The organism is bacterium, from assembly GCA_029210545.1.
GTDB lineage: Bacteria > BMS3Abin14 > BMS3Abin14 > BMS3Abin14 > BMS3Abin14 > JARGFV01.
In genome coordinates this window covers 1-41,048 of record JARGFV010000009.1, presented here as the reverse complement: position 1 = coordinate 41,048, position 41,048 = coordinate 1, and the positions used below count along the sequence as shown (strand labels likewise).

The window sequence follows — 41,048 nt, the reverse complement described above, 5'->3', positions numbered from 1 at the left end:
ATTTGTGAGGAAAGGGAAAACGACGCTTTTCCCTTTCCGTGGAGCAAAAAGTCCCGGATTGGACTTTTTGCGACCCTGTCAAGGTCAGCAAATCAGCATCGTATCGACCGCTGAACGGGTCGGGACGATGTCGGGAGGGAAAATGCGCACCAGAGTCAAAACAAAACTTGTTATCGTGCTGGCGGTTCTCGTCGTAGCCCTTGTTTCGGTGACCCCGTCTCTGACGGGATCCCTGCCCGGCTGGTGGACCAAGGTCCTGCCTTCCAAGGCTGTCCAGCTGGGTCTCGACCTCAAGGGAGGGATGGAGCTCCTCCTCGAAGTGCAAACCGAAGAGGCCGTGAACAACGCGTTGAGCCGTATGGCTTCCGATCTGAAAACATCTTTCAAGGAAAAGAATATCCGGCTCAACAGGGCGGAGACCGTCGGTTTTAACCGGCTCCTGGTCGAGGTCCGAAGGGACAAGTACCGGGACGAGGCGGCTGCCGCCATCCGTGAGATGTTCCCCGGGACAGTCGTCACCGAGGAGACCGAGACACGCCTGGCGGTAAGCTACCCGGAAACCGAAGTGGCCCGTCTTCAGGAGAACGCCGTCGTCCAGGCTGTCGAGACTATCCGGAGCCGGGTGGACGAGTTCGGCGTTTCCGAACCGACCATCCTGCAGCAGGGCACTAAGCGGATCCTCATCCAGCTGCCCGGGGTGGACGATCCCCAGCGGGCCATCCAGCTGGTCAAGAGGACGGCGGTTCTCAAGTTCATGCTGGTCAACGAGACCGCTTCCGCGGACAGCGTTCCCCAGGGTGACGTTGTCCGTTACGGCACGAATTATGACCCCGCGACCCGCACGACCCAGCGCACACCGTACGTCCTGAGGGACCGGGTGCTGCTGACCGGCGACACCATCAAGGATGCCAGGGTCCGTTACGATTCCCAGTTCGGTCAGGCTTACGTGTCCCTGACCTTCGACAGCACAGGCGCCCGGATCTTCGAGCAGGTCACCGGTGACCACGTCAAGGAGAGGCTGGCCATCGTCCTTGACGACAACGTCTATTCCGCGCCCGTCATCCAGGAGAGGATCCCGGGCGGCGAGGCCCAGATCACAGGAAGTTTCACGCCGGAGGAGGCCAGCGACCTGGCCATCGTTCTCAGGGCGGGGAGTCTCCCGGCGCCGGTCAAGATCCTCCAGAAGTGGACCGTGAGCCCGTCCCTCGGATCCGATTCCATCAGGAAAGGGCTGATGTCCATCCTGTTCGGGTTCTCCCTTGTCATCGTGTTCATGGTCTTCTACTTCCGGATCTCAGGATTTATCGCCAATACCGCTCTTGTCCTGAACCTCGTTATCATCATGGCGGCTCTGGCCCTTTTCCAGGCCACCTTGACCCTTCCCGGCATCGCCGGCATCGTGCTCACCATAGGCATGGCGGTGGACGCCAACGTGCTGATCTTCGAGCGCATCAAGGAGGAGCTCAGGTCAGGCAAGACGGTGAGGGCTGCCGTGGACGGGGGCTACAGCAAGGCTTTCCTCACCATCGTGGACGCCAATGTGACGACCCTCATCGCCGCCCTGGTCCTGTTCCAGTTCGGTACGGGGCAGGTCAAGGGTTTCGCGGTCACCCTGAGCATCGGTGTGCTCACCAGCATGTTCACCGCGATCTTCGTCAGCAGAACCATTTTCGAATCCTACCTCGAGAACAGAACCCTGGAAGAGCTCAGTATCTGAGCGCAGGAGGCATCAGGCTGCAATGGATTTTATAAAACCCAATATCAATATCAATTTCGTCGGCAAGAGGCGGACAGCTCTCATCATCTCTCTAGTGGCGCTGCTCATCGGCGTCGGTTCACTGGTCCTGAAAGGCGGGCCCCGGTATGGCATCGATTTCGCCGGAGGCACCCTGGTCCAGGTGAAATTTACCGATGCGCCGGACGTGGGCCGGATCAGGGACGTTCTCACTGACAAGGGGATGGGCTCGGCAGTCATCCAGTCCCTGGGCGAGGAGAAGGTCTCAATCAGGGTCAAGAGCGAGGAAGGACAGATCGACACCGCCTCCGACGACGTTTTTGCCGTCCTGGCGGAGCAGTTCGGTCCGGACAGCGTTTCCCTGGAACTCGTGGAGATGGTGGGTCCCCAGGTCGGCGCCGATATGCGACGCAAGGGTATGCTTTCCATGCTCTACGCCATGGTGGGGATCCTGATCTATATCACCCTCAGGTTCCAGTTCCGCTTCGCAATGGGGGCCATCGCCGCGTTGATCCACGACATCATCATCACCATCGGGGTGTTCTCACTTTTTGACAAGGAGTTCACATTGCCGGTCATCGCGGCCCTCCTCACGATCATCGGTTACTCCCTGAACGACACCATCGTCGTGTACGACCGGATCCGTGAGAACATACGGCGTACACCCAAGGACATGCTGGCCTCCGTCATCAACACCAGCATCAACCAGACCCTCAGCCGGACGATCCTCACCTCGGGGACCACCCTGCTCGTTGTCATCTGCCTGTTCGTCCTGGGCGGGGAGGTGATCCACGACTTCTCCTTCGCCCTGCTGGTGGGCGTCGTGGTCGGCACTTACTCGTCCATATACATTGCCAGCCCCATGCTCCTTCTGGGAGGGCGGGGTGAAAGGGCAGCCAGGACCTCCGCCAGACAGGGATAGCATTGCTGACCTTCCTCACCTGGCTTCTCTTCGGGAGCGTCCTCATCCTGGCGCTCCCGCTTCAGTTGCTGGGCCTGCCCGGGACCTGGCTGCTGCTGGCCGGCGCCGCCTTGTTCCGGTGGGCGACCGGTCCCGCATGGCTGGAATATCACACCCTCATCGTCCTGCTCATCATGGCCGTCACCGGGGAGTTCCTGGAGTTTTTCACCGCCATCAGGGGTGCCAGGTCCGGACCCGAGGTCAGGGGCGGTGTCGCGGCATCCATCGTGGGCGCTCTCGCGGGCGGTCTGCTCGGAGCCCCGGTCCTTTTCGGTCTCGGGGCCATCCCGGGAATGGCCGTCGGGGCCTGGTGCGCGGTTTTTATCGTGGCGTTGGGGGGAGGACACGACCGCGCTGATGCCGCCCGGGCGGCCCTGGGAGCGCTGACGGGGAGGCTCAAGGGCACGGTTGCCAAGATGATGGTCGCGGCCACCATGGTTGCGGTCATCATCACTTCGCTGATAATGTGATAAGTCAGAACGAAGTACGATGAGCGAAGAGCGAAAGGAAACGATGCCTCGCGCCTGGAGCTTTGCGCTTCGAACTGGAAAATATTATGACTGTCGACCAAAAAAAATGGGAGGTAAGGCAGCAGGATCCGGAAAAGGCCCGGGCCCTTGCGGATGCTCTTGGCACAACCCCCCTGGTGGGACAGCTCCTCATGAACCGCGGGTTTGAAGATGTGGAGATGGCCCGCGGGTTTCTTAACTCCCACCTGGGGGATCTCGCGGATCCGTACCTCCTTTATGATATGGACAAGGCCGTCCAGAGGATCGTGGATGCCATGGACCGGGAAGAGAAAGTCCTGGTTTACGGAGACTACGACGTGGACGGGGTTACGGCCACTTCCCTCATCCTTCTTTTTCTCAGGGACCTCGGTTTTTCCACGTACTATTACATCCCCAACCGGGTGGAGGAGGGGTATGGTGTCAACCTGGAGAGCCTAAGAAAGTTCGGAGAGCAGGGGATAAGCCTCGTTATCACCGTGGACTGCGGCATCTCTTCGGTCGATGAGATCGCCTTCGCCGGCTCCCTGGGGATGGACGTCATCGTGACGGATCACCACGAACCTCCGGGTACCCTTCCCGAGGCGGCAGCGCTCATCAACCCGTTGCTTACCGACTGCTCTTTCCCCTACAAGTCCCTGGCGGGCGTCGGCCTTGCTTTCTACCTGGTGGCCGGTCTGCGTAAAGGGCTCCGGGACAGGGGCTTTTTCGAGGGCAGGGAGGAACCGTCCCTTGTGGACTACCTCGACCTCGTGGCAGTGGGGACCATAGCGGATATCGTGCCCCTGACCGGTCTCAACCGTATCCTCGTCCGGGCCGGGCTCGAGCAGATCAACCTCAACCCCCGGCTGGGGATCAGGACTCTGCTGGACGTGTGCGGTGTCACTCCGGGACAGGTCGACTCCTCCGCGGTGGCCTACCGGCTGGCCCCCAAGATCAACGCGGCCGGCAGGCTGTCGGATGCTTCCGCCTGTGTACGGCTCTTGACGACAGACAGCAGGGAGGACGCTGACCGCCTGGCCGGCTACCTTGACGTGGAAAACGTGGAGCGCCAGCGTATCGAGGAAAAGATCTACTCGGAGGCGGTGGACCAGATCCTGGCCGGCGGGACGCTGGATGGCAGGCGGAGCATCGTGCTCAGCTCGCCGGACTGGCATCCCGGAGTCGTGGGTATCGTGGCGTCACGGCTCATGGAGAGGTATTACAGGCCCACTGTGCTCCTGTGCCTGGAAAACGGGGTGCTGAAAGGTTCGGCCCGCGGGATCCCGAAATTACATCTCTTCCAGGGACTTTCCCAGTGCCGGGACCTGCTCCTGGAGTTCGGCGGTCACAAGTACGCGGCCGGGGTCAAGCTGGACCCGGAGAAGATCGATGAATTCAGGGAGCGGTTCGAGGAGGTTGTCCGGGAAATGGTGCCGAAAGACGGGTTCATCCCGGTCATGACCCTCGACGCCGAGACCCGCCTTGACGAACTCGGTCTGTTCGAAGTGCAGCAGTTCCATGGCCTCTCTCCCTTCGGGGCCGGGAACCCGGAGCCCGTGGTTCTGCTCAAGGCGGTCCAGGTCGTCGATCCCCGTATCGTGGGCGGGGATCACCTCAGCTTCAACGTGAAGCAGAACGGCGCCATCGTGAATGCCATCGCTTTCCGCCAGGCCCACGAGATGGAAAGGCTCTCCGGGCTGATGGACCTGGCGGTGGTCCCCGAGGTCCAGACATGGAAGGGAGTCACCAGGGTCAAGATGAGGGTCAAGGGGATGAGACCGAGCGGCAGCGCCGGCGCGAAGATCGAGGAACGAAGTCCGAATTAGCTCCTGCCGGTCACCTCTCCATCTCATCTTTTTTTGCGAAGCTTTCATCAATACCGGTTTCATTCGGGGAAATTGCGGGGTGATCCCGAAAAAGACAGCAACACGATCAACCCCTTGTGCTATCATTATGCCTGTTACCGACATCTTTCCTGATGCGGAGTACCGGAACCATGGACAAGGAGTTTCTGAACGTTTTCCGGCGTGCCCTGGCCGCCCGGCCTCTGGAAGTTCCGGGAGAGCTTGAGGGTGATCTCCGGCCTGAAGACGAGCTTGAGCGGAGCGGGCTTCTTGAAGCCTATAACAGCCTGGCGGAGGCCATGGCGGTCAGGAACAAGATCGACGGTTTCCTGGGCAGCGCCGAGAAGTTCGAGGAGATCAGCGCTCTCCTGCTCACCGTTATCACGGCCGGCCACATGTTCGGGTACAACCGTGCCTTTCTCCTTCTCAGGGATGAAGGCGATGGATCCTTGAGGGGGCATTCGGGGATCGGGACCCTTTCACCCGAGGAGACGTGGCAGGAGTGGGAACTCATCCACCGTGAGGAAATGGCGTTAGAGCGCATCCTCAGCCGGGCCATGGAGGAGTTCGAGACCCAGAAACGCCGGCTGTCGCCCCTTCTGGAAATGCTGGTGTTTCCCTCCGACCTGGCTGACCCCGTGGGAGAAGCGCTGATGGGGACCGGCTGCCGGATCCTGCCTCCAGGCCCTGGAACGGGGCCCACCTGGCTGGGTGACCTTTTGAAAGCGAAGGAGGTGGGTGTGATCCCCATGTGGGGAGCGGGAGGCCGCTTCGGAGCCATCCTTGTGGACAATTTCGCTTCGGGGGCGTCCCTCTCCCTGGATGGACTGGCACTGCTCGACTCCTTTGCCAGGCCGTTCATCAGCGCCCTGGAAAAGGCTCTGGCGCTGGATCGCTACCGGGAAAGAGTGGCCGAATTGCAGGAGGCCAACGCCCGCATCGAGGTCCAGCACGAAATGCTCGTCAGGCTCGAAAGGAAGAACATCATGGGCCGGTATTCCGCCGTACTGGCTCACAACCTGTTGAACCCCCTGGTTTCCATGGCGGGCCATCTGGAACGGTTGGAGAAGGTGGCCAACGACACCGGGGAGATCTCCGGCAATATCGCGGCGCTGCGTGAGGCCATGGGAGAGCTGGAGGGGTTCCTGGACGATTTTGTTTCCCAGGTGGAGGAACAGTTCCCGGACAGGCATTTCTGGGACCTGAACCACCTCATTAACGAGGTCATCAGGGCCTACAGAAGCTTTCACCCCCTGGTGCCCCTTTCCATAACCCTCGAGGAAGGGGATATTTCCCTCGTTCAGCTGAATTACGGGAAGGTGAGCGGGGCCATCGCCCGCCTCATGGGAGTCATGGTTCTCATGGCGGGGAGCCTGGATGGCCTCGTGGTCGCCACAACGGCCGCCGCCCACGGTGTGCGCGTCACCTTCACCTTTTCCGGACGCCTGTTCGAGCCGGATCGGCAGGGAGGACCGGAGGGACTGGGGGAATTGAAGAAGATCGCGGAATATCTGGACCAGGAACAGATCACCCTTTCCTGGTCCGATGGGTTCCTGGCGCTGGATATTAACCTCTGACAGGGGGAGAGCATGAACTATCGTATCCTGGTCGTCGATGATGAAGAGGGTATCCGGGAACTGTACCGGATGCAGATGGAATCAGCCGGTTACGAGGTTCTGACCGCGGTGGACAGCCGCGGGACGATGGAGGCGCTGAAAAACCATACCGTGCACCTGGTCGTCCTTGATATCAGGCTCAAGGGAGAGAGCGGACTGGAACTTCTCCAGGATATATCACGGGAGCAGAGCCACGTTCCGGTCATCCTCTCCTCGGCCTACAGCTCCTTCAGGTCGGACTTCTCCTCGTGGCTGGCCGAAGGGTACGTCGTCAAATCCTCGGATTCCCATGAACTCCTGGACGAGATCTCCAAGGTGCTGGAAAAACGTTATGGAAAGGGGAGAAAAAAGGGATGAAGGCGGTCGTTTTAGCGGGCGGGTTCGGCACGAGGATACAGCCCCTGACCTCGGGGGTGCCAAAGCCGATGCTCCCTCTCATGAACAAGCCCATGCTCGAGTACATCCTGGAAGACCTCGACAGCCTGGGCGCCGAGGAGATCTCCCTTCTGCTTTACTTCATGCCCGAGAAGATAAAAGACCACTTCGACAAGCGCTGGGAGGGCACGGCGAAACTCACCTATGTTGTGCCTGACGCGGACTACGGCACAGCCGGTTCGGTGAGGTTTGCCGTGGACAGGCTCAAGGAGACGTTCCTTGTCATGTCCGGTGACCTGGTGACCGACATCGACCTTGGCGCGGCCGTGAAGTTCCACAAAGAACGTGGTGCCCTGGCCACGCTGGTACTGACCTCGGTGGCAAACCCCCTCCAGTTCGGGGTCGTCGTCGCCGACGACAGGGGACGGATCAGGAACTTCCTTGAAAAACCCGGTTGGGGTGAGGTCGTGAGCGATACCGTCAACACCGGCATCTACATCCTGGAACCGGAAGCCCTCGGTTTCATTCCCGCGGGGAAGCCTTTCGATTTCTCGCGGGATCTTTTCCCCCGCCTCCTCAAGGGGCGAAAGCCCCTCTACGGCTTCAATGCGCCGGGGTACTGGCGCGATGTGGGGAACCCTGAATCCTACCGCCAGGTCCACCACGAGATCTTCCACGGCAAGACCCGCCTCGCCATGCCGGGTGAGGCAGTGAAGTTCGCCGAAGGGACGGCATGGCTGGACGAGGGGGCCCGGGTGGCTCCAGGGGCCAGGGTCCGGGGCACGGTCGTGGTCGGTCCCGGCGTGAGGCTGCCACGGGGCGAGTACGCCGATTCCGTTTTCGGGGAGGGGTGCGAGGTCAGCCCCGGTTGCCTCGTCGAATCGTCGGTCCTCTGGAGCGGGATCGCCGTGGGCCGGAGGTGCCGTGTCGTCAACAGTGTCCTGTGCGACAACGTCCGCCTCGGCGAGGGAGCCTACATCCCGGAAGGGGCGGTCATCGCGTCCGACTGCATCCTCGAAGACGGGGTTTCGGTGGAAAGGGACGTGTCTCTGTGGCCCGGCAAGAGGGTCGAGGCGGGCTCTGTGCTTTCAACCAACCTCATCTGGGGCGACCGCTGGAAGGCAGCGATCTTCGAAGGCAACCGCGTCTCGGGGAGGACCAACGCGGAATTGAGTTCCGGGTTTGTCGCGAAACTCGGCGAGGCCTTCGGCTCCGTATTCCCGGAAAGCGGCCGTATCCTGGTCAGCCGGGACGATCACAACGCGTCCAGGATGCTCAAGCGGGCTTTCCTCGGAGGGATCCTTTCCACAGGTGTTTCCGTTTCCGACCTGCGGCTCATGCCCCTTCCGGTGACCAGGTACAAGCTGACCACCTTCGGTGAGGTCGGAGGGGTCCACTTCAGGCAGAAACCCGGGGACGAATCCTCCACCGAGATCCTCTTTTACGACTCGGACGGCCTTGCCATCGGGGAAAACACCGCCAGGGAGATCGAGAAGATCTTCTTCCGGGAGAAGTTCCGGCGCAGCCATCACAACCGGATCGGCACCATCTCGGAACTGCCCCTGGCCCTGGATTTCTACCGCGAGAGTTTTCTCAGGGAAGTGGACGTGGACTCGTTGCGCAAGCGGAACTACACGGTCATCCTCGACCTGGCTCACGGGTCCACCTCACGCATCCTGCCCGAGATCCTGGCCGATCTCGGCTGTGAATCGGTTATCCTCAACGCCCATCCCGACGCGACACGGCTGGCCCAGACACCGGCCATGGTCCAGGAGAGCCTCGCACGGGTCGGGAAGATCGTCCGCGCCCTGGGCGCGGACGTGGGTTTTTACGTCTCTCCCGGCGGCGAGGAACTTCACATGGTGGACGACCTGGGCCGTTCACAGCCTCCCCACAGGCTCCTCCTCCTGGTCCTCGAGCTCCTGGGCCGGCGGGCCGGCCGGAGGAAGGCCAGGGTTTTCCTGCCGGTCCAGGCGCCGCGGATAGCAGTGGGACGGCTCAGGCATGTCAAAGCCGACACCGGGCGCCTGACGAGGCTGAGCGCACGGGATTTCGAAAACTACGAACTGGCGGCCAATGTGGACGGAGCCTTTGCCTTTACCCGATTTGCCCCCCACTGGGATGCCATGTTTTCCCTGGCTGTGATCCTGGAGATGATGGCCTCGGCGGGTGGGACCCTTTCGGAGATCGTCGACGGACTGCCCGTGACACATTACCATTCCCTGAGCGCCGTGTGCCCGGCGGAGAACAAGGGGCGGGTTATGAGGAACTTCCGGCAGGCCGTCGGCGATCTTGAGCTGTCCTTCACTGACGGAGTCCACGCTGCCATGGACGACTCCTGGATCCTGCTTCTGCCCGACGTCCACGGGCCGCGTGTCAGGCTTGCCGTGGAAAGCGGGGACCCCGCCAAGGCGCGCAGGCTGATCAACACCTGGGGGCGCCGCATCAGCCGATGGGCGCTGGAGAGGTGACGTCCCATGGCTGACAGGATCCGCCTGGCCCTCTGGTGGCACATGCACCAGCCGTGCTACCGCAACGGGTACGACGGCACCTCCGTGATGCCCCTGACGTTTATCCACGCCACAAAGGACTATTACGACATGGTTCGCCTGGCGCAGATGCACGGATCGGTGCGCACCACCTTCAACCTCGTGCCATCGCTCCTCGACCAGATCGAGGGGTTCGCGGTCCCTGGGTCTGACCTTTTCCTGGAGGTCCTGCTCCGGCCGGTGGAGGGCCTGGAGGAAGACGATCTCACACTGCTTTACGATCTTCTCTTCATCGGCTCCGTGCGCCACCAGATCCTGCCCCTCCGGCGTTATTACCAGCTCTACGACAGGTGGAACCGCCGCCAGGCTAAGGAGGCGGTGACAGGGTTTTTTTCCCACCAGGAGCTCCTCGACCTGCAGGTTCTTTTTCTCCTGGCCTGGACCGGCACCTTTTTCCGGGAGGAAGAGCCCCTCATCCGTGAACTCATCACCAGGGGGATGGGCTTCACCCAGAAGGACAAGACGACCCTCGTCGACCTGCTCCTGAGCAAGATCCAGGAGATCGTCCCGGCATACCGGAAGGCCCAGGAATCCGGGGCTGTCGAGATCACTTCGACCCCCTATTATCACCCCATTTTACCCCTGCTCTATGATTTCAACAGCGCGAGGGCGGTGCAGCGCGGCCTGCCCCTTCCCGTTACCTGCGGCAGCCTCGCCGCCGACGCCCCCACCCACGTCGACAGGGCCCTGGAGCGGTACGAAAGGACCTTCGGCTCAAAATGCCGCGGCATGTGGCCCTCGGAGGGCGGCGTGTCCCTTCCGGCCCTGGAGATCATGGCGGCGAGGGGGGTCGCCTATGCGGCATCCGACGAGGAAGTCCTCGCCAACAGCCTGGGAGTGCCTTTCCCCGGTTTCGGCGGGAGGCGGAACGAGTTGTATCGGCCGTGGAAAATCCAGACCGGCAGCGGCGAGATCGCCATGTTCTTCCGCGACCGCGAGCTTTCGGATCTCATCGGCTTTACCTACCAGAGGATGGAAGCGTCCGAAGCGGTGGGCAATTTCCTCGGACGCTTGCACGCCATCAGGAAAGGGCTGGACCGCGACGACGGGGTCGTTGCGGTCATCCTGGACGGGGAGAACGCCTGGGAGCACTACCCGGAGAACGGCCGGCCTTTCCTGGAGGGCCTTTACGAGGCCCTGGGCAGCGATCCGGCCATCGAGATGGTGACTTTCAGCGAGGCCCTGCAGTCAGGCAATGCCGGCAGGCTCGGCGACATCGTTCCCGGATCCTGGATCGGCGGCCGGCTTTCGACCTGGGTGGGGCATTCGGAAAAGAACAGGGCCTGGGAACTGGTGTGCCGCACCCGGGACACCATCGAGGCGGCCCTTCCCGGGCTGGACGCCGCGGCACGGGAAAATGCCATGGAGCAGATCCTCATCGCCGAGGGCAGCGACTGGTACTGGTGGTTCGGTGACGACCACTTCACGACCCTTGCCGCCCGTTTCGACGAGCTGTTCCGTCTCCACCTCATCAACGCTTACCGTTTCGCGGGGATACCGATCCTCCTGGAGCTCCTCGAACCCATAAAGAAAGGAAAGGTCCGGGGGCACGTGAGGGCTCCCTTCGGGATCGTCGAACCGGTCCTCGACGGGCTGGACACCAACTACTTCGAATGGCTCAGCGCGGGAGTTTTCAACCTGGACTTCGAGCAGGGATCCATGCACCGGTCCGATCCCGTCCTGAGGCAGTTGATGTACGGGTTCGACGAACAGTGCCTCTACCTGAGGCTCGAAAGCGCCGATCATTTCGCCGAAAAGGCGGAAGGGATGACCCTCGCCGTCGAGTTGGAGGGGCCGGTAAAGGCGGCCTTCCGTTTCAGGGTGGTTAGGGGCGAGATGGAAACCCTCGACGGCGACCAGCGATCAGCCGGTGTCAGGGGTGCCTGCGACAAGATAGGGGAGTTCGCCCTCCCCCTGGTAACGCTGGGAGCGGAACCAGGGATGGAGATCCTGCTCTCTTTCAGCCTGTGGCGTGGGTCCGAACCGGTGGAGAAAGCTCCCCTCTTCTCCATGGTGAGGATCCCGGTCCCCGAGGATTACGACCTTGAGTACTGGATCGTCTGAGTTGACAGCCAACGGGGTTTCGACTCTCCTCATGGGGTTTCACTGCCATCAGCCGGTGGGAAACTTCGACTCCGTTTTGAGGCACGGATGCAAGGTGTGTTACGGGCCGCTCCTCGAGGAGATGGCCCGGTTCCCGGGTTTTCGCTTCAGCCTCCATATGAGCGGGTATCTCCTGGAGTGGATCGAGCGGGAGGAAAAGGGGATCTTCTCCAATATCCGCGGCCTGGCGGGGCGCGGGCAGATGGAGATGCTCACCGCCGGGTTCTTCGAACCGATCCTGGCGGTGATCCCGCCCCGGGACGCCCTCGGCCAGATCAGCCTGCTCTCCGACTTCATCGAGGACCTGTCGGGGACAAGACCGGAAGGGTTGTGGCTCACCGAGAGGATCTGGGAGCCGAGCCTCATCCCCCTCCTCAGGGAGGCGGGGGTGAGTTACACGATCGTCGACGACAACCACATGACATCCTCCGGGCAGGGCGGGACTGACCTGACGGGGCGTTTCATCACCGACACCCGCGGTGAGACCATGTCCCTTTATCCCATCAGTCAGAAGCTGCGTTACAAGACTCCCTTCAGCCCCGTCAACGAGGCCGTCGATACCGTGAGGGAGGCCGCGAGGGGGGCCGGAAGGACCGCCATCATCTTCGACGACGGCGAAAAGTTCGGAATGTGGCCCGAAACATGGGATTGGGTCTACGGCAAAGGGTGGTTGAGGAACTTTCTCGCCGCCATCCTTGAAAGCGGCGACATCGCGACCGCCACCTGCAGGGAACACTTCGAGTCCTCGGTCCCCCTGGGGCGTGTGTACCTTCCGCCCGGCAGTTACATCGAGATGGGGGAGTGGACCCTCCCCCCCGACGAGGCCGTGACCTTTCACGAGATACGGGGGATCCTCGGGGGGCTCGGCAGAGCCGATGACGCCCGGAGGTTCGTCAGGGGAGGGCTGTGGCCGGACTTCCTGGTCAGGTACCCCGAGAGCAACAACATGCACAAGAAGATGATCCGGATCAGCCGCCGGGTCGCCTCGGTCAAGGATCCCGGGGTACGCAGGGCCCTTTACATGGGACAGTGCAACGACCCCTACTGGCACGGTATCTTCGGGGGTCTTTACCTGCCGGTCCTGCGCAACGGGGTCAAAAGAGCCCTCAACGAGGCTGAAAGGATCCTGGACGAAAGTTCGGGAGTGCCTGGTCCGGTCCTCGAGGACATCAATGCCGACGGTCATCCCGAGGCGGAGCTCAGAAGCGCCGACGCGGTCGCCGTGGTCACCGGCCTCGGAGCGCACCTTTACGAGCTTTCAGACAAGGACAGCCTCTTCGACCTGCTCAGCACACTGGCGAGGCGTCCCGAGCAATATCACAGGGCAGCCGGGCAGCCCGGGAAGCCGGACGGGCAAAAACCTGCCGATATCGCCACGATCCACGATTCGGCCCGGGCCATGGACGTGGAAACCCGGCGCCTCCTGCTTTATGACCGTTACCCGAGGTACGCTTTCGTAGACCATTTCCTGCCGCCGGAAACCGGCGTCAGCCAGATGTACGAGGGGAGCTTCCAGACCCTGGGAGAGTTCGCGGCCAGATCCTGGCGCATGGAGCTGTCACGGTCGGCTGTCACCGCTTCCATCCAGGGCCGGCTCCAGGCCGCTGAAGGCCCATCCGTTGACATCGGCATAGAAAAGCACATGTCCCTTGACAAGCGCCTTTTCACCGTCCGGTACACCCTCACTTCCGTGGAGGGGGGACCCGTCACGGCGCTTTTTTGCAGCGAGATCAACCTGCACTTTCCCACAGGGGTCCGGTGTGCCGCGCAGCTCGACGGCCGGTCCTTCTCCCTGGCCGAACCGCTGGAAGCGGGCACCGGGACCACGCTGACGGTCCGGGACCCGGTCCTGGCGGCGCCGGTGATCATCAGCAGTACCGAGCCCTGCGAGGTGTGGAGTTACCCGGTCCAGACCGTCTCCCAGTCCGAACAGGGTTTCGACGTCACATACCAGGCCAGCAGCTTTGCCATGGGCCGGAAACTGGATTTTTCCAAGGGGAAACAGGTATCCCTGACCCTGTCCCTCAGGTTCTGAGGCGGAGGACGGGAACCGCCGCCTGAGAGCAAACGATCCGAGAGGAGCACGCATGTCGGAACTGAGATACGATCCCATCCGGAAAACCTGGGTCATCATCGCCACGGAGCGGGGGATGAGACCTACACATATCCACAGGCATGAGAAGCCCGGCAAGCCCGCGCCCAAGGGCGTATGTCCCTTCTGCCCCGGGAACGAGGACCGTACGCCCCCCGAGATCATGGCCATAAGGGACCAGGGCACAGCTCCCAACTCCGAAGGGTGGAGGGTCCGGGTCATACCCAACAAGTTCCCGGCCCTGACCATCGAAAGCTCGCAGGAGCGTTACGGAAAGGGGATCTACGACGTCGTGTCCGGATTCGGCGCCCACGAGGTCATCGTGGAAACGCCCAACGATGATGAACAGATGGTGGACTTTTCCATTGCCCACCTGCGGGACGTTTTTTCCGTTTACCGTGACAGGCTGTCCGACCTGAGACGCGACAGCCGCTTCCGCTACGTCCTGATCTTCAAGAACTACGGATCGGAGGCCGGCGCCAGCCTCTGCCACAGCCATTCCCAGATCATCGCCATCCCTGTTACGCCCAGCCTCGTGGCCGTGGAACTCGCCAGCGCGAGGGATTACTACCAGCGCAAGGAGCGGTGCATGATGTGCGACATCATCCACCAGGAGCTCGAAGACGGGGATCGGATCGTCATCAACGAGGAGCTGTTCGTCGCCTTCACCCCCTTTGCCTCGAGCTTCCCCTTCGAGCTGAGGATAGCCCCCAAGCGCCACAACCATGATTTCTCGACCATTGACGAGGACCACCTCCAGCATTTCGCGTCGGTGGTCAAGGAACTGCTGGCAAGGCTGAGCAGGGTCCTCAACGATCCGCCCTACAACTTCATCCTTCACACGTCGCCGCCGGAGGCCTATCGCGCCGGGAAACCGGAATACTGGACCAGCATCAGCAGCGACTACCACTGGTACCTGGAGCTCGTTCCGAGGATGACGATGATCGCGGGGTTCGAGTGGGGCACGGGGTTCCAGATCAACCCCACCTCTCCCGAGGACGCCGCGAGGTTCCTCAGGGAGGCGGAGATATAAAATTGATGGACTCGCAAAAAGTCCATCAACGCGCCCCGCGCGGGGCGCCCGAATCAATGACTTGCACTGTAAGTCATTGATTTGTGAGGAAAGGGAAAACGACGCTTTTCCCTTTCCGTGGAGCGAAAAGTCCCGGATTGGACTTTTTGCGACCCTATCAAAAACAGCGCGGAGATTAAATTTTGATCCGGACGAAGACAGAACCGAAGAAGGCGCCAACAGCGGCAAGGTCCAGGACCAGGGCGAAGACTGTGTCTGAGCCCCGGCTGAAGGTGCTCATGGTCACCGCCGAGGCGGCCCCTTTCGCCAAGGTCGGCGGGCTGGGGGACGTGGCCGGGACCTTGCCGCCCCGCCTGGCCGAGCTGGGCATGGACGTCCGGGTGGTCCTCCCCTGTTACCGTGAAGTGCGCCGGCGCGGCCACGAACTCATGGACACCGGTGTAACCATGGATATGACCCATGCCGGGAAGCCGCGGCACGCACGTCTGTTTAGATCGGATCTGATGGGGACGTTGTACTGGTTCCTCGACGAGCCCGGTTATTTCGACCGGGAAGGGGTTTACGGCCCGGCAGGAGGCGAGTACCCCGACAGCGCCGAACGGTTTTCCTTTCTCTGCAGGGGAGCGGTCGAGGCAGCCGGGGCCTTGAATTTTTTTCCGGACATCCTGCACGTACACGACTGGCACGGCGCCCTGGCCCCCCTTTACGCCGGGCCGGGAGCGGATGCCGGGCGGTGGGCGCGCACGGTGTCGATCCTGACCATACACAACATGGCCTACCAGGGGGTTTTCGGGGCCGAGGTCCTCCCATCCCTGAATCTTCCGCAGGACCTTTTCATCCGCGGTATCATGGAACACAGGGGGGATCTCAACTTTCTCAAGGCCGGCATCGAGGTGTCGGACCTCATCACCACGGTTTCCCCTGCCTACGCGGCGGAGATCACGACAGCCGAGTACGGCTGCGGCCTGGAGGGTGTCCTCGCCAGGCGGGCCGACAGGGTGCATGGCGTGCTCAACGGTATCGATTACGAAGAGTGGGACCCTTCCGCCGACAGCTGCATAGAGGCTGCCTTCTCGGTGGACGACAGTTCCGGCCGTCGGGTCAACAGGGACGTTTTGAGAAAACAGCTCGGTCTCAACCCCGATGAGGGCGCGCCCCTGTTTGCCTTCGTGGGACGCCTGACGGACCAGAAGGGGGCCGATCTGCTGGCCGGGATCGTCCCGAAGATGGTTGAGGACGGCAGCCAGGTCGTTGTCCTGGGGAGCGGGGAGCCGATCCTGGAAAAGTCCCTCATGGCCGCGGCGCAGCCGTATCCGGGCCGGGTGTCGGTCAGCATCGGTTTCAACGAGAGACTGGCCAGGCGGATCTACGCGGGCTCGGACTTTTTCCTCATGCCGTCCCGGTTCGAGCCTTGCGGCCTCGGGCAGATGATCGCCATGAGGTACGGTTCCCTGCCTGTCGTCAGGGCCACGGGTGGGCTTGGGGACACTGTGAGGGATGTGGATAAGGATAAAAGGGGAAACGGGATCCTTTTCCGGCGAGCCGCCGGGGAGGATCTCATGGAAGCCGTTTCGAGGGCCGCGGAGCTGTTTCGGTCAGGCAGGATGCCCGGCCTCGTGACCAGGATCATGGCCGAAGACCATTCCTGGAAACGCTCAGCCGGCCGTTACGAGGACCTTTACAGGAAATCGCTTGAACTGAAGGAAGGTGAGTGATGGTGTCGACCTACGCGAAGATGAAAAAGGACGAGCTGCTGGCCCTGGCCAGGCAGGCCGGGATCGCCGGCTGCGGCCGGATGAACAAATCACAGCTGATCGAGGCCCTCGAGGAGCTTGGCCGGGCCGTGGAACCTCCCGTGACCGACTTTCCGGGGAGCCCGGTCCATGTCCAGGATCCCGGGCCTCCTCCGCCCGCGCGTCCCGACACGCCCGATCTGCCGGGCCATCTGGGCGAGGACAGGCTCTGTTTCATGCCCCAGGGCCCCAGGACCGCCTTCGCTTACTGGGAACTGGGCCGCGGCGGGGTCCCCGGGGAACTCGTTCTGAAGGTGCGGTCGATGCCGGGTGGAGAGGTGCTCTACCTGCACCGGGCATGGGGGCCGATCGGGTCGGCATACGTTAACCTGGAGCGTGCGGGGCTGGAGATCGAAGGATCTCTCGGCGTGGAAGGGGAGGGCGGTTTTACGGAGCTTCTCAGGTCCAACCGGATACATCTTCCCTGTGACGGTCCCTCCGATGAGGTGGACACCCTCTGGATGACCCGCCGCCGTGACTTCGAGGAGATTTTCCGCCTCTCGGGGGGCGGCGGTTTGTGGCCCTTCGAAGGCCTGGCCGGCCCCTATGGTGAGAGGCGCCCGGGTGTACCCGTAAGCTCGTGGCCCACGGGAACGGAAAAGGGGCGGCGTTGATGACCGGCTACTGGGGTCTTTTCCTTCACGCCCACCTTCCCTTCGTCCGTCATCCCGAGTACGAATATTTCCTCGAGGAGCACTGGCTGTTCGAGGCCCTGGCGGAGTGCTACCTGCCCCTCCTCCGGCGGTTTTACCGCCTGTCCGACGACGGCGTTGATTTCCAACTCACCATGAGCCTCACCCCCACACTGGCCTCGATGCTGGCTGACCCCATGCTCATCCACCGCTTCGCCCGGTACCTGGATCGGACAGCCGAACTGGCGGAAAAGGAGATCCGGCGTACTGAAGGACATGGCGATATCAATCGGCTGGCGAGGTACTACCTCGACCGGCTCACGGTCAAGCGCCGGTTCTTCGAGGACACCCTGGGCTCGGATGTCCTGAGAGGCTTCCGGGAACTCGCGGACAGGGGCGCGCTGGAGATCGTCACCTGCGGTGCCACCCACGGGTTCCTGCCCCTGCTGGCCTACCACCCGCCCTCGGTGGAGGCACAGATCGAGGTGGCGGTCCGGACCCATCGGCGGCTCCTGGGCAGGGACCCTGCCGGGATCATGCTGCCGGAGTGCGCCTACTACCCCGGGCTCGAAGATGTGCTGAAACGGCACGGGCTCGGCTTTTTCTTCCTGGACAGCCATGGGCTCCTCTTTTCCCGTCCCCGCAGCCTTTTCGGGGTTTTCGCCCCCATCTTCACCCCCAACGGCGTCGCCGTCTTCGGCCGCGACCATGAATCGAGCAAACAGGTCTGGAGCTCCCGGGAGGGGTACCCCGGAGATTTCGTCTATCGGGACTTCTACCGGGACGTGGGGTTCGACCTCGACATGGACCACGTGGGGCCCTACGTCAGCCCGGACGGCCTGAGGACCTTCACCGGCATCAAGTACTACCGCATCACGGGGGACACGGACCACAAGGAGCTTTACGATCCCGAGGCCGCCCTGGGCCGGGCACGTGAGCACGCCGCCAACTTCGTTTTTAACAGGGAGAGACAGGCCGAGCACCTGCGGGGCCTTATGGGCAAGCCTCCCTTCATCCTTTCACCCTACGACGCCGAACTGTACGGCCACTGGTGGTTCGAGGGACCGGATTTTATCGAACATGTGTTCAGGCACATGGCTCCTTCGACCATGGAGCCGGTCTCCCTGGCGCGGTACCTGGAGGAGAACCCCACCCACCAGGTGGCGACGCCGTGCGCCTCGAGCTGGGGGAACAAGGGGTACTACGAGGTCTGGCTCAACGGCAGCAACGACTGGGTCTGGAGATACCTCCACAACGCCGGTATCCGCATGTCCGAACGGGCCCGACGCTACACCGCCCCCGACCCGCTGCGGGAAAGGATCCTGAACCAGATGGCCCGTGAGCTGCTCCTCGCGCAGTCCAGCGATTGGCCCTTCATCATGACAATGGGGACGAGCGTGGAGTATGCCGAACGGAGGTTCAAGCTCCACATCGACCGTTTCAACCAGCTCGATTCGATCCTGGACGAAGGGTGGGACGAGGAGAAGGTGCGGAAGATGGAGGAGGCGGACAACATCTTTCCCGATATCGATTACCGGGTGTACGGGAGGTAGAACGGTCATAATCCAGGATTCAAGATTCAAAAGTAAGGCACGGTTCCTGTAAAGGCGGCAAGAGCGGATTCACCACAGAGCTCACAGAGCACACAGAGGGAACAGCACCTCACCTGACTTTTCCCGAGGGGAAAAGGATCTCTCCGGGATCGGTCGATGTTGCTTTGAACCCCTGTGCGAAAGCCAACTTTCTCTCAGGTGTTCAAAGCGACATCAGTTCAGGTGAGGAAAGTTCTTCTTTGTGGCTTGCTTTTCCGCCGTAGCCGTTAGGAAACCGTTGCCGAATCGCTCGCGATTGTGCATGCCGAGCTGGTATTGATTCATCCCTTTCGCGAAGGGAACGGGCGGCTGGCACGTCTGTTGGCCATGCTGATGGGATTACAGGCAGGGCTGCCGATGCTGGTGTTTGACCAAATGGAAGGGGAGCGCCGTGAAGCCTATCTGGCCGCGGTTCGCGCCGGAATGGCACGTGATTATGAGCTGATGAAAGGGATCTTCAGCAGGATTATCGAGCAGAGCCGGAACGAGTCCTAGCGGTGTCCGCATTGCGACGCAGCAGCGCCAGCTCTTGATCCGTCAGCTTGATCCCTTCAACGGCCGACGAAGAAAGCACCGAACGCAACAGAGCCTGATGCCGTTTTTCGGGATCACGCAGGTGGATATTGGTTTGGCTGAGTGGTCGCTGTTTCATTAGGCAATTATACATCAAATCACCCAAAATTTAAAAGCGTAACCCAAAATTTAAAAGCGTAACCAGGAACTGCCGGGGAGTCATTTGCAGGCCCCTGGTGTGAAGGTGAACCTGGGGGTCGTAGCTTGTATTTTAACATTTACCTTTCCAATCCTTTATAATTCTAGAGATAGAGGCAGGATGCATTTTAAGCCACACTCCGATCTCGCGCTGCGTGTATAAATACGATTCAAATGCCTCAATAATCTTTTGATTCCTTTTCAGTTTATTTCTGATCTGATCTTCCGGAAAAAGCTCCGACAGCGTGGGGCGGCCCGTAGCTCTTTGTCGCCTTGGCACCGCAAAGGACACTTCAGGATCTTCCAGTGTTTGACGAACACTTTGGGCAAAACCCGGCTCACCGAGAAACAGATCTCCTGGAACACCGGGAACAACCTGGAACACCGGGAACACCGCCGGGGGTACGTGACTGCTTTTGCGGAAAACGAGATCGCTTCGCCCGGGATTCAGCTCGCGATGACAACGTGGGGATCACTAATTACTCAGTCTCAGTTCCCCCTCTCGTGCACGTGGGTGGCCAGGTAGGCGTAGGTGACGTAAAAACGCATCATCCGGTGCGAGTTGAAGTAGTAGGCGTTTTTCCCGATGGCATTCTTCATGACACTAACCCACCCGGCCCGGTCATCGTAGAAAAGGGGCATGATGGTCTTTTCCAGCTTGCTGTACAGGTCCTCCACGTCCCCGGTGCCGTTGTAGGTCCCCTGGTTTTCCTCCCGGAACCTGGGCCCGATGGACCACCCTGTCACGCCCTCGATGTGGCCCTCCACCCACCAGCCGTCCAGAACGCTGAAGTTGGGCACACCGTTGTGGGCCGCCTTCATGCCGCTGGTACCGGAGGCCTCCATGGGACGCAAGGGAGTGTTGAGCCACACGTCGACTCCCGACACCAGGCAGCAGGCCATCTCCATGTTGTAATCGGGCAGGTACACCACGGTTACCTTGCCTGCCAGGGTGCGGGCGTGGTCGAAGATCCTCCGGATGAGCGCTTTGCCCGGTTCGTCATGGGGATGGGCCTTGCCGGCGTAAACGATCTGGAGACGGCCGTCGCCGATCCTGGTCAGTCTCTCCATGTCCGAGAAAAGGAGGTCGGCACGCTTGTAACTGGTAGCGCGCCTGGCAAACCCCAGGGTCAGGACGTCCGGGTCCAGGGCGATGCCGGTCCGCTCCTCGATCCGCCCGATCATTTTGGTCTTGGCGGCCATGTGCGCGTTCCAGATCTCCTCGTCGGGGATGTGGTCGACGCGGACGAAGAGCTCCGGCTCGTTGGCCCAGCCCGGCAGATACCGGTTGTAGAGCTCCTGGAAATGCTCACAGGTCCAGGTAAAGGAGTGAACGCCGTTGGTGATGCTGTGGATGTGGTAGCCCGCGAACATCTCCCGGGAGATCTCTCCGTGCCTTTTGGCCACACCGTTGACGTAGTTGCACAGGTTCAGGGCCAGGAGCGTCATGTTGAGGTTGTCCTGTCCGCCGAGCTCCCTGAAAATGTCCATGGGGATCGGTTCGCCGAGGATATCGGTGACCAGGTCCCACGAGAACCTGTCGTGTCCGGCCTCCACCGGGGTGTGCGTGGTGAAAATGCACCTCTCACGCACAGCCTCGGTGTTCCATACCGCCTTCTCGTCCCAGGTTTCCCGGATGTCGAGGCGGAACCAGTTGAGCAGTTCCAGGGTCAGGAGCGCGGAGTGCCCTTCGTTGAGGTGGTACTTGTAGATATCGTGACCCAGTTCGTTGAGCATCCGGACACCGCCGATGCCGAGGACGACCTCCTGCATCAGCCTGTAAGCCCGGTCTCCACCGTAAAGGTGACGTGTAATGGCCTGGTCCTCGGCGCTGTTTTCTTCCAGGTCGGTGTCGAGGAAGTAGACGGGGATGACGGAACCGGTGAGGCTTAAAACGTTGTAACGCCAGACACCCACGTGGACCGTGTGTCCCTTGATCTGGACGGTGATCCGCTCCGGAAGAAGCTCCAGGAGGTCCGCAGGATTCCAGTGGACCGGGTGCTCGAACTGCGTGCCGTCCTTGTCGAGTTCCTGGGTGAAGTATCCCTGCCGGGACAGCAGGGTTACAACCACCATGGGGAGACCCAGGTCCGCCGCCGATTTGATGGTGTCCCCTGCCAGGACCCCGAGGCCCCCGCTATAGGTCGGGATCTCCGGCCTCAGGCCGATCTCCATGGTGAAGTAGGCGATCTTCATCTCGTTGATCAAAGTTCTCTCCTCGCTGATCCAATCAGGACGGTAATTTAATTGTATCCCTCGTTAAACGTGATGTCGTGCCGGGGAGTGTCTTTTATCATTATTAGAAAAAAAGTGGAAAGTGGAAAGTGGAAAGGGAGGGAGGAGGGAGGAGGGAGGAGGGAGGAGGGAGGAGCATACCTGTCACCCGCCTTTCTCCGTGTCCTCCAGCCGTCGCCAAAGGCTATGGCTGGCAAGCCGATTTTCTCCGTGGTGAATGCTCTTCAGGCTTTGACGGCACACGTCAGAGTTTTCCCCCCAGCCCTAAGGTTTTCCCTGCGTAACCCTGTGGAGCGGCCTACAGCCGGCCGCACTAGTTAGCTTTAGGATTTTAACTTTGTGAAACTTTGCGTCCTTTGCGGTCAATCAGCTTTTGCTGTTTTTGCAGGGACCGGGATTCCCCCCCCCAGATTTCCGCCCTACCCTGTGGCCCCCTGTGAATCGACCTGGGAACGGTCGACCTGTGTCCCCTGTGTTAAAGCCCTTGCCGCTTTCACAGGGACAAAAAAGAGCGGCCCCGATCGGCCGCCCTTTCCACCTTCCACTATTTCTCCTCTCTGCCCTTTCCTCCCTTGCCTTTTAAACAACAATACTTACATTTTGGAAATGACTCTCAAACTCTTTCGCAGGAGGCTTTTCATGAACCCGGGAACCCTTTCCATTCCGGCCCTCGTGGCCACCGTTCTTTTTCTTTCCTCCATGGCCTTTATGCCGGTCCGCCTGCAGGCGGCGGCAAGGGCCGGAAACGATGCCCGCGCCCTGAGTTCTTCGGGCTCCGATAGTACGGCATGCGACCTGGCGCCGTACTCCGGGCTCCTGAACGAGGGAGACATGAAAACCGGCTCCGGGCTCCGGGAACTTCCGCCCTTGGACAGCGAAGTTCCATCAAAGGTGGCAACTGCCACCTTCGCCATGGGGTGATTCTGGGGCCCTGACTCCCGGTTCGGGAGTCTGGAAGGTGTCCTGAAAACCCGTGTCGGTTATGCCGGCGGTAAGCAGCCCTCCCCGACGTACCGGCGCATCGGGGACCACATGGAGACGATCCAGATCGATTATGATCCGGGAATGGTGAGCTATGAACGCCTCCTGGAGGTGTTTTTCGGCTCCCACGACCCCACCTGGCCGTCCCCCATCCGCCAGTACGCCTCGGCCATCTTTACCCACGATGATGAGCAGGCGAGGCTGGCTAAAGAGGCTCTCGCGACGGCAGGCAGCCGTTCACGCAGGCCGGTATCCACCGAGATCCTTTCTTACTCCGGGTCAACGGCTACATCGGCGGCAACGGGTCCCTTGAGCAGCTGGAGCGTGAGATTCCCGGGCTGGGGCTTTCGGCCGAAACGGCCAGCGCGTTGAAGGCGTTCGTGGTGAAGAGAGCTGGAAGATAAATAAACAGTGGAAAGTGGAAAGCCGAAGGCCGAAGGCCCTGAGCTTGTCGAAGGGGTGGAAAGGGCGGCCGATCGGGGCCGCTCTTTTTTTTGTCCCTGCAGAAACGGCGGATTTAACAGCGGACGCAGGGGACACGGAGAAGAGCGAAGGTAAGGATCTTTCTTCGCGCTTTGTTCTTTGCGCTTCGCTCTGTCTTTCTCCTCCCTCCTCCCTCCTGCCTCCTCCCTGTGTTTCCCCTGCTCTTAACCTCCCTTGACCCACCCCCAAACCTGTTCTAATATAGGAAAATTTAAAGTGTTAAGTTGCACTTTACTGTTTTAAGGGAGTTCGGGACCTGCCGGTGCTTCCGGAGGTTCGCCCGAAGGGAGTGGATGTCTTGAAAGCCGTTGTCATGGCAGGCGGGTACGGAACCCGGCTCAGGCCGCTGACCATCAAGCGCCCCAAACCGATGATACCGGTCGCCAACCTTCCGATACTCGAGCACATCGTCCATCTCCTGGTCCGCCACGGTTTTTCCGAGATCCTCATGCTGACCTACTTTTTCCCCGAGTCCATTGAAGAGTATTTCGGGGACGGTTCCCGATTCGGGGTCCGGATCTCCTATCACCAGGATCCGCCGGGCGGCCTGGGCACCGCAGGCGCGGTGCGTGCCGTGGCCGATATCATTGACGGGCCTTTCCTGGTCATCAGCGGAGACGTCATCACCGATTTCGATCTCACCGAGGCGTGCGATTTTCACCGGGACCGCGGTGAACTGGCGACCATGGTCCTGACCAGGGTCAACAACCCCCTGCCCTTCGGTGTCGTGATCACCGACGATCAGGGCAAGGTTTCCAGGTTCCTGGAAAAACCGTCCTGGGGGGAGGTGTTCAGCGACACCATCAACACCGGGATCTACATCATACAGCCCGAGGTCCTCGACAGGATCCCCGCAGGCAAGAACCGGGATTTTTCCAAGGACGTTTTCCCGGGCCTCCTGGCCGAGGGGAACCCTCCGGGCGCGTACGTGGCTCAGGGCTACTGGAAGGATGTTGGAAACCCGATGGAGTACCTGCAGCTGCATCGGGAGATCGCCACCGGTACCATCGTCCTGAACATCCCGGGCGAGGCGAGGACAACCAGCGAGGCCACGGTCTTCGTGGGTGAGAACGCCGAGATCGCCGAGGGGGCCAGGTTGTCCGGCCTGGTTGTGATCGGGGACGGGGCCCTGATAGGCGACGGGGCCAGGATCCGCGATTCGTTCATCGGCCCCGGATCGATCGTTGAGGGCGGCGTCCGCATGCGCTCGTCCATCCTGTGGGACGGAGTCCGGGTAGGTAAGGGGGCTTTCATCGCGGGAAGCGTCATCGGGTCCGGAACCGAGATCCGAACGAGGGCCAATGTGGAGGAGGCCTCCATCGTCAGCGACGATTGCATCATCGGCCGGGGCAGCATCGTCCGGTCAGGTGTGAGGGTCTGGCCGGACAAGGTCGTCGAGGACGAAGCCATCCTGGCCAGTGATTTTATCTGGGGTTCCCGCTGGCGGGGTACCCTGTTTACCTCCGGCATCATCCAGGGCCTGGCCAACAGGGAGATCACTCCCGAGTTCATGGCCCGCCTGGGGGCCGCTTTCGGCGCCACGCTGCCCGAAGGGTCCGCTGTTTCCCTTTCCCTGGGAATGCACAGGCTTGCCAAGATGATGGGGGAAGCCATTGCCGCCGGCATCCTGTCCATCGGGATCGACGTCCACGACTGCAGGATCGTCCCCATACCGGTGGCCCGGCACCAGATCAGGGCACAGGGCGACGTGGGGGGAATTCACGTCAGGCTTGCCCCGTCCGATCCGGAGATCCTCGAAATCCGCCTTTACAGGGAGGACGGAAGGGAACTCACGACCGCCGAACGCAACGAGATCGACCGGCTGTTCTTCAGGATGGATTTCAAACGGGCCACGGTGGACAACTCCGGGTCCATCAGCGCCCCCGACTACGGGCCTGAATCCTACGAAAAGGTGTTCCTGAAAAAGATCGATCTCGAGACGATCGCCGCGTCGCCGATGAGGGTGGTGGTGGATTACTCCTTCGGCAGTACCCTGAAGGTGCTCCCTTCCCTGCTGGGCCGCACCCGCTGTGAGGTGGTGTCTCTCAACGCCCACCGTGACGAGGAAAAGGTGGTCAGGACCACAAAGCAGTTCGATCGCGCCGTGCGCCAGTTGTCCCAGTACGTGGTAGGGCTCGATGCGGGCATTGGAGCCATCGTCAGCGCCAGCGGGGAGACCCTGTTCCTCCTGGATGAGAAGGGCCGGTGGATCGATGGCGGGAATATGCTCCAGGTGCTCGCCCGGCTGGTGTTCAAAACCAACCCCGGCTGCATGGTGGCCGTGCCGGCCAGCGCCAGCGGCAACCTCGAAAAGATCGCCGCCGAATACGGGAGCCGGATCCTCAGGACCCCCATCAACCCCAGCGCCCTTCTGGACACGGCGGTGACGTCCGGCGCATTCATGGCCGGGAACGGAGAAGGGGGTATCGCTTTTGCCGATTTTCATCCCTCCTTCGACGCCATGTTCTGTCTCGTCAAGACGGTCGAGATGATGGCGCGTACCGGTGAGACCCTTGGCGGCCTGGTCGATTCCCTCCCGGAGGCGTTCCTCCAGCACAGCATCGTTCCCTGCCCGTGGGAGGCCAAGGGCCTGGTGATGCGGCATCTCGTGGAGGAACTCGGGGAGGACGCCAAGGGGATCGAAGGGGTGCGGTTCGACGAAGGCGACGGGTGGGTCCTGATCTATCCCAGTTCCAACCACGCCTGTTTCCACATCTACGCCGAGAGCGCCACGCCTGGCGGCGTCAGCGACAAGCTAAAGACCTGGTCAAGGAAGGTCGAGAACATGCAGCAATAAGGGGGCGTCTTTGTTGGAGATCAAGTTCGGCACATCGGGATGGCGCGGCATCATCGCGGACGAGTTCACATTCGAGCGGGCGCGGTTCGTGACGGCGGCCATCGCCCGTTACATGGTGGAGAGCGGTGAAGCCCGACGCGGTGTCCTCGTCGGCCATGACACCAGGTTCATGGGTGAGGATTTCGCCGCCGACGCGGCCCGTATTCTCAGCGGCATGGGCCTGGCTGTTTACCTGTGCGCCGAACCGGTGCCCACTCCCGCCGTGGCTTACCTGATCCTGTCCCGGGGGTTGGGCGGCGGTGTCAACTTCACTGCCAGCCACAACCCCAGCAACTACCAGGGGATCAAGTTCAGCACCTCCTGGGGAGGGCCGGCCCTTCCCGAGACAACCGGGAGGATCGAGGAGCTGGTCAGGCAATACCGGGAGCAGGGCCTTCCCCCCCGGTCACCGAAACCGGGACGCGTCGAGACCGTCGATCCTGCCCCGGAGTACCTCGCGAGACTTTCTTCCATCGTGGACCTCGGGCTCGTGGCACGCTCGGGCCCCCCTGTTTTCTACGATGCTCTTTACGGGACCGGCGCCGGATACCTGGACCGGGTACTTGAGGACGCCGGGTGCTCCGTCACCACCATCCACGGGAACCCGGATCCGCTTTTCGGGGGCGCCCCGCCGGAACCTTCCGAGGGGCGGCTTGCCCAGCTGGCCGGTATCGTTGCCGAAAACAAGGGGCTGGGGTTATCCACCGACGGAGACGCGGACCGTTTCGGTATCGTGGGCAGCGCCGGAGAGTTTTACCCTCCGAATACCGTCCTCGCTCTGCTGGCTGATTACCTCATCCGCGTGAAGGGTGTCCAGGGAGACCTGGCCCGCAGCGTGGCCACCACGGGACTTCTCGATACCATCGCCGCGGCCCACGGCCGCCGGTGCTACGAGACGCCCGTCGGGTTCAAGTATATCGGGCAGATGATCTCCGGGGACCGCCTTGTCATGGGCGGCGAGGAGAGCGCCGGGATGTCGGTAAGAGGCCATGTTCCCGAAAAGGACGGGATCCTCGCCTGCCTGCTGGTCGCCGAGATGGTGGCGGCAGCGGGCCGGACACTGTCCGAGCTTGCGGCCGAACTGGCGGACAGGTACGGGCCCAGGTTCTCGAAGAGGGTGAACCTCCCTCTCACCGAAGAGCTGGTAACGGGGCTTCGCGAGCTTCTGGAAACCCCGCCCCGGGAGGTTGGAGGACAGGAGGCCCGGGACCTTGTCACCATTGACGGTACCAAGTGGGTTTTTGACGACCGGACGTGGGTGCTCCTGAGACTGTCGGGAACGGAACCCGTGGCAAGGCTGTACGTGGAGGCAGACAGGGAAGAGAGGGTTGCGGATCTTACACGGGCCTTCAGGAAATGGATCTCGGGAGGCACGAATGGCTGACGGAAGACGGGAACTGTGAAACCGGGCGAAAGACAGCGGGTCTGGATCGTTCTGTTACTGATCCTGGCCGTGTTCGTTGCCTTCAGCGCCGCCGGCGAAAGGGGCTTTATCAGGCTCAATGCCATGGGGTCCGAGCGGGACGAACTGCGCCGCCGGGTCAGCGAGCTGACAAAGGGCAACGCTGACCTCGCCGAAGAGATCAGCCTGCTAAGGGATGACCAGGCTACAATTGAAACACTGGCCCGCACCGAGCTGGGAATGGCTCGTGAGGGAGAGACCATCTATATCCTGCCCGAAGTCCTGACCGAAGGTCCCGGAAGCGGGCCGCGATGAATTTCACTGTCAACCGAGCGGTGGTCGGGCACCTGAGCCTTTTACTTCCCGTTCTCGCCCTGGTCTCCCTGCTGCTGCCGGTGACCGGAGAAGGGCAGCTGCCCGCTTCCATGTACCTGGGGATCCAGCTGTCCCTGGTTTTCGCGGGGATGGTCCTTGCCGTGGCGGCCGGGAAACTGGACGGAAAACCGCTTCGGATCGCCCTGGCCGACCTGCGCGTCCAGGCCGGCGTCTTCCTGATGCTCGGTGCCGGCGTCCAGTTCGGGGTCCACCGCTGGCCGCTGGTTCCCCTGGTCCTTTTCCTGTTCTTCCCCCTCACCGATTTCGCCTGCAGACGGTCGGTCCTCTGGCTCCCGGCCCTCGTCCCGGCCGTGGCGGCAGCCGGACGGTATGCGTTCCTGAGGGAGATGGAGATGGCGCTGTGGGCGGCGGCTTTCCTCGCATACAGCGTTATCCTCGGGTTCAGGATGTCCAGGGATCAAAGGACGATCCTCTCCTCCCGGTCCCAATTTAACCGGATGAAGAGCGATGCAGAGGATGTGATGAAACGGGTTCAACAGGATGACAGGGGGAAGACCCTTGACCGGATCAGGGGTGAGGAGGCTGCCGCCGCCGCCGCCCTGGACGAGGACGATCTCCTCCAGAAGCTGCTCATCCTGGGGTGCCGGTTCTTCGGCGCCAGGACCGGCATCCTCCTCGTCCCGGCGGAAACGGGCTACTACAGGATGCGGGCTGCCGTCCATCGCGGCGTGAAGATCGTCGAGGAGCTGGTCCCCTCCGACAAGGGCTTTATCCACATCGCCGTTCAGCGCGGCGGGGTCCTGTGCGTTTCCGATGCCCGGTCCGCGGGACGTTCCCTCGGGCTTTATTCCGACAAGACCGAGGTCGGCTCTTTCCTCGTCAAGGTCCTTTACGACAAGGACTGGGCACAGGATGCCGGGGACGGCGAAGGCCAGGGGAAGATCCGATGCGTGCTTTATTTCGACAGTGAGACCGTTAACAAGCTGTCCCTCGACGCGGTCACCTCGAAACGGCTGGAGGAGTTCGGGGCCCTTGTCTTCAAGGCGATGAGAACGGCCGGTCTTCTGCACCGCATGACCACCGACATGTCGGTAAAGGACGCCATTGCCCGGTATGCGCGGAACCTGACCAGGTCGTTAAAGCCCGAGGACCTGGCCGAGGAGGCGTTAAAGGCCATGCTGGAGGCGCTGCCCGAGTGCAGCGGGGCGGCGGTCCTGCTCTACGATGACGAAGACAGGGCTCTGTCCGTGGCGGCTTCTTCCGGAGAACTGGTCGGCGGGCTCAAGGACGCGAAGATCTTCCGGGACGAACCCAGCCAGATGGGGCTCCTCCTCCGCCGTTTTGCCGAGATGGGGAGCGGTCCCAATCCGAACGGATCCAGCCAGGCCGAGATCCTCATCCATTACAAGCAGGCCAGGAAGTCCCCTTTTTTCCTCAGGGGAGAAAAACTGGATCGCATCACCTCCTTTGCCGCCATTCCCTGTTACATGGGGAAAGAGGACGGCAAAACATCTCTCAAGGCAGCCATCGCGGCCGTATCCCGCAAGGCTGATGTCTTCAGGCGGGAAGAGGTGGAGGACCTGAGGACCCTCGCGGGAATGATGGCGCCGGCGCTGGACAACGCCCTCCAGCACCGGAAGGTGGACAACCTGTCCAGGACCGACGGGTTGACCGGCCTTCTCAACCACAGGACCTTCCAGATCATCCTCGACGGCAAGATAAACAGCATGAGCCGCTATGGGCAGTCCATGGCCGTGCTCATGGTGGACGCCGACAAGTTCAAGACCGTCAACGACACCTATGGCCATCCCGTGGGTGACGAGGTCCTGGTGGAACTGGCTGCCCGGCTCAAGGCCCTGGTGAGAAAGAACGACGCGGTTGCCAGGTACGGGGGTGAGGAGTTCACCGTGGTCCTCGACAGCGTTGATGAACATAACGCCCGGTCCATCGCCGAGAAGATGCGCGAAGCCATCGCTTCCAGGCCGTTCGCCACCGCTGCCGGACAGCTTTCCGTTACGGCCAGCTTCGGGTTCAGCGTTCTTCGCAAGGATGACACCACAACCAAGCGGGAGTTCCTCGGGCGGGCCGACCAGGCGCTGTACCATGCCAAGGAAAGCGGTCGCAACCGGGTCGTCAGCTACATGGAGATCGAGGGCGCTGCCGCCAGGAGAAACCCGTACACCGGAGCCGAAGAGGCGGAAGTGGCGGGGGAGGTCCGATCATGACCAAGATCGCCGGGATCCAGTTCGCGGCTAAAGAGGACCCGGAAACCAGCCTGGGAAAGGCCCTCGAACTGGCCGCTCTCGCCGTGGAACGGGGAGCGGGGCTCATCGCTTTCCCCGAACTCTGCACGACGCGCTGGTTTCCCAACAGGATGAGACAGGGGAACTTCGAGCTCGCCGAGGCGGTCCCCGGGCCGGCCACCGAGCGATTGTGCCTTTTCGCCGCCCAAAACGACGTTGTCATCGTCTACCCTTTCTTCGAGATGGCCGGCAAGGGCCGATATTTCAACAGCACGGCTGTTATCGACGCCGGCGGGAAATTGCTGGGTATCTACCGGAAGATCCACATCCCCAACGTGACGGGCTGGCAGGAGAAGTTCTACTTTCTCCCGGGGGACAAGGGGTTCCCGGTATTCGACACGCGGATCGGCAGGGTCGGAGTCCAGATAAGCTGGGATATCTTCTTCCCGGAAGGTTCAAGGATCCTGGCTCTCAAGGGGGCCCAGCTCATCGTCGTTCCCACTGCCAACGCCCACGCCAGTCACGACCGCTGGGAACGGATGATGGCCGGAAACGCCCTGGCAAACGGACTTTTCTTCCTGAGGGTCAACCGTGTCGGACGCGAGGAAAAACAGACTTTTTACGGGAAGAGCTTCTGCATGAATCCCCATGGCGAGCTCGTCCACAAACCGGCAGGGGCGAGGGATTCAGTCCACATATCAACCATCGACCTGGACGAGATCCCCAGGACCAGGCAGGAATGGGCTTTCTTCAGGGACCGCAGGGAGGACCAGTACGTGGAGATCAGGGGCAGGCTGCTCTCGGCGGATGGACTTGGTATCCCGCCAGGGCTTTACTCGGGAGGGGCCGATGATGAGTGACGCCGGAATTTCCAGCAGAACGCCCAACCGTGCGGGGAGGCAGCGGGGCCCGGTTCTTTTAGTCCTTCTCGCGCTGATTGTACTCTTGTCGGGGTGCCGGTCCATGAACCCGCTCCCGAACTTAGGAGTGGGGCAGGCCACACCTGACGAGAACCGTATCCGGAAGCTGATGAAATGGCATTCCGGCCGGGTGGAAGTGTACCGGGAGTTCAAGACCGTGTTCACGGCGAGGGCTGTCTACCTCTCCGGGGACATCCTGGAATCGGTGGTTGAGTTCGAATCCCGGTCCAAGCTTTTGAGTCCCGATGAACGACGGGAGCTGGAAGAACGTCTGGTGGGGGACAAGGGGACTTTCAAGGTCCTGCTGGGGTTCTACACCCCCGGCGATGAGCTCAATGACCTCGCCGGCGAAGAGTCCATCTGGGTGACTTACCTCGAGGACCCGGACGGGACCGTTACCAGGGGTACCTGCCTTGGCGTGGATGAGGATGAATACAGTGTCTACATGAGGTTCCTGAAATGGGACCTTTCCTGGTCCAAACTGTACATCCTCTGTTTCCCCATGGACCCCGCCGTCCGCGAACCGGCCGACGGGCAGATCAACCTGGTTATCTCGGGTTCCCAGGGGCGGGGAGAAATCCGGCTGAAAACCTCCCCTCCGGGTAGCGTACCGTGATCATCCTTGCCGCGGATACCTCCACCACCAGCGGCAGCGTCGCGGTGAGCGGCTCAGACGGCACGGTCCACGCCGTCGAACTGGACCCTGCACTGCCCCACAGCCAGACCCTCCTGCCCGGGATCCAGAGAGCCCTCGCGGCAGCCGGGCTGTCCCGGGAGGATGTCCAGGCTGTCGCTGTCGGCATCGGACCGGGAGCATTTACCGGTCTGCGGGTGGGGCTTGCCACCCTGAAAGGCTGGTCGGCGGCGGCGGGCCTGCCCATGGTCCCCGTGGTTTCCCTTGACGCGGCGGCGCTCCCCCTGCTCAGGATGGGTGTCCCGGCCATGGTTGTTTCAGATGCCCGGAAAGGGGAGGTTTACGCGGCCTGCTACCCGCGGCTGGACGAACATGGACTACCGGTCCGGAAAGGTGAGATCGATCTTGTCCCCATCGAGGAGATGGAAAGGTGGATCGCCGAGGCAGGGGAAAGGGGAGCACACCTGGCAGGGACCGGGGTCAGATACCTTCTGGATAAGGGTATCGGGTCCTCCCTTGCGGCCGATGGCGAAACGGACCGTGTCCCCCTGGCAGAGGATATCCTTGCCATCGCCGCCGTCATGGTCGATCTGGGTATGACCGTGGATGCGGCCGCCGTCGTCCCGTCCTATGTCCGGCTGCCGGATGCGCGTCCACCGTCGCCTGGAACAGTGATCACAGGCTCAGGGACCCGCGACAATGGCCCCTGAGAGCCGATCCCCGGTCTCACGCGCCCTTCAGATAAGGCCCATGGGGACAGCCGACCTTGACCAGGTCGTCGTTATCGAAGGAAATTCCTTCAACCATCCGTGGTCCCGCGAACAGTTCCAGGCGGAACTTTCCCGTTCCCATGTCTCCCGTTGTTATGTGGCTGAATTTGCCAACGGCGATCATGGAGGGGGCGGCCCCGAAGGACCGCGGATAGCCGGCTTCGTGACGGCGTGGCTTGTCGCTGACGAGATCCACATAACCGATGTGGCGGTTCACCCCGACATGCGGGGGCGAGGGGTCGCCCGGGTCTTGCTGGAGCACGTGCTGGAGGAGGTGCGCAGCCACGGAGGGCGATGGTGTCAACTCGAGGTGAGGGTCGGCAACACCGCGGCCAGGGGACTGTACGGCAAGCTGGGTTTTGAGACCCTTGGCGGCCGGCGGGGGTATTACAGCGACGGTGAAGACGCGGTGGTGATGGGCAAGGAACTGGATCTGCAATCCAGTTCCGGTGTCTAGCAGCGTGTCGGAAAGCCGTGACATCACGATTGCGTAATCACGCAGGTGGCGTGACTAAAAGGGTCGGGTCACGTGTTCCGGAGGGGGAACCATACCTGAAATCCGCCGGTTTGGGCTCCTCCGTCCGGGGTTTGGGGCGTCGATGAAAAGTTTCTGACACTGTCCGGACACGTTCTTCGGACCCGGACCTGGAAAACGGCATCTCCGATGCCCCGACCGGAGGCCGGCCAAAACCAATCGCGGATTTCGGGTTCTGGATGTTCTTTACAAAGTTGTTTCCATTGACTATTATTTTTTCCTTCGCGGGCATAACTCAGCTGGTAGAGTGTCAGCTTCCCAAGCTGAAAGTCGCGGGTTCGATTCCCGTTGCCCGCTCCACCAATACACAAGCCGCCACAAGGCGGCTTGTTTATTGGTGGAAACAAGCGGATTGAGGATTGAGAGTTACGGATTGAGAGTAGTATAACGAGCGTTCCGGATTTGTGTGTTTTGCGCTACATTTCCATGGTATCAGTTCCAACGATGACAATTTTCAATTCTCAATTCGTAATTTTCAATAAATAATCCTGAAACGGAGACACGTTGCCAAATCTTGTTGATTTGCACACCCACATCCTCCCCGGTCTCGACGACGGCGCCGGGGATGCCGAACAATCCCTGAGGATGCTGGAGGGCCTTGAGAAGCTGGGTTTTTCCCACGTGTTCACCACCCCCCACCATCGCCTTTATTCCTGGGAAGGGCTGGAGGCCGGGATCGTACACCGGGCGGTTGAGGATATCAGGGGGAGAGTCTCGGCGAGGGGGCTGGAGGTGAAGCTTTATGCCGGGATGGAGTTCGACCTGGACGAGGCCCTGGTCGAGAGGGTCCTAAACAGGCCGGGAAAAACCGGCCCGGTCCTCGTGGACATCGGTTTCTGGGGAGTCCCAAGGAACCTGCCGGGGCTGCTGGGAACGATCCCTGGAGCCGTCTGCCTGGTTCACCCGGAAAGGAACAATGAACTCTGCCGTGACATGGGTGGGCTCAATGATCTCGTCGTTGCCCGCGTCAGGCTCGTGGGCAACCTGGGAAGCCTGTCCGGGATGTACGGCCAGCAGGTCCGCAGGCGGGCCCGCGAGTTGCTGGAAAAGGATCTGTACTGGGCCCTTGCCTCCGATCTGCACGGTGAGGAACAGCTGGACTGGATCGGCAGTGGAATGAAAGAGCTCTGCGCCATGGGCGGACCTGGTGCCGCAAAAAGGCTCCTTTCCGATAACCCCATGGAAGCCGTTATCAACATGGAGGATGACCTTTGAAGGGAACACTGAGCCGTATCGTCAGGGACGCACTTGAGATGGCCGCCGGTGAGGGAGAGATCCAGGCCAAAATACCCATACCGATCATCGAGATGACGAGGGACCGGAAGTTCGGCGATTACGCCACAAACGTGGCCATGGTCCTAGCTTCCAGGCAGGGAGAGAACCCCCGGCAACTGGCAGGGAAGATCGCCATGAGGGTTTCACAGGCCGACGATGCGGGTTTTATCGCCGAGGTGTCGGTAGCGGGTCCGGGCTTTATCAACCTGACGATGACACCCGGGTACTGGTCCTACGTCCTGAAAGGGGTTCTCACCGACGGAGCCCGATTCGCCCGTTCGGATATCGGCAAGGGACAGAAGGTCCAGGTGGAGTTTGTGAGCGCCAACCCCACAGGCCCTCTCCACGTCGGTCACGGAAGGGGTGCGGCCCTGGGCGACGCGCTGGCCAACATCCTTCAGTGCGCCGGTTACGACGTCGAGAGGGAATACTACATCAACGACGGCGGTAACCAGATCCGCACCCTCGGAGTCTCGGTCCACGCCCGCTACCTGGAGCTTTGCGGTGTGGATGCCCCCTTTCCGGAAGAGGGTTACAAGGGAGAGTACGTGCGGGACATCGCCGCTAAGCTGAGGGAGGAGGAAGGGGACCGTTACCTGGAGATGGAAACGGCCCGGGCGGTGGAAGGGATCGCGGTCAAGGCCGCGTCCTGGATCCTGGACGATATCCGGGATGACCTGGAACAGTTCGGGGTCGTGTTCGACGTCTGGTTCTCGGAAAAGGACCTTTATGACCGCGGCCTCGTGCAGCAGACCCTCGAGGACATGGAAAAAAGGGGGGGACTTTACAGGGAGGACGGGGCCCTGTGGTTCCGCTCCACCGACAGGGATGACGACAAGGACCGGGTCCTGGTCAAGAGCGATGGCTCCCTGACCTATTTCGCTTCCGACGTGGCTTACCACAGGGACAAGTATGAGCGTGGTTTCGACCGGGTGGTCAACGTCTGGGGCGCCGATCACCACGGGTATGTCGCCAGGATGAAAGCGGCGGTGGCCGCTCTTGGCCGGGACATGGAAGATCTGCAGATCGTGCTGGTCCAGCTTGTCAGCTTGGTCAGAAAGGGCCAGCCGGTTGCCATGAGCACGAGGGGCGGTCAGTTCGTGACGTTGAGGGAAGTCCGCGACGAGGTTGGCAGGGATGCTGCCCGGTTCATCTTCCTGACCCGCAAGGCCGACAGCCAGCTGGAGTTCGATCTGGATCTCGCCAAGGAGAGGAGCAACGACAACCCGGTCTACTATGTGCAGTATGCCCATGCCAGGATCTGCAGTATCCTGAGGAACGCCGCCGAGCAGGGGATCCCGATGCCCGATCCTGAAACCGTCGAGTTCGGCCTTCTGGACCTGCCGGAGGAAAAGGAGCTCATCCGCCACATGGCCGCACTACCCGACGTCGTGGAAGGAGCGGCGTTGTCCATGGAACCTCACAGGATCACCAACTACCTTCGTGATATCGCGACGACCCTGCACAACTACTATTATCACCACAAGGTCCTTACTGATGACGCCGCCGTCACCTCGGCCCGGCTGAGCCTGGTCCTGGGTGTGAGGACCGCTGTCGCAACTGCCCTGGCCCTGCTGGGCGTGGCGGCGCCCGAGAGGATGTGAGGATGGCTCGCAGGTCCACCCAGCCGCGGGAGCTCGTTCGCCTGACCCCGCTGCAGTTCAGCCTTGCGGTCAGCATCGTTGTGCTCCTCGCGGCCGGAAGCGGACTTGCCGGGTATCTCTACGGGTATCGCAAGGCCATGGAAAAACCGGAGACGGTCCAGTCGCCCCCCGCGGCCGACCAGGGGGTCACCGCCCCGAGCGGCAGGCCGGGTGTGGACAGCCAGGCTCCGGTGACTTTCTACACGACTCTGACCGAACAGCGGGAGCATACACCGGCAAAGCGGGATCCTCCTGCAACGGAAGCGCCCGGCACTGCCTCTCCTCCAATTTCTACGTCTACTCCTGCTCCTGCTGTTGAGACTTCCGCAGCAGTGGCCAGGAGTGGGGCCATCATGCTCCAGGTCGCTTCCTACGGAAAGAGAGAGGCCGCCTCCAGGCTCCTCGAGAGCCTTGGCGGTGAGGGCTATGCAGGGACCGTCGTAAGAGCCGATCTCGGCGACCGCGGCGTCTGGTACCGGGTCAGGATCGGGCCGTACGGGGGTGAGAAGGAGGCCGGACGGGTCCTGAAAAAACTGAGGGAAGAACGAAACCTGAAAGGTTTTGTGGTTAACAGTACACAGTGAACCGTTGACAGTCAGTCGCTAATGCTTAACTGAAACACATGCCCCCACGGGCTTTTTTTGTTTTTCAGGTTTGGCACTGTGAACTGTAAACCGTGAACCGTAAACTAAAGGTTCATGAGGACAGGTCGGCATATTCGCGCCGGCCGAAGGTCCTCCTGAACCTTTTTCTTAGCACCTTGACAGAACTCCTTGAAATACCTTATTTTATTCAAATTGTTTGGTGATCTTTAAAAAATTTCCTGGAGAGTTCTTGTGAGTCCGTCAAGTGCTTGCCGGCTATGGTGTCACCAATGACCCGATATCCGTAGGATGTTTCGGAGGCAGGATGCTCAAGGCGTTCGAAGAGCTGGAAAAGGCGGTCATCAGGCTCCTCGACCGGGAGGACGCGCGAAAGAAAAGTCCCCCTGGGTCCGGGAGGCGTTCGCCGGGTCCGTCTGGTGGTGACAACGAGGAAGCGGCTGAACTGATCCGCAGGGCCATCAAGAGGCTCAAGTCCCTTTAATGATGGGTGAGGAGCCGGAGGGAAGCATGCCAGGCAGGGTCGATGTCGAGATCTTCGGGAAGGTATACACGGTCCGCGGCGACAAGGATCCCGATTACGTCCGCAGGGTTGCCGAATTTGTCGACCGAAAGATGAGGGAGATCTCCCAGGTCACGGAAACGGTCTCCACTTCGAGGATCGCCATCCTCGCGTCCCTGAATATCGCCGATGAGCTGATGACCCTTTTAGAGGAGTCAGAAGAGCTCAAAGTCCGTATCAGAGACCTTACTGACCGGATCGGAAGGTCACTGGGGGAGAAATCGCCCTGACACCCGGAATCAGCAGACCGGATAGTGAACAGGATCGATCGCTGATTTCGGGTCTTGATGGGAGAGGAGCTTTCTGATAAATAGAACATGACCCCTGCCCTGTTCGTGGAGGCCTGTTACTTTTGAGCCAACACTCTGTAGACGGGGCTCCCATTGCGGGCGTGGTGTGCATGTTCGCAACCGCGAAAAGCCTGAAACGCTCCTTGGGAAACCCACCTGGTCGAGCAGGTTCAAAAGCTGAACTTGACCACGGCAACGGGCGGGGGTTTTCTGGAAGTAATCTGGACCGGTCGTAAGAGGCCTGCATGAGTCCAGTTTGATATATAACTTGAAGTTCAGCAGCTGAGGGATTCTGTAAGTGGTAACATGGGCCGTATGAAAGGCCCTGCCATATACTAAAGAACACAGTCTGACACATACGAGCCGCTCACCTCCCGGGCTTTCGCGATGCAGGGGTGTTCTCGAGACAACAGGATCTCCTTCAAGTTACGAACTGGTCCTCCCGTGGGCCTCACCGGTGCGGCCGCAACTGCGGTCGAAACGCAACATTATTCACTGGTGAGGTTTTCTTGTATCATCTCGACAACCATGACAAACAGCGTATCCGGGAGAGGATGCGTGCCCTGAGACACAGCCTTTCGCCGGAGCAGGTCCGTTCGGCGGGGATCGCTGTGACAGGCGGTGTCCTGGACCGCCCCGAGACGGCCGCGGCGGGTACGGTGTGCGTCTACGCCCATACCTGCAAGGAAATCCCCACCGACATGCTCATGGATCGCCTGCTGGAGAAGGGTAAAACAGTAGCTGTTCCGGACTGGGAGGGCTGGAAACAGGGCTTCGGTCTCCGAACAGCGGCCATCGCCGGTCTCAACGACCTCGATCTCGAATCGAGGGTCGTCCCTCAGCCTTCCCGTGTCGAGGGGAACATCGTCCCTGTCGACGAGATCGACATTTTTCTTCTCCCCGGACTTGCCTTTGATCTGCGGGGCAACCGCCTGGGCATGGGCGGCGGCTATTTTGACCGCCTCCTGGCCCGTGCGTCTTCCACCGCCACTTTCCTCGGGCTGGCCTACAATTTCCAGGTCATCACCCATCTGCCGGCTGAGAGTCACGATATCAGGGTCCACGATGTTGTGACACCCGGCCATGCCGGAGCCCGGGGTGTTAACGATAAACAGGAGGGTATTGAGTATGATACCTGAAAAGATCATCATCTGGATCGCCCTTGTCGCAGGCGGGATCGCGGCAGGGTTCGCGGCTCGCATCTTCCTTCAATCGACATCCGATCGGCGCAGGCAGCGTGAGGCAGCCACCTCGATAGAAACTGCCGAGAGGCAGGCAGCAAGTCTCCTCAAGGAGGCCGAGATCAGGGCCAAGGAGCTCCTGCTGGAGTCCAGGTCCAGGCTGGAGGAGGAAACAAGAGAAGAAAAGCGCGAGATGCAGAAGCTTGAAAAACGGCTGCAGCAGCGTGACGAGAACCTGGACCGCAAATTCGAGACATTGGATAAAAAGGAGCAGGACCTGGTCAACCGCGAAAAGGCGGTTGCCGGACAGCAGAGAGCTGTCTCCGAGAAAGAGAAGGAGCTAAGCGCTACCATAAGTGAACAGAGGATCAAGCTGGAGCAGATCTCCGAGATGACCGCTGACCAGGCCAAGGAAGAACTCAAATCCATGATGGTGGAGGAGGCCAGGATCGATCTGGCCAAGACCGTCAAGAGGATGGAAGAGGAGGCCAGGGAGACGGCAGACAAGAAGGCCAAGGAGATCATCAGCCTGGCCATCCAGCGGTATTCGGGAGAGTACGTGGCGGAAAAGGCGGTGACGGTGGTCAACCTTCCAAGCGACGAAATGAAGGGAAGGATCATCGGCCGGGAGGGGCGCAACATCCGCTCCTTCGAAAGCGCCACCGGCGTGGATCTCATCGTGGACGACACTCCCGAAGCAGTGGTCCTTTCGGTCTTCGATCCCATCCGGCGGGAGATCGCCAGGATAGCCCTGGAACGCCTCATCACCGACGGCCGGATCCACCCGGCCCGGATCGAAGAGGTGGTCAAGAAGGTTTCGCGGGAAATGGAGACATCCATCAAGGAGGAGGGCGAGAAGTCGGCCTTCGATATCGGTGTGCACGGGATCCATCCGGAGCTCATCCGTCTCATGGGTAAACTGAGATACCGGACAAGCTACGCCCAGAACGTCCTGCACCACTCCATCGAGGTGGCTTTCCTGTGCGGGATCATGGCGGCTGAGCTTGGACTCAACGTCAAGGATGCCAAGCGGGTCGGTTTCCTCCACGATGTGGGCAAGGCGGTGGACCACGAGATAGAGGGCTCCCACGCTCTTATCGGGGCCGAACTTGCCAAGAAGTACGGAGAATCCCAGAAGCTCGTCAACGCCATCGCCTCCCACCACGACGAGGTGAAAGCGGGTTCCATCGAGGCGGTCCTGGTGCAGGCGGCCGACGCCCTTTCGGCGGCCCGGCCCGGCGCGAGACGGGAAATGCTGGAGAGCTACATCAAGCGTCTCGAGGATCTCGAGAGGATCGCCAACACGATCAAAGGGGTCGACAAGAGCTACGCTATCCAGGCCGGCCGCGAGATCCGCATCATGGTGGAATCCGATGAGGTCAGCGATGAACAGTCCGCGGTGGTGGCCCGACAGATCGCCCAGACCATCGAGAAGGAACTGGCCTATCCCGGGCAGATAAAGGTCACCGTTATCCGGGAGACGAGAGCGGTGGATTACGCGAAATAGGCGCGGATACTAGGTGCTACGTACTATGGACTAGGACAACCGCTGTTGGCATAGCACATAGGATATTGCCCATAGCTCAAGCGTTTGAAAGGTACTCCATTTGAGTAAAGAGACCAACACCATCCGCGTGCTGTTTATCGGCGACGTTGTCGGCAAGCCCGGCAGGGTGGCGGTCCGGGAGCTTATAGACAGCCTTGTAGATCACCATCACATCGATCTCGTGGCCGCCAACGCCGAGAACGCGGCAGGGGGGTTCGGGATCACATCGGAGACGGCCGGGGATCTTTTCTCGGCCGGCGTCCACCTTCTTACCACCGGCAACCACGTCTGGGACAAGAAAGAGGCGCTGGATCTTCTGGCAAATGAGGAGCGTATCGTGCGCCCGGCGAACTACCCTCCCGGCGCCCCCGGTCTGGGTCTCGTCACGGTCAAAACGCCCGGCGGGGTCCCTGTCACTGTCGTTAACATCTCGGGACGGGTCTTCATGGATAACGTGGACTGCCCCTTCAGAACTATGGACCGGATCCTGGAGGACCTGGCCGGCGCCGGCGGGAAATGCGTGGTGGTTGATTTCCACGCCGAAGCCACCTCCGAGAAAAGGGCCATGGCCCTTTACCTGGACGGCAGGGTCAGCGCGCTCCTTGGCACCCACACCCACATCCAGACCGCCGACGAGCGGATCATGCCCGGGGGGACAGCCTACCTCACGGACCTGGGGATGACGGGGAATGGGGACGGGTCTGTCATCGGCATCGATTTCAAGGCGGCCCGTTACCGGTTCCTCACCCAGATGCCGGCCAGGTTCGACCTGGCCAAGGGGGTCCCGGTTTTAAACGGGGCCTTTGTGGAGATGGACACGGCGACCGGGAAAGCCCTTTCCATCCAGCGGGTCACCAAATCCCTCGACAGGTCCGTATCCCCCTAAAAGCCTGCACGGAAAACCTGGGCAGGCTTTTAGCTGATGTTTGTCTGGAACCCCAATAACGGTTCCGACAAACTTTTTAACCATAAAGGTTGATGACTTCGCAAAAAGTCATCAACGCGCCCCGCGCGGGGCGCCCAAATCAATGACTCACTCCGTAAGTCATT

33 protein-coding genes, 1 tRNA gene and 1 other RNA gene are annotated in these 41,048 nt (G+C 61.1%); 34 read left to right on the top strand and 1 reads right to left on the bottom strand.

All coding sequences use genetic code 11. The features are described 5' to 3' along the window. The first annotated feature begins 142 nt into the window (after positions 1–142). The 14 genes from secD to P1S46_01945 all read left to right on the top strand — a co-directional run bounded on the left by secD (position 143) and on the right by P1S46_01945 (position 19,308). Positions 143–1,717 (top strand): protein translocase subunit SecD, encoded by a 1,575-nt coding sequence (secD, locus tag P1S46_02010; GenBank protein ID MDF1535259.1) that lies wholly within the window; start codon positions 143–145, stop codon positions 1,715–1,717. A gap of 22 nt (positions 1,718–1,739) precedes the next feature. Then, positions 1,740–2,657: a protein translocase subunit SecF gene (gene secF / locus P1S46_02005; protein ID MDF1535258.1), complete on the top strand. Its 918-nt coding sequence runs from the start codon at positions 1,740–1,742 to the stop codon at positions 2,655–2,657. 2 nt (positions 2,658–2,659) lie between these two features. Next, positions 2,660–3,166, top strand: coding sequence for a DUF456 family protein (locus tag P1S46_02000; protein MDF1535257.1), 507 nt, complete (start codon positions 2,660–2,662; stop codon positions 3,164–3,166). An 86-nt stretch (positions 3,167–3,252) separates the two neighbouring features. Continuing rightward, a complete protein-coding gene (recJ, locus tag P1S46_01995) occupies positions 3,253–5,010 on the top strand; it encodes a single-stranded-DNA-specific exonuclease RecJ (protein ID MDF1535256.1) in 1,758 nt (585 codons plus the stop codon). A gap of 170 nt (positions 5,011–5,180) precedes the next feature. Further along, the gene (locus tag P1S46_01990; GenBank protein MDF1535255.1) at positions 5,181–6,605 is read left to right on the top strand and encodes a hypothetical protein; all 1,425 of its coding nucleotides are present in this window, start codon (positions 5,181–5,183) and stop codon (positions 6,603–6,605) included. A gap of 12 nt (positions 6,606–6,617) precedes the next feature. Then, positions 6,618–7,001: a response regulator gene (locus tag P1S46_01985; protein MDF1535254.1), complete on the top strand. Its 384-nt coding sequence runs from the start codon at positions 6,618–6,620 to the stop codon at positions 6,999–7,001. Then, positions 6,998–9,490, top strand: coding sequence for a sugar phosphate nucleotidyltransferase (locus tag P1S46_01980; protein MDF1535253.1), 2,493 nt, complete (start codon positions 6,998–7,000; stop codon positions 9,488–9,490). Before P1S46_01985 ends, P1S46_01980 begins: the two co-directional genes overlap by 4 nt. 6 nt (positions 9,491–9,496) lie before the next feature. Beyond that, on the top strand, positions 9,497–11,632 hold the full coding sequence (locus P1S46_01975; GenBank protein MDF1535252.1) for a glycoside hydrolase family 57 protein: 2,136 nt from the start codon (positions 9,497–9,499) through the stop codon (positions 11,630–11,632). Beyond that, positions 11,613–13,706, top strand: coding sequence for a DUF1926 domain-containing protein (locus P1S46_01970; protein ID MDF1535251.1), 2,094 nt, complete (start codon positions 11,613–11,615; stop codon positions 13,704–13,706). The genes P1S46_01975 and P1S46_01970 overlap by 20 nt, the downstream gene beginning before the upstream one ends. Positions 13,707–13,758: 52 nt before the next feature. Beyond that, entirely contained in the window at positions 13,759–14,796 is a 1,038-nt protein-coding gene (gene galT, locus P1S46_01965; protein MDF1535250.1) for a galactose-1-phosphate uridylyltransferase, read from the top strand. Between the two features lie 182 nt (positions 14,797–14,978). Beyond that, on the top strand, positions 14,979–16,511 hold the full coding sequence (glgA, locus tag P1S46_01960; protein MDF1535249.1) for a glycogen synthase GlgA: 1,533 nt from the start codon (positions 14,979–14,981) through the stop codon (positions 16,509–16,511). Then, positions 16,511–17,203 (top strand): Rho termination factor N-terminal domain-containing protein, encoded by a 693-nt coding sequence (locus P1S46_01955; GenBank protein MDF1535248.1) that lies wholly within the window; start codon positions 16,511–16,513, stop codon positions 17,201–17,203. Before glgA ends, P1S46_01955 begins: the two co-directional genes overlap by 1 nt. After that, positions 17,203–18,774 carry a DUF1957 domain-containing protein gene (locus P1S46_01950; GenBank protein ID MDF1535247.1) on the top strand — a complete coding sequence of 524 codons (1,572 nt, stop codon included), beginning with the start codon at positions 17,203–17,205 and terminating at the stop codon, positions 18,772–18,774. The genes P1S46_01955 and P1S46_01950 overlap by 1 nt, the downstream gene beginning before the upstream one ends. 360 nt (positions 18,775–19,134) lie before the next feature. After that, positions 19,135–19,308, top strand: a complete 174-nt coding sequence (locus P1S46_01945; protein MDF1535246.1) for a hypothetical protein — start codon at positions 19,135–19,137, stop codon at positions 19,306–19,308. Positions 19,309–20,013: 705 nt separating this feature from the next. On the opposite strand, the gene glgP is transcribed toward P1S46_01945, so the two are convergent. Beyond that, complete coding sequence (gene glgP, locus P1S46_01940) at positions 20,014–21,720, bottom strand: alpha-glucan family phosphorylase (GenBank protein ID MDF1535245.1); 1,707 nt, start codon at positions 21,718–21,720, stop codon at positions 20,014–20,016. A 678-nt stretch (positions 21,721–22,398) separates the two neighbouring features. On the opposite strand from glgP, the gene P1S46_01935 reads away from it, so the two are divergent. The 20 genes from P1S46_01935 (at position 22,399) to P1S46_01840 (ending at position 40,884) form a co-directional block, all read left to right on the top strand. After that, positions 22,399–22,680 (top strand): hypothetical protein, encoded by a 282-nt coding sequence (locus tag P1S46_01935; GenBank protein MDF1535244.1) that lies wholly within the window; start codon positions 22,399–22,401, stop codon positions 22,678–22,680. A gap of 42 nt (positions 22,681–22,722) precedes the next feature. Further along, positions 22,723–23,112: a peptide-methionine (S)-S-oxide reductase gene (locus P1S46_01930; GenBank protein MDF1535243.1), complete on the top strand. Its 390-nt coding sequence runs from the start codon at positions 22,723–22,725 to the stop codon at positions 23,110–23,112. 409 nt (positions 23,113–23,521) lie between these two features. After that, positions 23,522–26,020 carry a sugar phosphate nucleotidyltransferase gene (locus tag P1S46_01925; protein ID MDF1535242.1) on the top strand — a complete coding sequence of 833 codons (2,499 nt, stop codon included), beginning with the start codon at positions 23,522–23,524 and terminating at the stop codon, positions 26,018–26,020. A gap of 10 nt (positions 26,021–26,030) precedes the next feature. Next, a complete protein-coding gene (locus P1S46_01920) occupies positions 26,031–27,443 on the top strand; it encodes a phosphoglucomutase/phosphomannomutase family protein (protein ID MDF1535241.1) in 1,413 nt (470 codons plus the stop codon). A gap of 15 nt (positions 27,444–27,458) precedes the next feature. Beyond that, positions 27,459–27,776, top strand: coding sequence for a septum formation initiator family protein (locus P1S46_01915; GenBank protein ID MDF1535240.1), 318 nt, complete (start codon positions 27,459–27,461; stop codon positions 27,774–27,776). Beyond that, entirely contained in the window at positions 27,773–30,022 is a 2,250-nt protein-coding gene (locus P1S46_01910; protein ID MDF1535239.1) for a GGDEF domain-containing protein, read from the top strand. The genes P1S46_01915 and P1S46_01910 overlap by 4 nt, the downstream gene beginning before the upstream one ends. Continuing rightward, complete coding sequence (locus P1S46_01905; protein MDF1535238.1) at positions 30,019–30,900, top strand: acyltransferase; 882 nt, start codon at positions 30,019–30,021, stop codon at positions 30,898–30,900. The genes P1S46_01910 and P1S46_01905 overlap by 4 nt, the downstream gene beginning before the upstream one ends. 103 nt (positions 30,901–31,003) lie before the next feature. Next, complete coding sequence (locus tag P1S46_01900; protein ID MDF1535237.1) at positions 31,004–31,576, top strand: hypothetical protein; 573 nt, start codon at positions 31,004–31,006, stop codon at positions 31,574–31,576. Then, positions 31,573–32,304, top strand: a complete 732-nt coding sequence (gene tsaB, locus P1S46_01895) for a tRNA (adenosine(37)-N6)-threonylcarbamoyltransferase complex dimerization subunit type 1 TsaB (protein MDF1535236.1) — start codon at positions 31,573–31,575, stop codon at positions 32,302–32,304. The genes P1S46_01900 and tsaB overlap by 4 nt, the downstream gene beginning before the upstream one ends. Next, positions 32,294–32,821, top strand: coding sequence for a ribosomal protein S18-alanine N-acetyltransferase (rimI, locus tag P1S46_01890; protein MDF1535235.1), 528 nt, complete (start codon positions 32,294–32,296; stop codon positions 32,819–32,821). Before tsaB ends, rimI begins: the two co-directional genes overlap by 11 nt. 302 nt (positions 32,822–33,123) lie before the next feature. After that, positions 33,124–33,199: transfer RNA gene (locus tag P1S46_01885), tRNA-Gly, on the top strand. 204 nt (positions 33,200–33,403) lie between these two features. After that, positions 33,404–34,114: a hypothetical protein gene (locus P1S46_01880; GenBank protein MDF1535234.1), complete on the top strand. Its 711-nt coding sequence runs from the start codon at positions 33,404–33,406 to the stop codon at positions 34,112–34,114. Then, positions 34,111–35,778 (top strand): arginine--tRNA ligase, encoded by a 1,668-nt coding sequence (gene argS / locus P1S46_01875; protein MDF1535233.1) that lies wholly within the window; start codon positions 34,111–34,113, stop codon positions 35,776–35,778. Before P1S46_01880 ends, argS begins: the two co-directional genes overlap by 4 nt. A 2-nt stretch (positions 35,779–35,780) precedes the next feature. Then, on the top strand, positions 35,781–36,401 hold the full coding sequence (locus tag P1S46_01870) for an SPOR domain-containing protein (protein ID MDF1535232.1): 621 nt from the start codon (positions 35,781–35,783) through the stop codon (positions 36,399–36,401). Positions 36,402–36,726: 325 nt separating this feature from the next. Continuing rightward, on the top strand, positions 36,727–36,903 hold the full coding sequence (locus tag P1S46_01865; protein ID MDF1535231.1) for a hypothetical protein: 177 nt from the start codon (positions 36,727–36,729) through the stop codon (positions 36,901–36,903). Between the two features lie 26 nt (positions 36,904–36,929). After that, positions 36,930–37,211, top strand: coding sequence for a cell division protein ZapA (locus P1S46_01860; protein MDF1535230.1), 282 nt, complete (start codon positions 36,930–36,932; stop codon positions 37,209–37,211). 88 nt (positions 37,212–37,299) lie between these two features. Then, positions 37,300–37,481: non-coding RNA, 6S RNA (ssrS, locus tag P1S46_01855), on the top strand. A gap of 299 nt (positions 37,482–37,780) precedes the next feature. Further along, complete coding sequence (locus P1S46_01850) at positions 37,781–38,410, top strand: 5-formyltetrahydrofolate cyclo-ligase (protein ID MDF1535229.1); 630 nt, start codon at positions 37,781–37,783, stop codon at positions 38,408–38,410. After that, positions 38,400–39,959 (top strand): ribonuclease Y, encoded by a 1,560-nt coding sequence (gene rny / locus P1S46_01845; protein ID MDF1535228.1) that lies wholly within the window; start codon positions 38,400–38,402, stop codon positions 39,957–39,959. Before P1S46_01850 ends, rny begins: the two co-directional genes overlap by 11 nt. 100 nt (positions 39,960–40,059) lie before the next feature. Beyond that, entirely contained in the window at positions 40,060–40,884 is an 825-nt protein-coding gene (locus tag P1S46_01840; GenBank protein MDF1535227.1) for a TIGR00282 family metallophosphoesterase, read from the top strand. Positions 40,885–41,048: the final 164 nt, after the last annotated feature.

Excerpts from the sequence above, each read along its gene's own strand:
- P1S46_01860 (MDF1535230.1), top strand. The coding sequence starts at position 36,930 with ATGCCAGGCAGGGTCGATGTCGAGATCTTCGGGAAGGTATACACGGTC.
- P1S46_01950 (MDF1535247.1), top strand. The coding sequence starts at position 17,203 with ATGACCGGCTACTGGGGTCTTTTCCTTCACGCCCACCTTCCCTTCGTC.
- P1S46_01935 (MDF1535244.1), top strand. The coding sequence starts at position 22,399 with ATGAACCCGGGAACCCTTTCCATTCCGGCCCTCGTGGCCACCGTTCTT.
- P1S46_01900 (MDF1535237.1), top strand. The coding sequence starts at position 31,004 with ATGAACCCGCTCCCGAACTTAGGAGTGGGGCAGGCCACACCTGACGAG.
- secF (MDF1535258.1), top strand. The coding sequence starts at position 1,740 with ATGGATTTTATAAAACCCAATATCAATATCAATTTCGTCGGCAAGAGG.
- P1S46_01910 (MDF1535239.1), top strand. The coding sequence starts at position 27,773 with ATGAATTTCACTGTCAACCGAGCGGTGGTCGGGCACCTGAGCCTTTTA.
- P1S46_01870 (MDF1535232.1), top strand. The coding sequence starts at position 35,781 with ATGGCTCGCAGGTCCACCCAGCCGCGGGAGCTCGTTCGCCTGACCCCG.
- rimI (MDF1535235.1), top strand. The coding sequence starts at position 32,294 with ATGGCCCCTGAGAGCCGATCCCCGGTCTCACGCGCCCTTCAGATAAGG.
- P1S46_01980 (MDF1535253.1), top strand. The coding sequence starts at position 6,998 with ATGAAGGCGGTCGTTTTAGCGGGCGGGTTCGGCACGAGGATACAGCCC.
- P1S46_01865 (MDF1535231.1), top strand. The coding sequence starts at position 36,727 with ATGCTCAAGGCGTTCGAAGAGCTGGAAAAGGCGGTCATCAGGCTCCTC.
- P1S46_01955 (MDF1535248.1), top strand. The coding sequence starts at position 16,511 with ATGGTGTCGACCTACGCGAAGATGAAAAAGGACGAGCTGCTGGCCCTG.
- galT (MDF1535250.1), top strand. The coding sequence starts at position 13,759 with ATGTCGGAACTGAGATACGATCCCATCCGGAAAACCTGGGTCATCATC.
- P1S46_01985 (MDF1535254.1), top strand. The coding sequence starts at position 6,618 with ATGAACTATCGTATCCTGGTCGTCGATGATGAAGAGGGTATCCGGGAA.
- recJ (MDF1535256.1), top strand. The coding sequence starts at position 3,253 with ATGACTGTCGACCAAAAAAAATGGGAGGTAAGGCAGCAGGATCCGGAA.
- P1S46_01990 (MDF1535255.1), top strand. The coding sequence starts at position 5,181 with ATGGACAAGGAGTTTCTGAACGTTTTCCGGCGTGCCCTGGCCGCCCGG.
- glgP (MDF1535245.1), bottom strand. The coding sequence starts at position 21,720 with ATGAAGATCGCCTACTTCACCATGGAGATCGGCCTGAGGCCGGAGATC.
- rny (MDF1535228.1), top strand. The coding sequence starts at position 38,400 with ATGATACCTGAAAAGATCATCATCTGGATCGCCCTTGTCGCAGGCGGG.
- P1S46_01975 (MDF1535252.1), top strand. The coding sequence starts at position 9,497 with ATGGCTGACAGGATCCGCCTGGCCCTCTGGTGGCACATGCACCAGCCG.
- secD (MDF1535259.1), top strand. The coding sequence starts at position 143 with ATGCGCACCAGAGTCAAAACAAAACTTGTTATCGTGCTGGCGGTTCTC.
- P1S46_01905 (MDF1535238.1), top strand. The coding sequence starts at position 30,019 with ATGACCAAGATCGCCGGGATCCAGTTCGCGGCTAAAGAGGACCCGGAA.